The sequence below is a fragment of the Amycolatopsis sp. NPDC102522 genome, from assembly GCF_055584485.1.
The window spans coordinates 284977-342647 of the sequence record NZ_JBVJLY010000005.1 but is presented as its reverse complement, the minus strand read 5'-3'; the positions used below and the strand labels follow the sequence as shown (position 1 = coordinate 342647).

Genomic DNA, 57671 nt, shown 5'->3' with positions numbered 1-57671 from the left:
CCGCCCGCCGAACGCGCCGACGTGTAGGCGGCCGACGCGGCCAGCGCCGCCCGCACGATCCCGACCGAACCGCACGCCACGCTGTAGCGCCCGAGGTCGAGCGCGCCGGTCATCACCGTGCCCGCGGCCCAGCCCGGCGGGCCGACCAGCGCGGACGGGTCGAGCCGGACGTCGTCGAACTCGATGGTCGCCAGCATGCTCGCCGTGGTGCCGAGCATGTGCCGGACCGGGGTCACGCGGACTCCCGGATGGTCCGACGGGACCAGGAACGCGCTCATCCCGGTGGCCGTGCCGGCAAACACCAGCAGCAGCCCGGCGACCTGGCCGCCGGTGATCCAGGTCTTGCGCCCCCGCAGCGTCCAGACGCCGTTCTCGGCGGCCGCCACGGTCCCCGCGGCCGTCGAGTCGCTGCCGCTGAAATCCGGTTCCGTCAAGCAGAAAGCGCCCAGCGTGGCGCCTTCGGACAGTACGGGCAGCCAGCGCTCGCGCTGCTCGTCGTCGCCCCAGCGCTGCACGGTCGCGGTCACCATGGTGTGCACGGTGAGCAGGCTCCGCAGCGACGAACAGCCGCGGCCGACCTCCTCGTGCAGCCGCCCGAGGGTGACCATGTCCAGCCCGGCGCCGCCCGCCTCGACGGGCAGGAACGGGGCCCACAGGCCCAGTTCCCCGACCCGCCGCAGCACGTCACCGGGGATGTTCTCCGCCCGGTCCCACGCGTCCGCGTGCGGGCAGACCTCCTCGTCGACGAAACGCCCGACCACCTCGACTTCCGGCGTTTCGGGCCGTGTCCTCGCCCTCACGTCTTTCTCCCCGTTCAGTGCGCGGCCGCGGCGGTGCGCCGCTCGACCAGCTCGGTCATCCGCGTGACGGCGCGGAAGTTGTCCAGCTTCAGTTCTTCGTTGGGGATCCGCGTGGCGAACGCCTTCTCGATGAACATGACCAGCTCCATCGCGAACAGCGAGTTCACGAAACCCAGTGCGAAGATGTCCTGTTCGTCGGTGAACGACAGGCTGGGGAACTTCGCCCCGATGAAGGCGCGGATCTCGCCGCGGACGTCCTGCGACATGGTGGATGCCTTTCTTGTCAAAGGGAGGTGGTCAGCCGCTGTAGTTGTAGAAACCCTTGCCGCTCTTGCGGCCGTGCAGTCCGGCCGCGGTCATCTGCTTGAGCAGCGGGCAGGGCCGGTACTTGCTGTCGTTGAACTCGTCGTAGAGCACCTCGACGCTGTACAGGATCGTGTCGACGCCGATCAGGTCGGCGGTCTCGAGCGGGCCCATCGGATGCCCGAAGCAGCCGCGGAACACCTCGTCGACCGTCTCCGCGTCCGCGACTCCTTCGTGGACGAGGAAAGCGGCCTCGTTGACGGTGAGCATGAGCACGCGGTTGGAGACGAACCCGGAGGCGTCGTTGACCGGGATCGGCTTCTTCCCCATCGACAGCAGCAGCTCGCGGACGATGTCCTTGGTGGACTCGCTGGTGTGGTAGCCGGGAATGAACTCGCAGGAGGCCTTCATCGGCACGGGGTTCATGAAGTGGACGCCCATCACCTTGTCCTGGCGCTGGGTGAGCGCGGCTACCTTGGTGATCGGGATGGCGGAGGTGTTGACGACGAACACCGTGTCGGCTTTGCAGGCCTCGTCGAGTTTCGGGTAGAGGCGGGACTTCAGGTCCCAGTTCTCGGTGATGTTCTCGATCACCACCTCGGCCTCGGCGAGGAGTGCGAGTTCGGTGCCGAAGGTGATCCGGCCGAGCACCGCGGCCGCGTCGATCTCCGGACCGCCGAGCATGCGGCTCATCCGGCATTCGAGTTCGATCCGGTCGCGGGCGTCGGCCAGCTTGCCCGGGTCGACGTCGACGAGTACGGCCTCGTGGCCGCTGGTGGCGAGATTCTGCGCGACCCCGGTGCCCATCACACCGGCGCCGACGACTCCGACGAGGGTCATCGTTCCTCCTTGGCTGCGTTGCTCGTGGTCAGGTCCAGCACGCCGTCGAGCCGGCCGTGGGCGGTCCGCACCGCGTCGGCGCCGCCGGGGTGCTCTTCGGCGAACACGACGGTCGCGCCCAGTTCGGCGCCCAGCCGGGCGGCCAGATCCCGGGCGGTGACGTCCAGTTCGCCTTCGATCAGGTAGACCGGCCGGGCGGACCGGGCGCCGAGCGCGATGTCGGCGGCGGCCTGGGTCGGCTCGATCCAGTAGCGGTCGCGCTGGAACGGATAACCGGGCAACGTGGTCTTCCGCGGGTCACGGCCGTCGTGATAGGCCCGCCAGTCGATGTCCGCCCCGGAGAGCCAGGCCCGGCCGAGCGCTTCGGTGAGCACGGCCGTGTCCTGGCGGGGGTCGGCCTCGCCGGGCAGGGTGGGTACCAGCAGCGGCCACGAGGTCTGCGGGAAATCGGGGTGACCGCGGAACATCGAGCCGAGCGATTGCCCGGCTCCCAGCTCCAGCAACACGGTATCCGGGGAAGTACTGGCAAGATGCTCGATCATCGCGGCGAACCGCACGGGACGGCACATGTGCTCGGCCCAGTACCCGGGATCGTTGAGCTGCTTCGCGGTGATCGGCGCGCCGGTGACGTTCGACAGGTAGGGCACTTCGGGCTCGCGCGGGGTGAGGTTCTTCCGTGCCCAAGCGGTCAGTTCGGCGGCGGCGGGGCGCAGGGCACGCGAGTGGAAGGCGTGGGTCGTGCGCAGCGGCCGGGCCGGGACGCCGTGTTCGGCGAGCGCGGCGGCCAGCTTCTCGACGCCGTCGCCCGAGCCGGACACCACGATCATCCGCGGCCCGTTCAGCGCGGCGACGTCGACGCCGAACGCGGTCACGTCGCCCACCAGCGCGGTGAGTTCGGCGGCGCCCAGCGGGATCGCGGCCATCGTGCCTTCGGGCAGCTTCTCGATCAGCTTCGCGCGGGTGGCCACCAGCGCGGTGGCTTCTTCGAGCGTCAGGGCGCCCGCGAGCGTCGCGGCGGCGAACTCGCCGACGCTGTACCCGGCGAGCACGGAGGGCTGGAGACCCCAGACGCGCAGGAGGCGGCCGAGCGCGTAGCCGAGGGTGAACACGGCGGGCTGGGTGATGGACGGCGACGCGTCCTCGGCATCGGTCGCGCGGCCCAGCAACCGGGCCAGATCCCCGCCGTCGGAACCGCGAGCGCCGTGCAAGCTCGCCGTCGGGTCCGTGCCGAGATGAGACTTGAAGAGCGCGGCGCATTCGTCGACGGCGGCCCTGAACTCCGGCTCGCTTTCGTAGAGGCCACCGGCCATGCCGCGGTACTGCTCGCCGACCCCGGCGAGCAGGAAGCCCGCCTTCCTCGGCTTCGAGTCCGCTTCGGCGACCACCCGGGTCTCGGACGCGAACGCGTCGGCGGCGTCGTCCACAGAGGACACGACCGTCATCCGCCGGTGCTCGAACGCCTTCCGCCCGTTGTGCAGCGTGTAGGCGACGTCGGCGAGATCTGTCCATTCAGGACTGTCGGCGGCGAGCCTGCCGGTCATCGCGTCGGCCGCTTCGGGAGTCCGCGCGGACCACGCGAGCAGCTGGTACGGCCGGGCCGCGGGGCGCTCCGGGAAGTCCTCCGGCGCTTCCTCGATGACGACGTGGGCGTCGGTGCCGCCGAAGCCGTACGCGCTGACCCCGGCCAGCCGGGGCCGCTCACCACGCGGCCAGTCGGTCAGTTCCGTCGGCACGACGAGTTTGTCACCACTGTGGGCCAGCTGCGGGTTGGGCTTCTCGAAGTTGACCGCGGGCGGCTGTTTCTCGTGGTGCAGCGCCAGCGCGGCCTTGATCAGCCGGGCGATGCCGCCCGCCTGGTTGATGTGCCCGAGGTTCGCGTCGATCGAGCCGAGCGTGATGCGCTCGACGTCGTCGACGTCGAAGATCTTCTGCAGCGCCGAGATCTCGGCGACGTCGCCGAACGGAGTGCCCAAAGTGGACACTTCGATGTGGTCGATCTCGGCGGGTTCGACGTCGGCGGCGGCCATCGACTCGGCGACGACGGCGGCCTGGCCGGGCACGCCCGGCAGGTTGAACCCCTGCCGCGCGCGGTTGCCCTCGTGGTGGATGGCCCAGCCGCGGATCACCGCGTAGACCCGGTCGCCGTCGGCCAGCGCGTCGTCCAGCCGCCGCAGTACGACGACACCGAGACCGTTGCCGGGGACCTTGCCGTTGGCGCCCGCGTCGAGGATCCGGTTGATCCCGTCGGGGGCGAACCGGCTGCCCTCGCGGTAGAGGTAGCCCGGTTCCTGGGGCACGACAACGGAAACCGAGCCGGAGACCACGAGGTCGGACTCACCGGTGAGCAGGCTGGAGCAGCCCTGCGCGACGGCGGCGAGCGCGGTCGAGCTGCAGCTCTGGACACTGATCGACGGGCCGGTCAGGTCGAGCGCGTACGACAGCCGGGACGCGATCAGGTCCTTCTCGTTCTGCAGGATCAGCTGGTCCGGACCGACGGTCAGCGCGGTGACGTCGTTCGACAGCAGATTCGACAGCAGGTAGGTGCTCGGGGCACCGCCGGCGAACACGCCCGCCAGTCCTTCGATCCGGTCCGGGTCGACGCCCGCGTCCTCCAGCGCGTGCCACGCGCATTCGAGGAACAGCCGGTGCTGCGGGTCGAGCAGCTCGGCGTCTGTCCGGTTGTAGCCGAAGAAGTCGGCGTCGAAGCGGTCGATCCCGGGCAGCAGACCGGCCGCGGGGACGAACGCGGGATCGTCGGCCACTTCGGCGGGGACGCCCGCGGCGAGCAGTTCGGCGCGGGTCATCCGGGTGATGCCGTCGCGGCCGGCGCACAGGTCGGCCCAGAACTTGCCGATGTCGGGGGCGCCGGGGAAGTTCCCGGCCATGCCGACGATCGCGATGTCGTCGCCGGTGTCCCGTTCTCGCGTGGTCATGGGGTGGTTCACCTTCCGGTCCGGCTCGGGCGCTTGCGGAGCTTCGCGGTGCGGGCGCGGCGACGTTCGCCGCGGGCGGAGACGTCTTCGGCGGGTTCGGCGGCCACCTGCGGCGCGCCGGGTTCACCGAGGAGCGTGACGAATTCGGCGATGGTCGGCTTCTCGAAGAGGCTCGCCGGCGCCAGTTCGACGCCGAACTCCTTGGCGACGCGGCCGATCAGCACGAGGCCGATCAGCGAAGTGCCGCCGAGGTCGAAGAACGGGTCGTGCACGCCGACCTCTTCCAGGCCGAGGCAGTCGCACCAGGCGGCGGCGACGCGCACTTCCGCCGGGGTGCGCGGGGCGACGTACGCGGTGCGCAGTTCGGGCCGCGGGTACCGCTCCCCGGTGGGGATCGCGGCGTCGGCGCCGACCAGCGCGTCGACCGAACCCATCCGGGCGAGCGCGGCCAGCACGTCGGTCAGCGGCAGCGGCAGCACCGTCACCAGCGGCTCGCCGGAGGCGACGATCCGCGAGAGCAGTTCGGTGCCTTCCTCGGCGCCGATGCCGAATTCCTCGCGGAACTTGCGGGAGCCCTCCTGTGCCTCGGCGGACCCCGAGAGCCCGGACGACGTCCAGGCGTCCAGCTGCCAGGGGCCCCACGCGACCGACACGACCTGTTTCGCCGGACCACGTCCCCCCGCCGAGGCCGACGCGACCCCGTCGAGGAAGGCGTTGGCCGCCGAGTAGTCGATCTCGCCGACGCCGACGGTGAGCGTCACCGTCGAGGAGTACAGGACCAGCAGGTCGACCGGTTCGACGCGCAACGCGTCGGTCAGGGCGAGGGTGCCGTCGATCTTCGGCGCCAGCACCGCGGCCGCCTGCTCGCGGGTCTTGTTCTGCAGCAGGCCGCCACCGGCGATCCCGGCCGCGTGCACGACGCCGTCGAGGTAGCCGAAGTAGCCACGCACTTCCGCCAGCAACGCGGCAGCCTCGCCGGGGGCGCTGACGTCAGCGCGCAGAGTCAGGACGTCGGCACCGAGGGCACGCAGGTCCCGCACCGCCAGCAGCACTTCGCTCGTGCGGTCGTCGACGCCGTGGTCGCGGATCCAGTCGTCCCAGGTTTCCTCCGGCGGCAGCTCGGAACGGCCTGCCAGCGCGAGATTCACGCCCAGCGGCGCGAGCCGCCTGGCCAGCGCCAGGCCGAGAACACCGAGCCCACCGGTGATCAGGTAGGTCCCGCCGGGCTTCCAGGCCAGCGCGTCGTCGGTCTCGGGCAGCTCGACGACGTCGAAGCCGCGCAGCCAGCGCCGTCCGCCGCGCCAGGCGGCGACGGCGACCCCGTCGACCGTGTCCGATTTGGACACAGGGGACGCCGCCAGCAGGTCGAGTTCGTGTGTGGCTTGGGTGACGCGGTCGCCGGTGCGGTCGAAGTCCGCGTACTGCGCGTGGACCGACGGGTACTCGGCGGCGATCGCGTCGGCTGTCGCGGCGATGGTCGGGGCGAAGGCGTCGGTGGCGTCGCCGCCGAGGACGTCGAAGCCGCCGTGTCCCAGCGCGAGCAGGTCGACCCGGCGACCGGCGCATTCGGCGCCGATGGCCTTGCCGAGTTCCAAGAGGCTGTAGAAGCCGGATTCGAGGCCACTGGCGGTGAGCCCGAGGGCGTGCACGATCCGGAGCGGACCGTCCCCGGCGAGCACCTGGCGCGTGATCTCGGAGGCGACCGTGACGCGGTGTCCGGCGGCCTCCGCCACGGCCGCGAAGTCGTCGGCGAACGAGCCCGGCTCGGCGAACAGGACCAGGTCACCCGGTGTCGCGGGCACCCGGCGGGTGCTGTCCCGGCGCCACGTCGGCGTGTGCGCGGCCAGCCCGTCACGGACCGGTGTCTCCGGCTGCGGCTCACCGGCGGACATCTGCGACAGCGACCAGCCGCCACCGCGAGAAGCGACCTCCGGCCAGTACCGGGTGCGCTGGAAACGGTAGCCGGGCAGGGAAACGAACCGGCGGTCCGGTCCGGCGCCCTCCGCCCAGCCGATCTGGACGCCGTGCTCCCAGAGCGCGCCGAGCGCGGTCAGCCAAGCCCGTCGTCCGGCCCCGGGCACCGGCTCCGGCAACAGCGAGACGACCGGCGTCTGCGGCAGGTAGCGGCCGGCCGCCACGGCGCCGTCGTCACCGAGTCCGGCTTCGACCAGCACACCGGCGTACTTGGCCAGCGCCAGCAGGCCGTCTTCGAAGCGCTCGTCCGCGATCCTCCAGTGCGCCGGGTCGGCGGCCTCGGCTGCGGTAAGCACGGTGCCGGTGCGCGGCGAGATCACCGGCACCGTCGGGGTTCCCGCCTGCGGAACGGGTCCACCGAGCGCGAGTTCGAGGCCTTCGGCGAGGCCGAACAGCCCGCCCGCGACGGCGGCGACGCATTCGCCGGTCCCGCGTCCGAGCAGCACGGCCGGTTCGAGACCCCACGCTGTCAGCAGCCGGGTGAAGGCGTACTCGACGGCGAAGACCACGGCCCGTTCGTCGGCCTGGGCCATGCCGTAGAGCGCGCCGAGCAGATCGACGCGGCCGTCCAGCAGAGCCGCGCATTCGTCGATCGCGGCACGGAACGCGAGTTCGGTGCGGTACAGCTCGTCGGTGGTGCCCTGCCACGCGCGGCGGGTGCCGGGCAGCAGCAGGCCGAAGCGCCGCTTGTCGGTGACGACCTCGCCGCCGGTGACCGCGCGCAGGGCTGCGACGGCGTCGGTGTGATCGCGCACCAGCACCGCCTTGCGAAGCGAGAGCGCGCTACGCCCGGCCTGGGTGGTGAAGGCGACGTCAGCCAGTTCTCCGGTCAGGTTTTCGGCCAGCGCCTCCGCGTTGGCGCGCAGACCGGCTTCGCTCTGGCCGGAAACCGTGAACAGCTGCCAGTCCGGGCCCGGGGCGGGCATCGGAGCGGGCGCGGCCTGGTCGAGGACGAAGTGCACGTTCGAGCCGGACCAGCCGAAGGAGCTGACACCCGCACGCAGGATCCCGTCGCGGTTGGCTGGGAACGGCCGCGCGGCGGGGACCGGGCGCACCGTGCCGTCCACGGTGACCACCGAGTTCGGCGTGCTCATGTGCAGGTTGCCCGGCAGGGTGCCGTTTTCCAGCGACAGCACGGTTTTGATCAGCCCGGCCATACCGGCCGCGGCGAGCGTGTGGCCGACGTTCGTCTTGACCGCGCCGACGTAGAGCGGCTCCGGCGCGTTCCGCTCGCCGAAGATCTCGCCGAGCGCGGTGAACTCGATCGCGTCGCCGAGCTGCGTGCCGGAGCCGTGCGCCTCGACGAAGCCGATCTCGTCGGGGGTGACGCGAGCGTCGGCGAGCGCCGCGCGGATGACCGCGTTCTGCGCCGCGCGGTTGGGTGCGGTGAGCCCGTTGCTGCGGCCGTCCTGGTTGGTCGCGGTGCCGCGGATGACCGCGCGGGTCCGCCTGCCAGGGCCGACCTCGCCCGCCCGGCGGAGCACGACGACACCGCCCCCCTCGCCGATGACGTAGCCGTCGGCGCTCTCGTCGAAGGTCTTGGTACGGCCGTCGACGGCGAGCATGCTCATCTTGCAGGACTGGATGAAGACGTCCGGGTTGATCATCGCCGACGCGGCGCCGACGATCGCGATGTCGCATTCTCCGCGTCGGAGGCTCTGCACGGCCAGATGCGCCGCGCTCAGCGCCGACGAGCAGGCGGTGTCCACGGTCAGGCAGGGCCCGCGCAGGTCGAGCAGATGCGCGATACGCCCGGCGGCGGCGGAAAGCGAGCTGCCGAGGCCGAAGTAGGGGTCGTCGGCCGCGTCCATGCCGTCGGCTTCGAGCTGCCGCATGCTGTACTGCATGGTGTCGATCAGCCCGGCGAACACGCCGGTGCGGCTGCCGCGCAGTTCGTCGGCGGTGAGCCCGGCGTCCTCGATGCCTTCCCACACCAGCTCCATGAGCAGCCGGAAGGTCGGGTCGAGCCGCCGTGCTTCCTGCGGCGAGAGGCCGAAGAACGCCGCGTCCCAACCGGCGATGTCGTCGACGAACGCGCCCTGCTGCGTGTACGCCTTGCCCGGCGAGGTGCGGTCGGGGTCGTAGTAGTCGGCGGCGGTCCAGCGGTCCGGCGGGACCTCGCGGACCAGATCCTTGCCCTGGACGAGGTTCTGCCAGAACTTCTCCGGGGTGTCGCTGCCGCCGGCGAAGCGGCAGGAGAGGCCGACGACGGCGACGTCCTGGCCCGCGGCGGCCGGTCCGGTGACGACGGTCCGCGTCTCCCGCACGGCCGGGGTGAGCGCGGCCAGCAGGTGGGCGGCGAGCGCGGCCGGGGTCGCGTGGTCGAACACCATCGTCGGCGGGAGCGCGAGCCCGGTCTCGGTGTTGATCCGGCCGCGCAGTTCGATGGCGGTGAGCGAATCGATGCCCAGTTTGGTGAACTGCTGCCCGGCCGGGACACCGTCGGTGTGCCCGAGCACGGCTGCGGTGTGGGTCAGGACCAGTTCGGTGATGACGCGTTCGCGTTCGGCCTCGGGCAGTCCGGCGAGCCGGATCCGCCACGCGTCGGCGGCTTCCGCGCCCTCGGCGGCCTGCGCGGCTTCGGCCTCGGCGATGGCGACGACCTCGGGAAGATCGGCCAGCAGCGGGCTCGGGCGCAGCGCGGCGAACGGCGGGGCGAACTTCTCCCAGGTCAGCTCGGCGACGGTCAGCGCGGTCTCGTCACGGTCCAGCGCCTGGCCGAGCGCGACCAGACCGGTCTCCGGCGCCATGGCCGGGACGCCGAGTCCGCTGAGCATCTCGTCGAGGTCCGCGCCGACACCCATGCCGACCTTGCCCCAACGGCCCCACGCGATCGACGTCGCGGGCAGGCCGTTCGCGCGGCGCCGCTGTGCGACAGCTTCGAGGTACGCGTTCGAGGCGCCGTAAGCGCTCTGGACCGCGTTGCCGATGGAGGCGGCGATCGAGGAGAACAGCACGAAGGCGTCGAGGTCGAGGCCTTCGGTCAGCTCTTCGAGGTTGCGCGTCCCGGCGACCTTCGGGCGCAGGACGTCGGCGTAGCGCGTGCGGTCCATCGACTCGATGAGGCCGAGTTCGAGGACGCCGGCGAGGTGGAAGACCGCGCGGAGGTCGTCGCGGATCGGCTCGATGACGGCCGCGAGGGCGTCCTTGTCAGCGACGTCGCAGGCGGCGATGGTCACCCGATCGCCTGCCAGGTCGGCCGCACCGGGCGCGGTTTCTCCTTGGCGTGAAACGAGAACGACGTGCTCGGCGCCGTGTTCGACCAGCCACCGGGCGACGATCCCGCCGAGGCCGCCGGTACCGCCGGTGACGAGCACGGTGCCGCGCGGCTGCCAGGACCGTTCGGCCTCGGCGGGTTCGGCGTGGGCGAGCCGCCTGCCGAAGGCTCCGGTGGCCCGGACGGCGACCTGGTCCTCACCACGAGGGCCGGTGAGGACGCCGCGCAGGAGGGCGACGGTCCGCTCCCCCGGCTCGGCCGGGACGTCGACGAGACCGCCCCACGCCTGCGGGTTCTCCAGGGCCGCCGCGCGGCCGAAGCCCCACAGCTGGGCCTGGGCGGGTGAGTCGGGCGCGTCGTGGGCGCCGGTCGAGACCGCGCCGCGGGTGAGCGTCCACAGTGGACCTTGTGGATCGTGGGCGGCCAGCTCCCGGACCAGCGCCATGGTGGCTTCGGCGCCGAACGACAGTCCGTCGGTCTCGGTCTCGTCGAGCGCCAGCAGGGACAGGATGCCGTCGAAGGACTCGTTCGGCAGCTCCACGCGATCGGGGTGCTCCACGACCAGCCGCCGCACTTCGGCACCGGACAAGGTCTCAAGAGCGGTCTCGATCCACGGGTGGTCCTGGGCCGACGTGACGAGAAGCCAGCGTCCGGTCGCCGTGGTCGTCGCGGGAGTGAAGGGCTGCCAGCGGACGTGGTAGGCCAGCGACGTCGCTTCGGCCGCCAGCGAACGGGCGCGGCGGTAGCGCGACAACGCGGGCAGGACCGTGCCGAGCGGCGCTTCGACGTCGGACAGCTTCAGTTCGGCGGCGAACTCGCCGACGTCGCCGGACTCGACGACCGACCAGAACCGTCCGTCCTCGGCGGCGACCACGTCCGCGCCCGGGTCTTCCAGCCAGAAACGCTTGCGCTGGAAGGGATACGTCGGCAGCGTGACGATCCGCGCGCCGCTGCCACCGAGGTAGGCGGACCAGTCGACGCGGGCGCCGTGCGCGTGGATGAGGCCCAGCGCGGCGACGAGCGTGGCGGCCTGGTCGCGGTCCTTGCGCTGGGTCGCGGCAAAGACTGCGCCGTCGGGGAGGACCGAACGGCCCATCGGGGTGAGAGCCGCGTCCGGGCCGAGTTCGAGGAACGTCGTGACGCCCTGACCGTGCAGGGTTTCCACCGCGTCGGCGAACCGGACGGTGCCGCGGACGTGCTCGGCCCAGTACTCCGGATCGGTGAGCCTGTCGGCGGTCTCGCCGGTCAGCGTCGAGACGACCGGGATCGTGGGCTCGCGGTAGGTCAGGGTCCGCGCGACGGCTGCGAACTCGGCCAGCATCGGCTCCATCAGCGCCGAGTGGAAGGCGTGGGACACCGAAAGACGGGTCGTGCGACGGCCCGGGAAGCGTTCGGCGACGGCGGTGGTCGCGGCTTCGGCGCCGGACAGGACGACCGCGCGCGGGCCGTTGACCGCCGCGAGCGCGACGTCGGCCGACAGGTACGGGCGGACCTCGTCCTCGGTCGTCTCCAGTGCGATCATCGCGCCGCCCTCGGGCAGCGCCTGCATCAACCGGCCACGGGCCAGGACCAGCTTCGCCGCGTCCTCAAGGGAAAGCACCCCGGCGACGTGCGCGGCGGCGATCTCACCGACCGAGTGGCCGGCGAGGAAGTCCGGGCTGACGCCCCAAGAGGTGACGAGGCGGAAGAGCGCGACCTCGAACGCGAACAGGGCGGGCTGGGCGAATTCGGTGCGGTCGAGCCGGGCGGCGTCGGTGCCGAACACGACGTCCCGCACGCCGGGAAGGTGCGCGCAAGCCGCGTCGAAGGCCTCGGCGAACACCGGGAAGCACTCGTGGAGACGGCGGCCCATGCCGAGCCGCTGCGAACCCTGACCGGTGAACAGCACGGCCAGCCGTCCGGCGGTGTCGCTGCCGGTGATCGTGCCCGCTTCGCCGCCCGCGAGGGCGCGGAGACCGGCGGCCAGCTCGGCGCGATCCGCCCCGGTGATGACCGCGCGGTGCTCCATCCCGGCGCGAGTGGTGGCGAGGGAAAGCGCGACGTCGACCGGCTCGGCGCCGGATTCGTCCACAGTGGACAAGAGTGCGGCCGCCTGCGCGCGGACAGCGGCGGGCGAGGCGCCCGACAGCACGTACGGAACCACCGGCGGCGCCACGATCTCGCGGTCCGCCGCGGGCTCTTCGGACGGCTGTTCGAGGATGACGTGCGCGTTGGTGCCGCTGATCCCGAACGACGACACACCCGCACGGCGCGGCCGGTCCGTCGCGGCCCACGGGCGGGGTTCAGCGAGCAGTTCCACCGAGCCCGCCGACCAGTCCACGTGCGGGGACGGCGCGTCGACGTGCAAAGTCGCGGGCAGTGTGGCGTGGCGCATCGCCTCGACCAGTTTGACGATCCCGGCGAGTCCGGCGGCGGCCTGCGTGTGGCCGATGTTGGACTTCACCGAACCCAGCCACAGCGGCGTTTCGCGGTCCCGGCCGTAGGTGGCCAGCAGGGCTTGCGCCTCGATCGGGTCACCCAGCGCGGTACCGGTGCCGTGCGCCTCGACGACGTCCACAGTGGACGCCTCGACACCGGCGTTCGCCAGCGCGGCGCGGATCACGCGCTGCTGCGACGGGCCGTTCGGGGCGGTCAGGCCACTGGACGCGCCGTCGGAGTTGACCGCGCTGCCGCGGACGAGCGCGAGGACCGGGTGACCGTGGCGGCGCGCGTCGGAAAGGCGTTCCAGCACCAGCATCCCGGCGCCCTCGGCCCAGTTCGTGCCGTCGGCGGCGGCCGCGAACGGTTTGCAGCGGCCGTCCGGCGCGAGCCCCCGCTGCCGCGAGAACTCGACGAACGCGCCCGGCGTCGCCATCACCGTGACCCCGCCGGCCAGCGCCAGCGAGCACTCCCCCGACCGCAGCGCGCGGGCGGCGAGGTGGACCGCGACCAGCGAAGACGAGCACGCCGTGTCGATCGACACCGACGGCCCTTCGAGGCCGAGCGCGTAGGAGACACGGCCGGACACGACGCTGCCGGAGGTGCCGATGCCGAGGTAGCCCTCGTGTTCCTCGGGCAGCGCTGTCAACCGCGACGCGTAGTCGGTGAACCCGACGCCGGCGAATACTCCGGTGGCACTGCCCTTGAGCGAATGCGGATCGATCCCGGCCCGCTCGACGGCCTCCCACGCCGTCTCCAGCAGCAACCGCTGCTGCGGGTCGGTCGCCTCGGCCTCCCGGGGCGAGATGCCGAACAGCTCGTTGTCGAACTCCGCGGCGTCGTGCAGGAAGCCGCCCTCGCGGACGTAGCTGGTGCCGGGGACGGACGGGTCGAGGTCGTGGATCGCGTCGGTGTCCCAGCCGCGGTCGGCGGGGAACGGCGAGATCGCGTCGCCGCCGCCGTCGATGAGTTCCCACAGCTGTTCCGGGGTGCGGACGCCGCCGGGGAACCGGCAGCTCATCGCGACGATCGCGATGGGCTCGGTCTCCTTCTCCCGCGCGTCCGCCAGCTCACGGCGGCTCTCCCGCAGGTCGGCCGCCATCCGCTTGAGGTAGTCGACGTACTGCTCTTCCGAAGGCATGGGTCACGGCTCCTGAGTGTCTGTCGCGGATGTCAGCGCGGGCCGAACTCGTCGTCGATCAGCGCGAGGAGGTCGTCCGGGGACGCGGCGTCGAGGTCGGCGGTGGCGTGCGCGGGCTTCTTCGCCGCCCAGGCCGCCACCAGCCGCTTCAGCCGCCCGTCGATCTCCGCGTCGCCGGGGTCTGCGCCGTCGAGCAGGGCTTCGAGCCGGGTGATCTGTTCGGTCACCGCGGCACCGGCGCCGGTCTCGGGGGCGAGTTCGGTCTGGAGGTACTTGGCCAGCGCGTCCGGCGCCGGGTAGTCGAAGACGACCGTCGTGGGCAGGGTGAGGCCGGTCGCGGCGGCCAGCGCGGTCCGGAACTCGACCGCGGTGAGCGAGTCGAACCCGAGGTCGAGGAAGCCGCGGCCGGGGGCGATCGCGGCCGCCCCGGCGTGTCCGAGTACCGCCGCGGCCTGTCCGCGCACCAGGTCGAGCAGCGCGCGTTCCTGGTCGGATTCGGCCAGTCCGGCGAGCCTGACCCGCAGTGCGCCGGCGTCGGCGGCCGCGGCGGTGCGGCGGACCGCGGGGACCAGGTCGCGCAGGACCGGCGGGAGCTGTCCGGCCGCGGCGAGACCGTCTCGATCGAGTTTGACCGGGACCGACGCGGCCACGTCCGCAGCCAGCGCCGCGTCGAACAACGCCAGGCCTTCGTCCGTGCTCAGCGCCGGGAAACCGTTGCGGCTCAAGCGTTGCCCGGCTTGGGTGCCCAGCGCGCCGCCCATGCCGTCGGCCCAACGGCCCCAGGCCAGTGACCGGGCGGGCAGGCCGAGCGCGCGGCGGTGCACGGCGAGACCGTCGAGGAAGGCGTTGGCGGCGGCGTAGTTACCCTGTCCGGCGTTGCCGAGGACCCCGGCGGCCGAGGAGAACAGGACGAACGCCGCGAGCTCGTGGCCCTTGGTCAGTTCGTGCAGATGCCAAGCGGCGGCGGCCTTCGGGCCGAACACCGTCGCGAGCCGTTCCGGAGTGAGCGCGCCGACGAGACCGTCGTCGAGGACACCCGCGGCGTGCACGATCCCGCTCAGCCGGGGGATCCCGGCCAAGAGGCCTTCGACAGCGGCACGGTCGGCGACGTCGCACGCTTCGACGCGGACGTTCGCACCGAAAGCCTTCAACTCGTCGGACAGCTCGGTCGCGCCAGGGGCGTCCGGGCCGCGTCGGCTGGTGAGAACCAGTTCCTGGACGCCGTGCGCCTGGACCAGGTGCCGGGCGAGGTGGGCACCGAGTCCACCGGTACCGCCGGTGACGAGCACCGCTCCCCCGGCCAAGGTCGGGGTCTCTGCGGCTTGAGAGCGGACCAGCGTCAACTTCGGCGCGTACAGCTTGCCTTCACGCAGCAGCAGCTGGTCTTCGCCGGTGGCCAGTGCCTTGCCGAGCGTCGTCGTGTCGCCATCGCCGTCCACGAGGACGAACCGGCCCGGGTTCTCCGACTGCGCCGCGCGCACCAGGCCCCAGACCGCGGCGGCGGCCGGATCCGCACCGTCCTCTTCGGACAGTGCGACGGCACCGGCGGTCAGCACGACCAGGCGGGCGGCTTGGGACTCCTGCAGCGCGGCGAGAACGGTCGCGGTCGCCGTCCGTGCCGCGTCGGCCACGTCACCCGCGGGTTCGGCGAGTTCCAGGACGACTGCTTCGGGCGGCTCAGCGCCGACGTCCTCAAGACGGGCCCACGACGTTTCGCCGTCGCCCACCGGAACCGGCGACCAGACGATCTGGTGGAGCGACTCGCTCGGCTCCGTCACGGCGGCCGGGCGCTCGCCGAAGGTCACCTCGGCTGACAGCACCGGGGCTCCCGCGAGGTCGAACACCGCCAGTTCCCCCGCCGGGCTCAGATGCGCCCGGACGGTGGTGGCACCGGTGGCGTGCAGGGTCACGTTCCGCCAGGCGACCGGCCAGCCGCGTTCGGCCAGGACCGGGTCGAGCAGGCTCGGGTGCAGGCCGTACAGCTGGGCGCTGTCGTCCGGCAGGGTCAGCTCGGTCAGGGTGTCTTCCGGGGCCTGCGGCGCCGGAGCCGGGGTGGTGACCAGGAATCCGGTGCCGTGCCGCTGCCAGCCCGCGCCGGTCCGAGTGTGGACCGAGACCGGGCGGCGGCCGTCGTTCTCGGCGCCGACGGAGACCTGGACCTCGCGGTCCCCGGACAGCGGCGCCTCGACGGCGAATTCGGCGAGAGTGCCCGCGCCGACCTCGTCACCGGCGCGGATCGCCAGTTCGACGAGCAGCGTGTCCGAGGGTTCGGCGGGCAGAACGCCGGTGCACAGGACCGAACCGTCGTCGGCCGAGGTCACGGCGGAGGCCAGGACCGGATGGCGCAGGCCGCCGGCGACACGCGCCATGGCGGGCTCGCGCAGCCAGTACCGCTCGTGCTGGAAGGCGTAGGTCGGCAGGTCGATCACGCGCGGCTTCGCGGGGGCGAAGAACGCGGGCCAGTCGACGTCGATCCCGCGGACGTGCAGGCGGGCCAGCGCGGTGACCGCGGTCTCCGGCTCGTCCTTCTCGTCGCGCAGGGCCGGGATCGCCTCGCCGGACCCCGCGGCCAGCGCCGAAAGCACCGCCGCCGGGCCGATTTCGAGGAAGGTGGTCACGTTTTCGGCCGAAAGGGCGGTCAGCGCGTCGGCGAACCGGACCGGTTCCCGCACGTGCCGCACCCAGTACGCGGGGTCGGTCAGATCAGCCCGCTCGGCGACGGTCGACACGATCGGGATCCGCGGTTGCGAGAACGACAGTCCCCGCACCACGGCGGCGAAGTCGTCGAGCATCGGGTCCATCAGCGGCGAGTGGAACGCGTGGGAGACGTCGAGCCGCTTCACCTTGCGGCCACGGGCTTCGAGCGCCGACGCGGCGGCGAGCACCGGTTCCTCGGCGCCCGAGAGCACGATAGCGTCCGGGCCGTTGACCGCCGCGACGGCGACACCGTCGAACTCGGCGACCTCGTCTTCGGTCGCCTGCACGGCGACCATCACGCCGCCTTCGGGCAGCGCCTCCATCAGCCTGCCGCGCGCTTCGATCAGTTTCGCCGCGTCTTCCAGCGAGAACACACCCGCGATGTGCGCGGCGGCGATCTCGCCGATCGAGTGCCCGGCGACGAACGCGGGCCGCACACCCCACGACTCGAAGAGCCGGTAGAGCGCGACTTCGAGGGCGAAGATCGCGGGCTGGGCGGTGCCGGTCCGGCTCAGGTCGCCATCGAGCGGGAGCAGCGCGGCGACCTCGTCGTAGGCCTTGGCGAACGCGGGGAAAGCGGCGTGGAGACCGCGTCCCATTCCGGCGCGCTGCGAGCCCTGGCCGGTGAACAGGAACGCGAGGCGCCCGGGCGCGGGTTCGCCGGAGGCCAGCGTCCGCAGTCCGGCGCCGGGCTCGCCGACGACGACCGCGCGGTGCGCGTGGTGAGTACGGGTGGTCGCCAGCGAGAAACCGGCGTCGGCCGTGTGCTCCACAGTGGATAGACGGGAAGCCTGTGCGGCCAGCGCCTCCGGAGTGCGTCCGGAAAGCAGCAGGGGCACCACGGGCAGCGACTGCGAAGGCTCCGGCTCGGCTTCGGCCGGGGCCTGTTCGAGGACGACGTGGGCGTTGGTGCCGCTGATGCCGAACGACGACACCCCGGCGCGGCGCGGGCCACCGGTCTCCGGCCACGGCGTCCGCTCGGTGAGCAGCGCGATGTCGCCGGTGGTCCAGTCGACGTGCGGGGTCGGCTCGTCGACGTGCAGGCTCGCCGGGACGACACCGTGGTTCATCGCCTCGACCATCTTGATGATCCCGGCGACCCCGGCGGCGGCCTGCGTGTGCCCGATGTTGGACTTGACCGAACCGAGCAGCAGTGGCCGCTCGCGGTCACGGCCGTAGGTGGCCAGCAGCGCCTGTGCCTCGATCGGGTCGCCCAGCGGCGTGCCCGTTCCGTGCGCTTCGACGACGTCCACAGTGGACGATTCGACTCCGGCGTTCGCCAGCGCGGAACGGATCACGCGCTGCTGCGAAGGTCCGTTGGGGGCGGTAAGACCGTTGGACGCGCCGTCGGAGTTGACCGCCGAGCCCTTGACGACAGCGAGGACGCGGTGTCCGTTGCGGCGCGCGTCGGAGAGCCGCTCCAGCACCAGGATTCCGACGCCTTCGGCCCAGTTCGTGCCGTCGGCGGCCCCGGCGAACGGCTTGCAGCGGCCGTCCGGCGCCAGTCCGCGCTGACGCGAGAACTCGACGAACATGTCCGGCGACGCCATCACGTTGACGCCGCCCGCCAGGGCCAGCGTGCACTCCCCCGACCGCAGCGACTGCGCGGCCAGATGCACCGCCACCAGCGAAGACGAGCAGGCGGTGTCGACGGAAACCGCCGGGCCTTCCAGCCCGAGCGCATAGGCGACGCGGCCTGACACGACGCTGCTGAAGGACGCGGTACCGAGGAATCCTTCGACCTGCTCGGGAATCGCGCTCAGCCGCGAGATGTAGTCGTTGGACAGCGCCCCGGCGAACACCCCGGTGCTGGTGCCGCGCAGAGAACCCGGGTCGATACCGGAGCGCTCCAGCGCCTCCCACGCGGTCTCGAGGACCTGGCGCTGCTGCGGGTCCATGGCCAGCGCCTCACGCGGCGAGATCCCGAAGAACTCGGCGTCGAAATCGCCCGCGTTGTAAAGGAAAGCACCTTCGGATGCGTAGGTGGTACCGCGGTGGTCGGGGTCCGGGTGGAACAGCGAGTCCAGGGGCCAGTCGCGGTCGGCAGGGAAGTCCCCGACGCCGTCGCGGCCCTCGGCGACCAGCTGCCAGAGCTCGGCGGGTGAGGTGACGTCGCCCGGGTACCGGCAGCCCATCCCGACGATGACGATCGGATCGTCGTGGATACCGGACCCGGCCGCGACGGGGGTGATCGCGACCGGGGCCGGCGTCTCGTCCCCGACGAGTTCGCCGCGCAGGAAGACCTTCAGCGCGTCGGGTGTCGGGTGGTCGAAGACGAGTGTCGCGGGCAGCCGGAGGCCGGTCGCGGCGCCGAGACGGTTGCGCAGTTCGACCGCGGTGAGCGAGTCGAAGCCGATTTCGTTGAAGGCGCGGGTCGCGGCGATCCCGGCCGCGTCGGCGTGACCGAGGACCAGCGCGACCTCGCGGCGCACCAGGTCCAGCAGCAGTTCGTCGCGGTCCGGGGCGGGCAGCCCGGCGAGTTTGCGCCGCAGTTCGCCCGCCTGCTCGGCGGTGGCGGTCTTGGCCTTCGCCCGGCCGGATCCACCGACCAGCCCGCGGATCAGCGGCGAGATCGGGGCGTCGCTGCCGCGGACGGTCGCGCGGTCGAACTTGAGACCGAGCAGGACGGCGTGATCGAGGCCGACCGCGCGGTCGAACATCGCCAGGCCCTCTCCCGCGTCGATCGGCGGGAAACCGCTGCGGCGCATGCGTTCTTCGCCCGCGTCGCCGAGCTCGCCCTTCATGCCGCCGGACCACAGGCCCCACGCGACGGACTGCGCCGCGAGACCTTCGGCGCGACGACGGGTGGCGAGGCCGTCGAGGAAGGCGTTGGCGGCGGCGTAGTTGCCCTGACCGGGGTTGCCGAGCACGCCGGCGGCCGAGGAGAACTGGACGAACCAGCGCAGCGGGAGATCCGCGGTCAGCTCGTGCAGGTGCCAGGCGGCGTCGGCCTTGGGGGCGAGGACACGGTCGAGGCGTTCGGGGTTCAGCGCGTCGATCGGGGCGTCGTCGAGGACACCGGCCGCGTGGACGACGGCGGTAAGCGGGTGCTCGCCGGGGATGGCGGCCAGCAGCGCGGCGACGGCGTCGCGGTCCGCGCTGTCACACGCGGCGATCGTGACGGTCGCGCCGAGAGCCTTCAACTCGGAGGACAGCTCGGAAGCACCGGGGGCGTCCGGGCCGCGGCGGCTGGTCAGGAGCAGGTGCCGGACGCCGTACTCGGCGATCAGGTGCTTGGCGAGCATCGCGCCGAGGCCACCGGTACCGCCGGTGATCAGGACGGTGCCCTCGGGGTCCGGGCCGCGCGGGATGGTGAGCACGACCTTGCCGATGTGCTTGGCCTGGCTGAGCAACCGGAACGCCTCGGGCGCGCGGCGGACGTCCCAGACGTGACGCGGCAACGGCTTCAGGACGCCACTCGCGAACAGGTCCAGCACTTCGGCCCACATTCGGGAGAACTGCTCGGGGCCCGCTTCGATGAGGTCGTAAGGCCGGTACTCGACGCCGGGGTGCTGCGCGGCGACCTCGCCGGGGTCGCGAAGTCCGGCCTTGCCCATCTCCAGGAACCGGCCGCCGCGCGGCAGCAGCCGCAGGGAGGCGTCCACGAAGTCGCCGGTGAGCGCGTCGAGGACGACGTCGACGCCGCGTCCTTCGCTGGTGGCGAGGAAGTGCTGCTCGAAGTCGAGAGTGCGGGAGTTGGCGATGTGACCGTCATCCAGTCCGGCTTCAGTCAGCACGTGCTGCTTCGTGGGGCTCGCGGTGCTGTAGACCTCGGCGCCGAGGTGGCGGGCGATCTGGATCGCCGCCATGCCGACGCCGCCGGCGCCCGCGTGGACGAGGACGGACTCCCCCGCCTTCAGCCCGGCGAGTTCCTTGAGGCCGAAGTAGGCGGTGAGGAACACCAGGGGTACGGACGCGGCTTCCTCGTCCGTCCAGTTCTCCGGAATACGCGCACACATCGAACGCTGCGCGGTGGTGATGGAGCCGATGCCGCCGATCGCGACACCCATGATCCGGTCGCCGGGCACCAGATCGTCCACTTCGGACCCGACTTCGAGCACGACACCGGCGATTTCGTTGCCGAGCGGGCCGGGCTCGCCCTCGAACATGCCGAGGACGTTGAGCGCGTCGCGGAAGTTGAGCCCCGCGGCTCCGACAACGACCCGGATGTGCCCGGGTTCAAGGGGTTCCAGGGCCTGGGGGCAGGGTTCGAGGCGCAGTTCGTCCAGGGTGCCGCGACCGGCCATGCCGAGGCGCCACGCGGGTTCGGCGGGCGGGCTGAGTTCGTCGGTGCCGGGGACCGGGCCGAGGCGCAGGGCTGCGAAACTGCCGTCGCGCAAGGTCAGCTGGGGTTCACCGGTCGCCAGCGCGGCGGCGAGTTCGGTGTCGGTCAGGTCGCCGGTCTCGGTGTCGACGAGGACGACCCGGCCGGGGAGTTCACTCTGCGCGGAGCGGCCGAGGCCCCAGACCGCGGCGGCGGCCGGATCGACGCGACCGGGACCGATCGCGGCGCAGGTGACGACGACGAGTTTCGCGTCGGCGAACCGGTCTTCGGTGGAGAACTGCTGGAGGACTGCGAGGACCTCGCGGGTGGCGATACGGGCGCCCGCCGGGTCGGTGAACACCGGGAGCACGACCACCGGCGGCACGCCGCCGCCGACCCGCCCGTGGTACGCCCACTCGACCTGGGCCGGGTCGGCCGGGGTGGGCACCGGGGTCCAGTCGAGGCGGAACAGCGAGTCGAGGCCAGGGGTCGCCGTGGTGACGGGGGCGAGTTCGCGCAGGGTCAGGGAACCGATGGTGACGACCGGGGCTCCGGTGCCGTCGGCGGCGCGCAGGGTGACCGCACCGGACGCGGCGGGCGTGAGCTTCAGCCGCAGCGCGGACGCGCCGGTGGCGTGCAGGGTGACGTCCTGCCAGAGGAACGGCAGTTTGGCGCCGCCCGGTTCCTCGCTCATGAGGCCGATCGCGTGCAGACCGGCGTCCAGCAGCGCGGGGTGGAGGCCGAAGCGCTCGACGTCGGCCTTCGCGATGTCTTCCGGAAGGGCGGTTTCGGCGAAGATCTCCTCGCCGAGGCGCCAAGCCGCCTTGAGTCCCTGGAAGACCGGGCCGTACTCCAGACCGGCGGCGGCGAACACCGGGTAGACGTCGGTGAGATCCACAGGGACGGCGTCGCGCGGCGGCCACTCGGCCAGGTCGAAGTTCGCGGCCGGGGGCTGCGGGGCCAAGGTGCCCGAACCGTGCAGCGTCCACGCGCCTTCACCGGCGCGGGAGTACACGGCGACGGCGCGCCGGCCGCTCTCGTCCGGGCCCGCCAGGACGACCTGGACGTCCAAAGGACCGGCCAGGACCATCGGCTCGCGCAGGGTGAGTTCTTCGAGGTGCGCGCAGCCGGCTTCGTCACCGGCTCGCAGCGCGAGTTCGACCAGGGCGGTGCCGGGGACGATGACGGTGCCCGCGACGGCGTGATCGGTGAGCCAGGGATGGGTGGACGGCGAGATCCGGCCGGTCAAGACGACTCCGGCGCCGTCGGCGAGCGGGACGGCCGCGCCCAGCAGCGGATGCGCGGCGTCGGCCAGACCGAGCCCACCCGGGTCGCCCGCGCTGTGACCGCCGCGCAGCCAGTAGTTCTCACGCTGGAACGGGTACGTGGGCAGATCGATCGTGCGGGCACCGGTGCCCTCGTGGAACGCGGTCCAGTCGACGCGAGCGCCGCGGACGTGCAGTTCGGCGAGCACGGTCATCGCGGTCCGCGCTTCGGGGCGGTCCTTGCGCAGCACCGGGACGGTGAGGATGCCTTCGGGCGGCAGCGTCCGCGCGACCATGCCGGCCAGCACCGAATCCGGGCCGATCTCGACGAACCGGGAAACTCCTTCACCGCGCAGGAAGCCGATCCCGTCGGCGAACCGGACGGGCTGCCGGACGTGCCGCGGCCAGTAGCCGGGAACGGTGACCTCGTCCGGTCCGGCGAGGCGACCGGTCACGTTCGAGACCACGGGGATCGACGGCGTCCCGTGCGGGGTTTCTTCGGCGATGGCGCCGAATTCGGCGAGCATGCCGTCCATGCGCGCGGAGTGCGACGCGTGGGAGATGTTGAGCCGCTTGACCTTGCGGCCGCGTTCGGCGAATTTGGCGGCCAGCGCTTCGGCTGCGGCCTCCTCACCGGACACGACGATCGAGTCGGGGGCGTTGAGCGCGCCGATGGCGAGACCGTCGGTCAGTTCGGCCGCGACCTCCTCCTCGGTGGCCTGGATGCCGATCATCGCGCCACCCGGCGGCTGCGCCTCCATCAGACGGCCGCGCGCGGTGATCATCCGTGCGGCGCCCGCCAGGTCCCAGACCCCGGCGACGTGGGCCGCGCCCAGTTCGCCGGCGGAGTGCCCGACGACGTAGTCCGGCCGCACCCCCCACGACTCCAGCAGCCGGAAGAGCGCCACTTGCAGCGCGAACATCGCGGGCTGGGCGAAGGTCATCCGGTCGAGCAGCTTCTGGTCGTCACCGAAGACGACGTCGGCCAGCGGGCGATCGAGGTGGGTGTCGAGTGCGGCGCACGCCTCGTCGAAGGCGGCGCGGTAGGCGGGGAAGGTGTCGTAGAGCTCGCGGCCCATGCCGCAGCGCTGGGCGCCCATCCCGGAGAACAGGAACGCGGTCCGCCCGAGCAGCGGTTCGCCGGTGACGACACCGGGGGCGGGTTCGCCCTCGGCGAGCGCGGTCAATCCCGCTTTGAGGTCTTCCGGGGTACCGACGATCGCGGCACGTGACTCCAGCGCGGTCCGCGTGGTGGCCAGCGACCAGCCGAGGTCGAGCGGGTCAACAGTGTCTACTGTGGACAGAAGCTGCGCGGCCGCGGCCTTCAGCGCGGCGGGACCACGAGCCGAAAGCGGCCACGTCTGGACCGCGGGCGGAGTCCGTTCCGGCTCGGCGTCCTCGCTCGCGGGAGCCTGCTCCAGGATGACGTGCGCGTTGGTGCCGCTCATGCCGAAGGACGACACCCCGGCGCGGCGCGGCCGGTCGCCGGTGTCCCACGGCTTCGGTTCGGTGAGCAGTTCGACGGCCCCGGCCGCCCAGTCGACGTGCGGGGAGGCCTCGTCGACGTGCAGTGTGCGGGGCAGCACACCGCGACGCATCGCCTCGACCATCTTGATGATCCCGGCGGCCCCCGCGGCGGCCTGGGTGTGCCCGATGTTCGACTTGACCGAGCCGAGCCACAGTGGGTTTTCCCGCTCACGGCCGTAGGTGGCCAGCAGCGCCTGCGCCTCGATCGGGTCACCGAGGGTCGTGCCGGTGCCGTGCGCCTCGACGGCGTCGACGTCGGCGGCGGTCAGCTTCGCGTTCTTCAGCGCGGCACGGATGACGCGCTGCTGGGCCGGGCCGTTGGGCGCGGTGAGGCCGTTGGACGCGCCGTCCTGGTTGACCGCGGAACCCTTGATGACGGCGAGGATCCGGTGGCCGTTGCGGCGGGCGTCGGACAGCCGCTCCAGCAGGAGCATGCCCGCGCCCTCGGACCAGCCGGTGCCGTCGGCCCCGGCGGCGAAAGCCTTGCAGCGCCCGTTCGGCGCCATGCCGCGCTGCCGCGAGAACTCGACGAACGTCTCCGGCGTCGCCATCACCGTGACCCCGCCGGCCAGCGCCAGCGAGCACTCCCCCGACCGCAGCGCGTGCGCCGCGAGGTGGACCGCGACCAGCGAAGACGAGCACGCCGTGTCGATGGTGACCGCCGGGCCCTCCAGTCCGAGGGTGTAGGCGAGACGGCCCGAAAGCACGCTGTTGGCCGAGCCGGTGCCGAGGAACCCTTCCACCTCTTCGGATCCGCCGCCGAACCCGGAGACGTACTCACTGCGCATGGCCCCGGCGAACACCCCGGTGGCGCTGCCCTTCAGCGCGGCCGTGTCCAGCCCCGCCCGCTCGAACGTCTCCCAGGTGACCTCCAGCAGCAACCGCTGCTGGGGGTCCATCGCGAGGGCTTCCCGCGGCGAGATGCCGAAGAAGCCCGCGTCGAATTCCCCGGCGTCGTGCAGGAATCCGCCCTGGTCGCTGTAGCTCGTGCCCCGGTGTTCCGGGTCCGGGTGGTAGAGCCCGTCGGTGTCCCAGCCCCGGTTCGCCGGGAAGCCCGTCATGCCGTCGCCGCCACCGTCGACGAGGTCCCACAGTCCTTCCGGCGAGGTGACCCCGCCCGGGAACCGGCAGGCCATGCCGATCACGGCGAGGGGTTCCGAGCCGCTCTCCTCGGCTTCTCGCAGACGGCGCCGCGTCTCACGCAGTTCGGCGGTCAGTCGCTTGAGGTAGTCGAGCGTCCGCTCGTCGGTCGTCATGACGGTGGTCCTCCTCGCGGCGCCGGGCCGGGGTCAGAGTTCGTTGTCCAGCAGGGCGAACATGTCGTCGATGGTGTCCACTTCCAGATCCGCGTCGCCGCCGGACGGCCGGACGCGGTCCTGCCACAGGGCCACCAGGTTCCGCAGCTTCGCCTCGACCTCGGCACCGTCCGCGGCCGCGATGTCCACTGTGGACAGCTCGGCGGCGAGCCGGTCGATCCCCGACGCCAGGCCGGTTTCCGCGGCCTCGGCGGCGGGCACCACTTCCGACTGAAGGAACTTGGCGAGGTCGTCCGGGGTCGGGTAGTCGAAGATCAGCGTCGCGGGCAGGCGCAGCCCGGTGGCCGCGTCGAGCCCGTTGCGCAGCTCGACAGCGGTCAGCGAGTCGAAGCCGAGTTCGGTGAACGCCCGGCCCGGCTCGATCGAGTCCGCGCCGTCATGCCCGAGCGCGGCCGCGGCCTGGCCGCGCACCACCCCGAGCAAAACCAGTTCGGCGTCCGCCTGCGAAAGCCCGGCGAGCCGCCGCTTGAGCCCGTCGGCCTGCGCCGCCGCGTCCACCGGTGCGGCACGCCGCACCGAACCGCGGACGAGACCGCGCAGCAGCGGCGGCACCGGTCCGGTCATCGAGCGGAGCCCGGCGACGTCGAGCTTGACCGGCACCGAGACCGGCTCGGCCAGGCCGGTGGCCAGGTCGAACAGCTCCAGTCCCTCGGCCGGGTCGAAACTGCCGACCCCGTCGCGGCCCATCCGGTCCGCGTCCGCCGAGTCGCCCATGCCGTCGGCCCAGAGGCCGAAGGCGAGCGACGTCGCGGGCAGGCCGAGGCCGCGGCGGTGGTGCGCCAGCCCGTCGAGGAAGGTGTTCGCCGCGGCGTAGTTCGCCTGCCCCGGCGCACCGAGCACTCCGGCGGCCGAAGAGAACAGGGCGAACAGGGTCAGGTCGTGGCCGCGGGTGAGCTCGTGCAGGTTCCACGCCGCGTCCACCTTGGGCCGCAGCACCTTTTCGAGCCGCTCGGGGGTGAGCGCGGTCAGCAAGCCGTCGTCGAGGACGCCGGCCGCGTGCACCACGCCGGTCAGCCCGGGCGTGCGGTCCAGTACGGCGGCGAGCGCGGCGCGGTCGGCGGCGTCGCACGCCTCGATCCGCACGTTCGCACCCAGCTCGGTCAGCTCCGCCGTCAGTTCGGCCGCGCCGGGCGCGTCCGGACCGCGACGGCTGGTGAGCACCAGGTCGGTGACACCGTGCTTCGTGACCAGGTGCTTGGCCAGTACCGCGCCGAGGCCGCCGGTGCCGCCGGTGACGAGCACCGTGCCGCCGATCGGGCGGCGCGGCACCGTCAGCACGACCTTGCCGACGTGCTTGGCCTGCGACAGGAAGCGCAGCGCCTCCGGTGCCCGGCGCAGATCCCAGGTCCGGATCGGCAGCGGGGTGAGCGCGCCCTGGTCGAACAAGGCGATCAACTCCTCCCATATCCGCGCGATCCGGCGGTTGCCCGCGTCGATCACGTCGAACGCCTGGTAAGTCACACCGGGATGGTGCCCCGCGGCGCCGCCGTCCGGACGGACGTCGGTCTTCCCCATTTCCACGAACCGTCCACCGCGCGGTAACAGGCGCATCGACGCGTCGATGAAGTCGCCTGTCAGCGCGTTGAGGACCACGTCCACGCCGTTGCCACCGGTGGTGTCGCGGAAGCGCTCCTCGAAGTCGAGCGTCCGCGACGAGGCGATGTGGTCGTCGGCCAGTCCGGCGGCGCGCAGGACGTCCCACTTGCCCTCGCTCGCGGTGCCGAACACCTCGGCGCCGAGGTGCCGGGCGAGCTGCGTGGCCGCCATCCCGACGCCGCCGGCCGCGGCGTGGATGAGCACCGACTCGCCCTGCTTCAGCGCGCCGAGGTCGGTCAGCGCGTAGTAAGCGGTGAGGAACACCAGCGGCACCGACGCGGCCTCTTCGAACGTCCAACCCTCGGGCATCTTGGCCACCAGGTCCCGATCGGCGAAGGTGAGCGGGCCGAACCCGCCGTGTACCAGGCCCATCACCCGGTCGCCCGGCGCCAGATCGTCCACTTCGGACCCGACGTCGGTGATGACTCCGGCGGCCTCGTAACCGATCCGGCCGGCGTCACCCGGGTACATGCCGAGCACGTTGAGCACGTCGCGGAAGTTCGTCCCGGCCGCCCGGGTGGCGATCCGGACCTCGCGCGGCAGCAACGGTTCGAGCACATCGGGGTATGGCTCGAAGGAGAGCCTGTCGAGGGTGCCCTTGACGACGCTGTCGAGCCGCCAGGCCGGTTCGTGCCACGGCGGCACGAGATCCTGCGAAGACGCGGCGGTCAGCAGCCGGACGGCGTGGACGACGCCGTCCCGGACGGCCAGCTGGGTTTCGTCGCCCAGTACGGCGAGCGCGGTGTCGACGTCGGCTTCGGCGGCGTCGAGCAGCACCAGACGGCCTGGATTCTCGGACTGGGCACTGCGAACCAGCCCCCAGACCGCGGCCGACGCCGGGTCGACACTGTCCGAAGTAGACACGGCGACAGCGTTCTCGGTGCGCACCACGAGGAGGGTTTCCTTCTCCTCGGCCAGCCACTCCTGCAGCTTCGCCAGCGTGCTTCGCAGCAGAGCGTGCGCGGCCGTCGGGGTGTCTTCGGCTCCTGGTACCGCCGAGAGCAGCTCTGTCGGCGGAGCCGGGGACTCGTTCGTGAGCTGGGCCCAGCCGAGCCGGAACAGCGAGTCCGAAGTGGACGAATCCGCCGGGCCGAGGTCGGTGACCTCGCGCAGCAGCAACGATCCCACTGTCAAGACCGGCGCTCCGGCACCGTCGGTGAGCTCCAGGCGCACCGAGTCGGTACCGGAGGCGGCGACCCGGACACGGGCGGCGGTGGCGCCGGCCGCGTGCAAGACGACGTCACGCCAGAGGAACGGCAGCCGGGTGGTCTCGGCGTTCCCGGGCAGCAGGCCGATGGCGTGCAGCGCGGCGTCGAGCAGGGCCGGATGCAGGCCGAACTTCCCGGCGTCGCCCTGCGCGGCGGCGGGCAGTTCGAGATCCGCGCAGACTTCGTCACCCACGAGCCACGCGGCGGTGAGGCCCTGGAACACCGGCCCGTACTGAAGGCCCGCGTCGGCGAGTCCCGCGTAAAGGTCGGTGACGTCGAGGCTTTCGGCCCCGGCGGGCGGCCACGTGGCGTCCTTCGCCACCGGGTAAGCGTCTCCGGGGGCGAGCAGGCCGGTCGCGTGCTCGGTCCATTGGGCCTCGCCGAGCCGGGAGTGGATCGACACCGGACGCCGTCCGTCATCGTCCGCGGCACCGACCACGACCTGCACGGCGAGCCCGCCGGTCTCCGGCAGCACCATCGGCGCGGCGATGGTCAGTTCGGACACGCGAGCGCAGCCGAGTTCGTCGCCCGCCCGGACGGCGAGTTCGATCAGTGCGGCGCCGGGGACCAGCACGGTGCCGAGTACCGCGTGATCGGCCAGCCACGGCTGCACGGCGCGCGACAGCCTGCCGTAGCCGACCAAGCCGTCCTCGCCCGCTGTCGGCACGGTCGCCCCGAGCAGCGGATGTCCGGCGGCGGCCAGGCCCAGCCCGGCGGCGTCACCGGCGACGGCGGGCGGGTCGAGCCAGAAGCGTTCACGCTGGAACGCGTAGGTGGGCAGCGGGACGGCGTGGGCGTCGGTTCCGTCGAAGAACGCCGTCCAGTCGACCTCGGTACCAGTCGCAATCAGTCGGCTGAAGGCGAGTGCAGCGGTCTTCCGCTCGTCTCGATCCTTGCGCAGCACTGGAACGAATACCGCGTCAGGAGCGCTGTCGAGGCCCATCGCGGAGAGCACGCCATCCGGGCCGAGTTCGGCGAACCGGGTGACGCCCGCAGCGGCGAGTGCGGCGACACCGTCGGCGAACCGCACGGTTTCGCGGACGTGCCGGACCCAGTAGCCGGGGTCGGTCAGCTCGGCCGATTCAGTCACTGTGGACACGATCGGGATCCGCGGCTCGGCGTACTCCAAGGACTCCGCGATCTCGGCGAACTCCGCCAGCATCGGCTCCATCAGCGCCGAGTGGAACGCGTGCGAGACGACCAAGGCCTTCGTACGGCGCCCTTCAGCAGCGAATCGGGCGGCGACCGCACGGACCGCACCGTCCACACCGGACAGAACGATCGCCTGCGGTCCGTTCACCGCCGCCAGGCAGACCTCGTCGGACAGGTACTCGCGCGCCTCGGCCTCGGTCGCCTGCACCGCGACCATCGCGCCGCCTTCCGGCAGCGCCTCCATCAGCTGTCCGCGCGCCTCGACGAGTTTCGCGGCGTCCTCCAGGGAGAACACGCCCGCCACATGCGCGGCCGTGATCTCGCCGATCGAGTGCCCGGCCAGGAAGTCGGGCCGGATCCCCCACGACTCCACGAGCCGGAACAACGCCACTTCGAGGGCGAAGATCGCGGGCTGCGCGGTGCCGGTGCGGTTGATATCGCCATCGAGCGGAAGCAGCGCGGCAACCTCATCGTATGCCGTTGCGAACACCGGGAAAGCGTCGTAGAGCCCCTGGCCCATACCGAGCCGCTGGGAACCCTGACCGGTGAACAGCATCGCCAGTTTGCCTTCGGCCGCACGGCCGGTGACGACGTCCGGAGTGTTCCGGCCACTGGCGAGGGCGGCCAGTCCGGCACGCAGCGCGTCGGCGTCGCCGGTGAGCACCGCCCGCCGCTCGAACGCGGTCCGGGTGGTCGCCAGCGCGAAGCCGATGTCGACCGGGTCGGCGAATCCGACGGTACCGAGCAGTCGTCCGGCCTGGGCCCGCAGCGCGTCCTCGGTGCGGGCGCTCAGCACCCACGGCAGGAGCGACGGCGGCGCCGAGGCTGTGTGCTTCACGGGATCCGGGACCTGCTCCAGGATGACGTGCGCGTTGGTGCCGCTGATGCCGAACGCCGACACCGCCGCGCGCCGGGGCCTGCCGGCCTCGGGCCAAGGACGTGCCTCGGTGAGCAGCCGGACCTCACCCTCGCTCCAGTCGACATGCGGCGAAGGCTCGTCGACATGCAGGGTCGCGGGCAGCACGCCGTGACGCATCGCCTCGACCATCTTGATGATCCCGGCGAGCCCGGCGGCCGCTTGCGTGTGGCCGATGTTGGACTTCACCGAGCCCAGCCACAGCGGTTCCTCGCGGTCCTGGCCGTAGGTGGCCAGCAACGCCTGTGCCTCGATCGGGTCACCCAGCGCGGTGCCGGTGCCATGCGCCTCGACGATGTCCACAGTGGACGACTCGACGCCCGCAGCCGCCAGAGCCCGGCGGATCACCCGCTGCTGCGAGGGTCCGTTGGGCGCGGTCATGCCGTTGGACGCGCCGTCCTGGTTGACCGCGCTGCCTCGGACGACCGCCAGCACGTGACGTCCGTTGCGGCGCGCGTCGGAAAGCCTTTCCAGGAGCAGGAATCCGGCGCCCTCGGCCCAGGCGGTGCCGTCGGCCGCGGCCGCGAACGGCTTGCAACGGCCGTCGGCGGCCAAGCCGCGCTGACGGGAGAACTCGATGAACGGGTTGGGGCTGGCCATCACGGTCGCGCCACCCACCAGCGCCAGTCCGCATTCACCCGAGCGCAGCGCCTGCGCCGCCCAGTGCAAGGCGACCAGCGACGAGGAGCACGCCGTGTCGACCGACACCGCCGGGCCTTCGAGCCCGAAGGTGTAGGCGACGCGGCCGGTCAGCACGCTGCTCGCGCTGCCGGTCCCGAGCAGGCCTTCCATCCCTTCCGGGGTGGCGGCCAGCCGGGAGGCGTAGTCGTCGTACATGACGCCGGCGAACACCCCGGTGGCACTTCCGCGCAGCGAGACCGGGTCGATCCCGGCGCGCTCGAACGCCTCCTGCGCGGTCTCCAGCAGCAACCTCTGCTGCGGGTCGACGGTGACAGCCTCGCGCGGCGAGATGCCGAAGAACTCCGCGTCGAAGTCGGCGGCGTCGTGCAGGAAACCGCCCTCGCGGGCGTAGCTGGTGCCCGCGTGGTCGGGGTCCGGGTGGTAGAGCCCGTCGAGATCCCAGCCGCGGTCGGACGGGAACGGCGTGATCGCGTCGATTCCTTCGGCGACCAGGCGCCACAGGTCCTCCGGCGAGCTGACGCCGCCCGGGAACCGGCAGCTCATCGCGACGATCGCGATGGGCTCGTCCGGCTCGGCGACCCGCACCGGCTCGATGTCCACAATGGATTCGTCACCGGCGAGTTCGGAACGGATATAGGCCGCCAGCGCCGCCGGGTTCGGGTGGTCGAAGATCAGCGTGGCGGGCAGCCGCAGCCCGGTCGCCTCGCCGAGCCGGTTGCGCAGTTCGACGGCGGTGAGCGAGTCGAAGCCGAGTTCGGTGAATGCGCGGCCGGCCTCGACCGACGTCGCGGTGCCGTGTCCGAGCACGTCGGCGACGTGGCCGCGGACCAGGTCGACCAGATGCGAGAGCTGGTCGGCGGGCGAAAGCCGGGTGAGCGTCGCGGTCAGCCCGGCGGCGGCCGCGGCGTTGGCCGCACCCCGTCGCTTGGGGACCCGCACCAGGCCGCGCAGCGCGGGTGCGGGCTCGCTGGTGCGGGCCAGCGTGCGCAGCGTCGCCAGGTCGAGCTTGACCGGCACCGGGACCGGCGTCGAAGCGGCCAGTGCGGCGTCGAACAGCGCCAGGCCTTCTTCATCAGTCAGCGCCCCGAATCCGGCGCGGGCCAAGCGGTCCACATCGGACTGTCCACCCATGCCGTTGGCCCACAGGCCGTACGCGAGCGAACGGGCGGGCAGGCCTTCGGCGTGACGTCGTCGCGCGAGGTCGTCGAGCAGGGCGTTGGCCGCGGCGTAACTGGCCTGCCCCGGACCGCCGAGGATCCCGGAAACCGAGGACACCAGCACGAACTGAGTCAGCGGCCTGCCGAGGGTGAGTTCGTGGAGCGCGAGCGCCGCCTCGGCCTTGGGCCGCAGCACGGTGTCGAAGCGCTCCGGGGTCAGCTCGGTGACGACGCCGTCGTCCAGCACACCGGCGGCGTGCACGATCCCGGTGAGGTCGTCGATCCCGTCGAGCAGGGCGGCGAGCGCGTCGCGGTCGGTTACGTCGCAGGCGACGACGTCGGCGCCGAGTTCTTCCGCCAGCTCCGCCGCACCGGGCGCGTCGAGGCCCCGGCGGCTGGTGAGGACCAGCTTGGTGACCTCGGGCGCGAGGTGCCGGGCGATCGCGGCCCCGACCCCGCCGGTGCCGCCGGTGACGAGAACCGTGCCCTCGCCCCAGATCGCGGCCTCACCCGGAGTCGTACGGGCCAGTCGCGGGACTTCCGCGACGCCGTCGCGGATCCGGACCTGCGGTTCTCCGGTGGCCAGCGCGGTCGCGACGTCCTCCCCTTCGAGGACGACGAACCGGTCCGGGTGTTCCGAAGCGGCGGTGCGGGCGAGACCGCGGACGGCGGCTCCAGCCGGAGTGTCTCCGGTGCGGATCACCAGACGCGTCCCGCCGTCGGCCAGGAACTCCTGGATCGCGGCGAGAGCTTCGGCCAGTGCCTCGCGCGGCTCGCCGTCCAGTGCGGTGAAGACCTGGACGTCCTCGGTCACCGCGCCGTCGGCGGGTACTTCGACCCAGGTCAGCTCGTACAGCGAGTCCGTGCCGCGCTGTCGCGGCGCCTCCGCCACCCGGACGGCGACCGTGCCGATCGTGGCGACCGGCGCGCCGGTGGTGTCGGTGACCAGCAAGGAGAATCCGGATCCGGCAGGCGTGACCCGGACGCGCAGCGCGGTGGCGCCGGTGGCGTGCAGGGTGACGTCGCCGAACAGGAACGGCAGGCGGGTGCCCTCGCCCGGGAGCAGCCCCAAGGTGTGCAGGGCCGCGTCGAGCAGCGCCGGATGCAGGCCGAAGCCGTCGACTTCGGTGCCCTCGGGCAGTTCCACCTCGGCGAACACGGTGTCCCCGTCGCGCCAGGCGGTGGTGAGCCCGCGGAACGGCGGGCCATAGTCGAGACCCGCGGCCGCCATGTCCGCGTAGAGCCCGTCGAGCGAGAGCGGCTCGGCGGCGGGCGGCCACGCGGTCAGCCCGGACGGTACGGCGGCCGTCTCCGGCGTGAGCGTGCCGGTGGCGTGCTCGGTCCACTCCCCTTGCGGGGCACGCGAGTGCACCGAGACCGGACGTCGCCCGCCCGTGCCCGCCGCGCCGACGAGCACCTGGACGTCCAGCGCGCCGTGCGGCGGCAGCACCAGCGGCGCGGCGAGGGTCAGTTCCTCGACGCCTCCGCAACCGGCTTCGTCACCGGCGCGGACGGCGAGTTCGAGCAGGCCGGTGCCGGGGACGAGCACTTCGCCGAACGCGGCGTGCCCGGCCAGCCACGGATGCGTGGCGGCCGAAAGCCGTCCGGTGAGTACCCAGCCGTCGCCGTCGGCGAACGGCACCGCGGCGCCCAGCATCGGGTGCCCGGCGGCCTGGAGCCCGGCCGTGGTGACGTCACCCGCTCCGGACCCGGCGGCGAGCCAGAACCGGCGGCGGTCGAACACCGACGTCGGCAGGTCGACGACGCGGGCCCCGGTCGGGCGGAACACCGCGGCCCAATCGACGGCGACACCTCGGGTGTACGCGGCGGCCAGCGTGGTGAGCGCGGTCTCCGCCTCGTCGCGGTCGGCGCGCAGGAACGACGCCGCGAAGGTGTCCGGGCCGTCATCGGCGAGCGCGGTCAGCACGGCGGCCGGGCCCAGCTCGACGAACTTGGTCACCCCGGTCTCGCGCAGCCACGCCAATCCGGCGGCGAACCGGACAGTGGCGCGGACGTGCTCGACCCAGTACTCCGGTTCGACGACCCGTCCGGTTCGCTCGCCGTCCACTGTGGACACGAACGGAATCGCCGGGGCCGAGAAATCGAGCTCTCGCACCACGGCGGCGAACTCGTCCAGCATCGGTTCCATCAGAGCCGAGTGGAACGCGTGCGAGACGTCCAGCCGCTTGGTGCGGCGGCCGAGCTTCTCGAACTTCTTGGCCAGCTTGAGCGTCGGCGACGCGGCACCCGAAAGCACGACCGCGTTCGGGCCGTTGACCGCGGCCAGCGAGACCTTCGGCGTCAGGTGCTCGCGCACCTCGTCCTCGCTCGCCTGGACCGCGACCATCGCGCCGCCCTCGGGCAGCGCCTCCATCAACCGGCCACGCGCTTCGACGAGCTTGGCGGCGTCTTCCAGCGAAAGCACGCCCGCCACATGCGCGGCCGCGATCTCACCGATCGAATGCCCGGCCACGAAGTCGGGCACGCCACCCCAGGACTCGGCGAGCCGGTACAGCGCGACCTCCAGTGCGAAGATCGCCGGTTGCGCGGCGCCGGTGCGGTTCAGGTCACCGCCGGTCGGGAGCAGCGCGGTGACCTCGTCGTAGGCGGCGGCGAACACCGGGAAGGCGGCGTAAAGCCCTTCGCCCATGCCGAGCCGCTGGGATCCCTGACCGGTGAACAGGAAGGCCGTCCGGCCGGGCAGTACGCGTCCGGCGACGACCGACGGGTTGACGCTGCCCTCGGCGAGGGATTCCAGCCCGGCGCGGAGATCCGCGTCCGTGGCACCGAGCACGACGGCACGCCGTTCGTGCGCGGTGCGGGTCGTGGCCAGTGCGAAGCCGAGGTCGACCGGCTCGCCGTCGCGGCCGAGCAGGCGCCCGGCCTGCTCCCGCAGCGTGTCTTCGGCGCGGCCGGAGAGCACCCACGGCACGAGCGCGGGAGTCACGACCTCGCGCGGAGCGGGGGTTTCAACCGGAGGCTGTTCGAGGATGACGTGCGCGTTGGTGCCGCTGATCCCGAAGGACGACACGGCGGATCGGCGCGGACGTCCGGTCTCCGGCCAGCCACGGCCTTCGCCCAGCAACTCGACGTCACCGGCTTCCCAGTCGACGTGCGGTGACGGCTCGCCCAGGTGCAGCGTCGGCGGCAGGACACCGTGGTGCATCGCCTGGACCATCTTGATGATCCCGGCGACCCCCGCCGCAGCCTGCGTGTGCCCGAAGTTGGACTTCACGGAGCCGAGGTACAGCGGTTCGCCGTCGCGCTCGCGGCCGTAGGTGGCCAGGAGCGCCTGCGCCTCGATCGGGTCGCCCAGCGTCGTGCCCGTGCCATGCGCCTCGACAGCGTCCACAGTGGACGACGGGACACCGGCGGCGGCCAGCGCCTGGCGGATCACGCGTTGCTGCGAGGGACCGTTGGGGGCGGTGAGGCCGTTGGACGCGCCGTCGGAGTTGACCGCTGAGCCCTTGACGACCGCGAGCACCCGGTGCCCGTTGCGGCGCGCGTCGGAAAGCCTTTCCAGCACGAGCATTCCGGCGCCTTCGGCCCAGCCTGTCCCGTCGGCGTCGGCCGAGAAGGACTTGCAGCGGCCGTCGGCGGCGAGGCCGCGCTGACGGGAGAACCCGATGAACGTCTCGGGCGTCGCCATCACCGTGACACCACCGGCCAGCGCCAGCGAGCACTCGCCCGAACGCAAAGCCTGCGTCGCCCAGTGCAACGCGACCAGCGACGAGGAGCAAGCGGTGTCGACCGAAACCGCGGGTCCCTCCAGGCCGAGGGTGTAGGCGACGCGGCCGGACAGCACGGAACCCGAGGTGCCGGTGCCGAGGAAGCCCTCGACGTCGTCGGGGACGTCGTTGCCGAGCCGGGTGCCGTAGTCGTGGTACATGACGCCGGCGAACACGCCGGTCGGGCTGCCCTTGAGCGCCGTCGGGTCGGTGCCGGAGCGCTCCAGCGCCTCCCACGCGACTTCGAGCAGCAAGCGCTGCTGCGGGTCCATCGCAAGCGCCTCACGAGGCGAAATCCCGAAGAACTCGGGGTCGAAGTCGCCCGCGTCGTGCAGGAATCCGCCTTCGCGGGTGTAGGTCTTGCCCGGCCGGTCGGGGTCAGGGTCGTAGATGCCGTCGACGTCCCAGCCACGGTCCTCGGGGAACCGGGTCACGCCGTCGCGGCCGCCGGAGACGAGGTCCCACAACTCTTCCGGCGACGTCACGCCGCCCGGGTAGCGGCAGGCCATACCGACGATGACGATCGGGTCGCCGTCGGCGCGGGCCGCGGTGAAGACCGGGGTCGCGTCGGCGGGTTCGTCGAGCAGTTCGGCGAGCAGGAATTCGGCCAGCGCAACCGGAGTCGGGTGGTCGAAGGTCAACGTCGCCGGGAGCCTCAGACCGGTGACCGTGCTGAGGCGGTTCCGGAATTCGACCGCGGTGAGCGAGTCGAACCCGAGGTCACCGAATGCGCGGTCGGCCTCAACGGCGTCGGGGCTGGTGTGGCTGAGGACGTGTGCGGCCTCGGTGCGGACCAGTTCGGTCAGCAGCCGCGTGCGCTCACCAGCGGGAACGCCCGCCAAACGCTGCCGCAGCCCGGCGGCTTCCGCTTCCTCCGCCGCACGGCGACGGCGCGGCCGGACCAGGCTCCGCAGCACGTGCGGCACCTCGGCTTCGGCGCGCAGCGCGGCGAGGTCCAGCTTGGTCGCGACAGGACGCGGGTCGTCACCGAAGGCCAGGAGGTCGAACAGCTCCAGCCCGGCTTCGACGGGCAGTGCCGCTCCCCCGCGTCCCTCGCCCATGCCGGTTTCCCAGAGGCCGTAAGCGATCGAGGTACCGGGGAGGCCTTGGGCACGCCGAAGCGTGGCGAGCCCGTCGAGGTAGCCGTTGGCCGCCGCGTAGTTCGCCTGACCGGGCGCTCCGAGCGCACCGGCGATCGAGGAGAACGTGACGAACAGCTTCAGGCCTGTGGTCAGTTCGTGCAGGTGGCGCGCGGCCTCGGATTTGGGGCCCGCGACGGCGGCGAGCCGCTCGGGGGTCATCGCGGTGAGGACACCGTCGTCGAGGACACCCGCCGCGTGCACGACGCCGCTGAGCGGTTCTTCGACGAGTGCGAGCACGGACTCGAGCTGGGACCGGTCGGCGACGTCGCAAGCGGCGATCGTCACCTCGGCGCCGAGTGCGCGCAGATCCTCGCGGAGGACTTCGGCACCGGGAGCGTCGGCGCCCCGGCGTCCGACGAGCAGCAGGTGCCGGACGCCGTGCCGCTCGACGAGCCGCCGCGCGACGTGCGCGCCGAGCCCGCCGGTACCGCCGGTGACCAGCACGGTTCCGTCGAGCGTCCAGTCCGGGTCGGCGGTGGCGCGGGACCGCGTCAGGCGGGGCACGCGCGGGCCGTCCTCGGTCAGCTTGACCTCGGGTTCACCGGTGGCGGCCGCGATCCGGGCGTCTCCGTCGCCGTGCACCAGGACGAACTTGTCCGGGTACTCGGCCTGCGCGCTGCGCACCAGTCCGGCGACGGCGGCGTGCGCCGGGCTGTCGCCGGTGAGGTGGACGACGAGCCGGTCTTCGGCCGCCTGCATCGCTTCGAGAGCGGCCTCGACCGACGCGGCTTCGTATACGGCGACGTCTTCGGCCTCCGACGGCAGCGCGACGGGGACCCAGCCGATGCCGAACAGCGCGTCGGTGGCGGCGCTGGGCAGCGGCCCGTCGCCGACAGGACGCAAGCTCAGCGACGCGACCGAAAGCACCGGGGCGCCCGTGCCGTCGGTGACCCGCAAGGACACGGCGTCCTGGCCGGCCGGGGTGAGCCGGGCCCGCAACGTGCTCGCGCCGGTGGCGTGCAACGCCAGCCCGGACCACGAGAACGGCAGCCGCGCCGGGCCGCCGGTCAGGCCGACGGCGTGCAGGACGGCGTCGAGCAGGGCCGGATGCAGCCCGAACCCGCGGACGTCGGTGCCCTCGGGCAGCGAGACCTCGGCGAAGACGTCGTCACCCTGGCGCCAGGCCGCGCGCAGACCGCGGAACGGGTCCCCGAAGGTGAGTCCGGCGTCGGCGAGCGTGGTGTAGAAGCCTTCCAGGTCAACGGGTTCCGCGCCGGACGGCGGCCACTCCGTGATCGCGGCGGGTTCCTCGGCGGCCGTGGTCAGCGAACCGGTGGCGTGCAAGGTCCATTCGCCGTCCTGGGGACGGGAGTGCACCGCCAGGGCGCCATCGTCCGAAAGGGACACTCGGAGCTGGACCGGAGCCGACGTGAGCACCAGCGGTGCCTGCAGCGTCAGTTCCTCGACGGTGCCGCAGCCGACCTCGTCGCCCGCCCTCACGGCCAGTTCGGCGAACGCGGTACCGGGCAGCAGGACGGCGTCGCGGACGCGGTGCCCGGCCAGCCACGGCTGTTCGTCGAGCGACAGGCGTCCGGTGAGCACGAGCCCGCCGCGTTCGGGCAGCGCGACGGCGGCGCCCAGCAGCGGGTGATCGAGCGCGCCGAGCCCCAGCGCGGTGGCGTCGCCCGACCCCTGCGGTGCCAGCAGCCAGAAACGGCGGCGCTGGAACGGGTAAGTGGGTAGGTTCGCCGGCCGCGCGCCACTGCCGTCGAAGAAGCGGTCCCAGTCGACGGGGGCACCCGCCGCGTGCACCGCACCCAAGGCGGTCATCGCGGACCGGGCCTCGTCCTGGTCCTTGCGCAACGCGGCGACGAAGACGCCGTCAGTGCCCATCGCGGACAGCACCGCGTCCGGACCGAGTTCGAGGAAGGTCGTGACTCCCTCGGCGGTCAGGGCCGCGAGGCCGTCGGCGAACCGCACGGTTTCGCGGACATGGCGCACCCAGTAAGCCGGGTCGGTCAGATCCGCCGACTCGCTCACGGTGGACACGATCGGGATCCGCGGCTCGGCGTAGCTCAGGCTTTCCGCCACTTCGGCGAACTCCGCCAGCATCGGCTCCATCAGCGCCGAGTGGAACGCGTGCGACACCACGAGATGCTTGGTGCGGCGGCCCTCCTGGGCGAACCGGGCGGCGACCTCGCGAACCGGACCGTCCACACCGGACAGCACGATCGCCTGCGGCCCGTTCACCGCCGCCAGGCAGACCTCATCGGTCAGGAACTCGCGGACCTCGTCTTCCGACGCCTGCACGGCGACCATCGCGCCGCCCTCGGGCAGCGCCTCCATCAACCGGCCGCGTGCCTCGACCAGTTTCGCCGCGTCCTCCAAGGAGAACACGCCCGCCACGTGGGCGGCGGCGATCTCGCCGATCGAGTGCCCGGCCAGAAGGTCCGGGGTCACGCCCCAGGACTCGAAGAGCCGGAACAGCGCCACTTCCAGAGCGAAGATCGCGGGCTGCGCGGTGCCGGTGCGGTCGATATCGCCGTCGAGAGGAAGGAGCGCGGCAACCTCGTCGTAAGCCGTGGCGAAAGCGGGGAAGGTCTCGTAAAGGCCCTGGCCCATGCCGAGGCGCTGGGCGCCCTGGCCGGTGAACAGGAACGCGAGCCTGCCGGTGGCCGCGCGGCCGGAGACGACGTTGGCCGCCCGGCCGGTGTCGGCGAACGCGGCCAGTCCGGCGCGCAGCACCGACGGATCGGTCCCGACGACGACCGCGCGCCGTTCGTGCGCGGTGCGGGCGGTGGCGAGCGTCCAGGCGACGTCGAGCGGGTCGGCCGTCAGGTCGGCGAGCCGCGCGGCCTGTGCCCGCAGGGCTTCCTCGGACCGGCCGGACAGCACCCACGGCAGCATCGCGGGCCGAGCTCCCGGCTCAGGAATCTCTTGCGCGGGAACGTGTTCGAGTACGACGTGCGCGTTGGTCCCGCTGAACCCGAACGACGACACCCCCGCCCGGCGCGGACGGCCGGTCTCCGGCCAGCCCGCGGACTCGGTGGCCACACGGATCGCGCCGGCTTCCCAGTCGACCTGGGCCGAAGGCGCGTCGACGTGCAGCGTCGCGGGGACGACGCCGTGCCGCATCGCCTCGACCATCTTGATCACTCCGGCGACACCGGCCGCGGCCTGCGTGTGCCCGAAGTTCGACTTCACCGAGCCGAGCAGCAGCGGCTCTTCGCGGTCCTGGCCATAGGTGGCGAGCAGGGCCTGCGCCTCGATCGGGTCGCCCAGCCGGGTGCCGGTGCCGTGCGCCTCGACGACGTCGATGTCCGAAGTGGACAGTCCGGCATTGGCGAGCGCCTGAAGAATCACGCGCTGCTGCGAGGGCCCGTTCGGGGCGGTGAGCCCGCTGGACGCACCGTCCTGATTGACCGCGGATCCCTTGAGCAGCGCCAGAACCGGGTGTCCGTTGCGGCGCGCGTCGGACAGCTTCTCCAGCAGGACGAATCCGGCGCCCTCACCCCAGCTGACGCCGTCGGCGCCGTTGGCGAAGGCCTTGCAGCGGCCGTCGATCGCCATCGCGTTCTGTTTGCTGAAGTCGACGAACGGGTCAGGGTTGGCCATCACGGTGACACCGCCGGCCAGCGCGAGCGAGCACTCCCCCGACCGCAGCGCCTGGCTCGCCAGGTGCATCGCGACCAGCGAAGACGAGCACGCCGTGTCCACCGACACGGCCGGTCCCTCGAAGCCGAAGGTGTAGGAGACGCGGCCGGACATCATCGCGCCGGACGTGCCGGTGCCGAGGAAGCCTTCGACCTCCTCCGGGATCTTCGTCAGCCGGGAGGCGTACTCGTGGTAGATCGCGCCGGTGAAGACACCGGTGTCACTGCCGCGCAGGGTGCCCGGCGGGATGCCCGCTCGTTCGAAGGCCTCCCACGCGATCTCCAGCAGCAACCGCTGCTGCGGGTCCATGGCGAGCGCCTCGCGGGGCGAGATGCCGAAGAACTCCGGGTCGAAGTCCCCCGCGTCGGGCAGAAAGCCGCCGGTGCGGGTGTTCGACACGCCCTGCTTGCCCGGGGTCGTGTCGAACAGCGCGGCCAGGTCCCAGCCGCGGTCGGTGGGGAACTCGGTGAGGCCTTCGCGGCCCTCGGAAACGAGGCGCCACAGGTCTTCCGGCGTGTTCACCTCACCGGGGAACCGGCAGCTGGTCGCGACGATCGCGATCGGCTCACCGGCGTCGACGACCCGGGCACGGGCGCGAGGTCCGGCGGTGAGGTCGCCGAGCAGTTCCGAGCGCACGTAACCGGCGAGGGCGACCGGGGTCGGGTGGTCGAAGATCACCGTCGACGGCAGCCGCAGACCGGTCACCGAACCGAGGCGGTTGCGCAGCTCGACCGCGGTCAGCGAGTCGAAACCGAGGTCCATGAAGCCCCGGCCGGGTTCGACGGTGGCGGCGTTGACATGCCCGAGCACCAGGGCGACCTGGGTGCGGACGAGGTCGAGCAGTTCGCGGTCCTGGTCGGCCTCGGTCAGCCCGGCGAGCCGCCTGGCGAGTGAGGAGTCACTGCCCGATTTCGCGGTCCGGCGGCCGGGTTTGACCAGCGCGCCCAACAGCGGCGGGAGTGGTCCGGACGCGGCGAGCACCGGCAGATCCAGCTGGACCGGGATGGCCAGCGGCGCCCCGGCGGCGATGGCCGCGTCGAACAGCGCGAGACCGTCCTCGACGGCGAGCGCGGGAGTACCCCCGGCGCGCAGCCGCGCCAGGTGCGCCTCGCCGAGCGTCTCCGCCATGCCCGCGGCCCACGGGCCCCAGGCCAGCGACTGCCCGGCGAGCCCGAGCGAACGGCGGTGGGCGGCGAGGCCGTCGAGGTAGCCGTTGGCCGCCGCGTAGTTGCCCTGCCCCGGCGCGCCGAGCACACCGGCGGCCGAGGAGAACGTGACGAACAGGTCCGGGTCGCCGGACAGTTCGTGCAGATGCCGGGCCGCGTCGGCCTTCGGGCCGAGCACGAAGTCGAGCCGCTCCTGGGTGAGCGTGTCGATGGTGCCGTCGTCCAGGACACCGGCGGCGTGCACGACGCCGGTCAGGTCGACGCCGTCGAGCAGCGCGGCGACGGCGTCACGATCGGCGACGTCGCACGCGACGACCCGGACTTCGGCGTCAAGCTCGTCCGCCAGCTCCGCCGCGCCGGGCGCGTCGAGGCCGCGGCGGCTGGTGAGCAGCAGCTTCCGGACGCCGTGCGTGGTCACCAGATGGCGGGCGATCAGGGCGCCGAGTCCGCCCGTGCCGCCGGTGATCAGCACCGTCCGCTCGGGGTCGAGGGCCCTCGGCATGGTGAGCGCGACCTTGCCGATGTGCTTGGCCTGGCTCAGGAATCGGAACGCTTCGCGGGCTTCGCGGACGTCCCAGGTCCGGGTCGGCAGCGGGGCGAGCGCGCCGGAGGCGAACAGGTCGGTCAGCGCGTCCCACAGCTGCGCGGTCCGCTCCGGGCCCGCGTCGATCAGGTCGAAAGCCTGGTACTGGACGCCTTCGGGCTCGCGGATGTCGGTCTTGCCCATCTCCAGGAAGCGGCCGCCCGGCGCCATGGTCCGGATCGAGGCGTCGATGAAGTCCCCGGCGAGCGCGTTCAGGACGACGTCGATGCCGCTGAAGCGCTCCTCGAACTCCAGCGTGCGGCTGGAGGCGATGTGCGCGTCGTCGAGCCCGGCGTCGCGCAGCACGTACTGCTTGCTCTCGCTGGCGGTGCCGTAGACCTCGGCGCCGAGGTGGCGCGCGAGCTGCGTGGCGGCCATGCCGACCCCGCCGGCGGCAGCGTGGATCAGGATCGACTCGCCCGCCTTGAGTCCGGCCAAGTCGACCAGCGCGTAGTAGGCGGTGAGGAACACCAGCGGCGTCGAGGCCGCCTGCTCGTAGGTCCAGTCCGCGGGTTTGCGGGTGATCATCGGCCGCTCGGCGACCGCGACCGGGCCCGCTCCGCCGGAGACAAGGCCCATCACCTCGTCGCCGGGCCGCAGGTCGGTGACGTCGGCGCCGATCTCGAGCACGATCCCGGCGAACTCGCTGCCGAGCAGCCCTGCCTCGCCCGGGTACATGCCGAGCGCGTTGAGCACGTCACGGAAGTTGAGCCCGGCGGCGCGGACGGAGACCCGGACGCCCTGCGGGCCGAGCGGCTCGTCGGGCAGCGGCTCCAGGGTCAGATGGTCGAAGGTTCCCTTGCCGGACAACCCAAGCCGCCAGTTACCGGACGGCGGCAGCAGCCTGCCGGTGGATTCAGGCGTGACCAAGCGCGGCACCCGGAGTTCTCCGTCGCGGACCGCGATCTGCGGTTCACCCGAGGCGAGGACCGCTTCGGTGAGTTCGTCGGCGAGCAGGAACCGGTCCGGATGCTCGGACTGTGCACTGCGCACCAGCCCCCACACCGCGGCCGCCACTGGGTCCACATCGGACTGGCCAGTGTGGACGAGAAGTTTCGATGCGGCGAAGCGGTCTTCGGCAAGGAAAGTCCGGAGCACATCGAGCGTGGCACCGGTGACGGCGTGGACGTCGTCACCTTCCGCACGGAAGACGACGACCTCGGAAGCCTCGCCGGTGACGTCCGCGAAGTGCGCCCAGCCCGGGGTTTCGGTTTCAGGTGTGGCGATCGGGTTCCAAGCCAGTTCGTACAGACCCTCGCGGGTGGCGGCGGGACGCAGTTGTCCGGCCGAAACCGGGCGGACGACCAGGGAGCCGACGGTGGCGACCGGCGCGCCGGTCCCGTCGGCCACGCGCAGGGTGACCGCGTCGGTACCGGTGGGGGTCAGCCGGACCCGCAGTTCGGCGGCGCCGGAGGCGTGCAGGACGACGTCGCTCCACGCGAACGGCAGGCGCGCGGGGCCGTCACCTTCCGCGAGCGCGTGCAGCGCCGAGTCGAGGAGAGCGGGGTGCAGGCCGAACCGGCCCGCCTGGTCGCGGGCGGCCTCGGGCAGCGAGACCTCGGCGTAGGTGTGCTCGCCGTCGCGCCACAAAGAACGCAAGCCCTGGAAGATTTCGCCGTACTCCAGCCCGGCCGAGGCCAGCCCGGGATAGCGGCCTTCGAGAGACACGGCTTCGGCACCGGGCGGCGGCCACTCGGCCAGCTCCCAGTCCGGCGTAACGGCGGTCGGGGCGAGCGCGCCGGTGGCGTGCAGCGTCCACTCCCCCGCGCCATGCGGACGCGAGTGCACGGTGAGCGGACGGTGGCCGGAGTCCTCCGGCGTCCCGGCCCACAGCTGGACCTGGACCGCGCCGCTCTCCGGGAGCACCAGCGGCGTCTGCAGCGTCAGCTCTTCCAGCGCCGACAGGCCGGTTTCGTCGGCCGCGCGGACGGCGAGCTCGACCAGCGCGGTGCCGGGCACGACGACCTGGCCGTGCACGACGTGATCGGCCAGCCACGGATGCGTCCGCAGCGAAAGGCTTCCGGTGAACAGGAATCCGCCCGCGTCGGCGACCGACACGGCGGCGCCGAGCAGCGGATGGTCGAGCGAGCCGAGGCCGAGCCCCGCCACGTCACCGGCGGCGTGGGTCGCGGGAAGCCAGTAGAACTCGCGCTGGAACGGGTACGTGGGCAGCTCGACCGGACGCGCGCCGTCGAACGCGGCGGCCCAGCCGACCTTCCCGCCGTGGACGTGCACGGCGGCCAGCGCGGCGACGAACGTCTCGGGTTCGGGCCGGTCGCGGCGCAGCGCGGGGACGAACAGGCCGTCCGCGCTCTCCTGACCGGCGGCGGAGAGGATGCCGTCCGGGCCCAGTTCGAGGAAGCGGGTGACGCCCGCCTCGGCCAGCGCGCTGACGCCGTCCGCGAACCGCACGGCCTCGCGCACGTGCCGGACCCAGTAGGCCGGGTCGAGGATCTCCGCGGTCTCGGCGATGCGGCCGGTGACGCCCGCGATCAGCGCGATCTTCGGTGTCTTGTAGGTGACGCGGCGCGCGACGGCAGCGAAGTCGTCGAGCATGCCGTCCATCAGCGCCGAGTGGAACGCGTGGGACACGGCGAGGTTCTTGGTGCGGCGGCCCTGCTCGGTGAACACCGCCGCGACGGTCCGCACGGCGTCCTCGGTACCGGAGACGACGAGCGCGTGCGGTCCGTTGACGGCCGCGATGCCGGCGCCGTCGACCAGTGCGGCGCGGACCTCGTCCTCGGTCGCCTCGATGGCGCACATCGCGCCACCGCGCGGCAACGCGCCCATCAGACGTCCGCGAGCGGCGATCAGCTCGGCCGCGTCTTCCAGCGACCAGACGCCGGCGACGTGTGCCGCGGCGAAGTCACCGACGGAATGCCCGATCAGGAAGTCCGGGACGACTCCCCACGATTCGACCAGCCGGTAAAGGGAAACCTCCAGGGCGAACAGCGCGGGCTGGGCGTTCGCGGTGTCGTTCAAGGCATCGGCGTCGTCACCGAAGACGATCTCGCGAACGCCCGGCAGCAGCTCGCAGACCTGGTCGAAAGCGGCGGCGAACGCCGGGTACGCCCCATACAGCTCGCGGCCCATGCCGAGGCGCTGCGAACCCTGGCCGGTGAAGCAGATCGCGAGGCTGCCGTCGGTCGCCTCGCCAGCGTCGTGATTTCCTTCGGCGACCGCGGTCAGACCGGCGCGGAGGGTGGCCTCGTCGCGGCCGGTGACGACCGCACGATGCTCGAAGGTGGACCGGGTCGCGGCCAGCGACCAGCCGATGCCCACCGGGTCGCCCTCGACGTCCAGTAGCGCGCGGGCCTGGGCCCGCAACGCCGCCGGAGTGCGGCCGGACAGCACCCACGGGATCACCGGCGGGACGACCACGCCCACTGTGGACTCTTCGATCGCGGGCGCCTGCTCCAGCAGGACATGGGAGTTGGTGCCGCTGATGCCGAACGACGAGACGCCCGCCCGGCGTGTCTCCCCTTCCGGCCAAGGGCGTGCGGACGCCAGCAGTTCGACCGTTCCCGGCGACCAGTCGACCTGCGGGCTCGGCGCGTCGATGTGGAGGCTCGCGGGCAGGATTCCGCTGCGCAGGGCCAGGACCATCTTGATGATCCCGGCGACACCGGCGGCGGCCTGCGTGTGGCCGATGTTGGTCTTCACCGAGCCGAGCAGCAGCGGGCCGCGCTCGCCGCGGTCACGGCCGTAGGTGGCCTGCAAGGCCTGGACCTCGATCGGGTCGCCCAGGGTCGTGCCGGTGCCGTGCGCTTCGACGACGTCGACATCCTTTGTGGACAGTCGCGCATCGGCCAGCGCCTGGCGGATGACGCGTTGCTGCGAGGGACCGTTAGGCGCGGTGAGGCCGTTGGACGCGCCGTCCTGATTGACCGCAGAGCCGCGGACGACGGCCAGAACGGGGTGGCTGTTGCGCTGGGCGTCGGAAAGACGCTCCAGCACGATCATGCCGGCGCCCTCGCCCCACGCGGTGCCGTCGGCCCCGGCGGCGAACGCCTTGACCAGGCCATCGCGGGCGAGACCGCGCTGGCGGGAGAACTCGATGAACGCGTCCGGGCTCGCCATCACGGTGGCACCGCCGGAAAGCGCGAGGTCGCACTCGCCCGCGCGCAGCGCGCGGATGGCGAGGTGCAGCGTGACCAGCGACGCCGAGCACGCCGTGTCGACGGTGACCGACGGGCCTTCCAGCCCGAGGACGTAGGAGATCCGTCCGGAAAGGACACTGCCGGAGATGCCGGTGCCGAGGTAACCCTCGACACCTTCGACGCCCTTGGGCAGGTCGCGTCCGTAGTCTTGGCCGTTGGTGCCGACGAAGACCCCGGCACGACTGCCGGACAGCGACGCGGGGTCGATGCCGCCACGTTCCAGCGCCTCCCACGACGTCTCCAGCAGCAGCCGCTGCTGCGGGTCCATCGAGACGGCCTCGCGCGGCGAGATGCCGAAGAATTCGGGGTCGAATTCCCCGGCGCCGTCGACGAAACCGCCTCGATCGACGTAGCTGGTGCCCAGATGGTCCGGATCCGGGTCGACGAGCGCGCCGACGTCCCAGCCTCGGTCTTCGGGGAACCCGGTGATCCCGTGGTCCCCGGCGGTCAGCAGTTCCCAGAACCGCTCCGGCGTGCGGACGCCGCCGGGGAACCGGCAGCCCATGCCGACGATGGCGATCGGTTCGGCGGCGCGGTCTTCCAGCGCGGCGAGCCTGCCGCGCGTGCGCTGCAGTTCGCCGGTGACTCGCGTCAGGTAGTCGCGAAGCTTGTCGTTCTCACCCACGGTGTCCCCACTCATCGGTCGAGGTCGCGTGCACCCGGCTCAAGCGCCGAGTTGCTGGTCAATGAAGGCGAAGAGTTCGTCGTCCGAAGACGGCGTGAAGCCGGGCCCGTCCAGGCGCTCGGCGAGTTTCCGCAGGCGTGCGCCCGCTTTGACGTGGTCTTCGGCGCCCGGGTCGAGACGACTCAGGGCTGCCTCCAAGCCGTCGAGCAGGCCTTCCACGTCGTCTTCCGTCCCGGCCAGCTCCTGCCAGAGGTAGGCGGCGAGGGCCTGCGGGGTCGGATGGTCGAAGACGAGCGTCGCGGGCACGGCGAGGCCGGTCGCGGCGTCGAGGCGGTTGCGCAGTTCGACCGCGGTGAGCGAGTCGAAGCCGAGTTCGGTGAACGCGCGATCCGGCCCGATGGCCGACGTGTCCGGGTGGCCGAGCACGCGGGCCACGGTCTCGCGGGCGACCTTCAGCAGCAACCGTCGCTGTTCGGGCTCGATCAGCCCGGTCAACCGCGACCGCAGATCCACCACCGGCGCTGCCTCGGCCGCGGTTTCCGGCCGAGGCAGCTCGGCGAGCATCGGCGCGGCGCGGAAGTCCTCGAAGAACGAAGGCCAGTCGAAGTCGGCGACGGTGACGCACGTGTCGTCCGCCGCGATCGCGCGGACGAACTCCTCCGCAGCGGCTTCCGGGGTCATCGGGCGCAAACCCTTGCGACGGACGGCGTCGTCGACGGCCTCGGCCATCCCGCCCTCGGCCCACGGGCCCCAAGCGATCGACACCGCCTTGACCCCTTCGGACCGCCACTGGGTCGCGAGCGCGTCGAGCTCCGCGTTCGCGGCGGCGTAGGCGGCCTGACCGCCGTTGCCGAGCACCCCGGCGATGGAGGAGAACAGCACCAGCGCGTCCAGGTCTTTCGTGAGCTCCCGCAGATGCCGCGCGGCGGTCACCTTCGGCCGGGCGACGGCTTCGAAGCGCTCCGGGGTGGCGTCGTCGAGCAGCGCGTCGTCGAGGACGCCGGCCGTGTGAACGACCACTTTGAGATCGTCGAGGCCGGCGACCACTATGGACAGTGCTTCACGGTCCGCGGCGTCACAGGCGTGGATGCTGACGCGGGCGCCGAGGTCTTCCAGTTTTTGGCGGAGTTCCGCCGCGCCCGGCGCGTCCTCGCCGCGCCGGGAAAGGAGCACAAGGTGTTCCGTTCCGGCTCGGATCAGCCGTTCGGCCACGAGTGCGCCCAGCGCGCCGGTGCCGCCGGTGATCAACGCGGTACCGGAGGTGGTCCACGCCGTGGTGGGCGCGGGGGCCGCGGGGACGAACCGGCGGGCGAAGATCCCGTCCTCGCGGATCGTGACCTCGTCCTCCGGACCGCCGAGCACGTCCTTGAGGCGGGCGGCGTCCGGGTGCTCGGGCAGGAGCACGCAGCCGCCCCAGCGGCGGGGCTGTTCGATCGCCGCGACCCGCGCGACCGCGGCGACGCCGGGATCGCCGGTGGCGCACCAGATCTTCGCCGGAGTGTCCCGCAGGACGGCGGCGAGCGCGGCGCCGTCCGCCGGGAAGGCCAGGACCGGCCCGGTTTCCGGGAGTTCCGTCACCAGGGGCGCGTCGAGTGCCTTCGCGGCGGCTTCGGCCCACGCGTGGTTTTCGGGGGCGTAGACGGTCCAGACCTCAGATGTCGGTGCTGGCTCGATCGAGCGCCAGACGATTTCGTAACGCCGGGCCGGGGGCGTGCTCCGATCGGCGGCGAGCCAGAAGCGGTCGCGCCGGAAGGGATACGTCGGTAAGTCGACATGGGAACCCCCGTCGAGCATCCCGGCCCAGTCGAGCCGGACACCGGCGGTGAAGAGCCTCGCTCGCGCGAGATCGGCGGCGACCGCCTCGTCACGGTCTTTCCGTTGCGTGGCGATGAAAGTCCCGTCGGCGACACAGTCCGCGCCAAGGGCGGTCAGGGAGGCGTCCGGCCCGATCTCGACGAAGCGCCGGACTCCGCGCGCGTGCAGCGCCACGACGCCGTCGGCGAACCGGACGGGCTCGCGCACCTGCCGCACCCAATACTCCGGGTCGCGCACGTCACCGGCGATGATCGGGATCCGCGGCTCGGTGTACGTCACGCTCTCGGCGACTTCACGGAAGTCGTCGAGCATCCCGTCCATCATCGCGGAGTGGAAGGCGTGGCTGACCGAAAGTCGTTTGGTGCGGCGGCCGGGGAAGGTGTCGATCACCGCTGTGACCGCGGTTTCCTCGCCGGAGAGCACGACGGACGAAGGACCGTTGATCGCGGCGATGCTCACACCGTCGGGCAGATCCAGTTCCGCTTCGGTGGCCTGCAACGCGACCATCACGCCACCCGAGGGCTGCGCTTGCATCAACCGGCCGCGGGCCGCGACCAGGCGGGCGGCATCGTCGAGCGACCACACCCCGGCGAGGTACGCCGCGGCGAGTTCGCCGATGGAGTGCCCGAGCAGGAAGTCCGGCTCGATGCCCCAGGACCGCACCAACTCGGCCATCGCGATCTCGAACGCGAACAGCGCGGGCTGGGCCACGTCGGTCCGGTCGATCCTCGCCTGGTCTTCGCAGGAAAGGACTTCGGCGAGCTTGAAGCCGGTGTGCGCGTCGAGCCGTTCCGTGACTTGGGCGAAGGTCTCGCCGAAAACAGGGAACGCCGAGGAAAGCGTGGTGCCCATCGCGAGCCGCTGCGCGCCTTGTCCGGTGCAGAGGAAGGCGATTTTGCCGCTGCCCGCGCGGCCGGTGACGACACCGGGCGCGGCCTCACCGCGGGCCAGCGCGCCGAGTCCGGTGAGGAGTTCTTCTTCGTCCGCGCCAGTGACGACCGCGCGGTACGGCAGCGGCGCCCGTCCGGTGGCGAGCGACCAGGCGATGTCGGCGGGGTCGCCGCTGGTTTGGAGCAGCCGGTCCGCCAGCTCGGGCAGGGCGGCTTCGCTGCGAGCCGAGAGCACCCACGGGACTCGGGCTCGGGTGTGGTGCTCGGCGGGGACCTCTTCCGGAGCTTGCCGGAGGATGACGTGCGAGTTGGTGCCGCTGATCCCGAACGACGACACCGCGGCCGCGCGCGGGCGGCCGGTCTCGGGCCAGGGCCGGTGCTCGGTGAGGAGTTCGACCGCGCCGGACTCCCAGGCGACGTGCGGGGACGGTTCCTCGGCGTGCAGCGTGCGCGGCAGCTCGCCGCGGCGCAGCGCCTCGACCATCTTGATGATCCCGGCGACCCCGGCCGCGGCCTGCGTGTGCCCGATGTTGGACTTGACCGAACCGAGCCACAACGGGCTTTCCCGCTCGCGGCCGTACGTGGCCAGCAGGGTGTCGGCCTCGATCGGGTCACCGAGTTTCGTGCCCGTTCCGTGCGCCTCGACGACGTCGATGTCCGAAGTGGACAGTCCGGCGCCGGTCAGGGCAGCGCGGATCACGCGTTGCTGCGACGGCCCGTTCGGCGCGGTGAGGCCGTTGGACGCGCCGTCGGAGTTGACCGCGGAACCCTGGACGACGGCGAGCACGCGGTGGCCGTTTCGGACGGCGTCGGACAGCTTCTCCAGCACCAGGACGCCGGCGCCCTCGCCCCAGCCGGTGCCGTCGGCGCCCGCGCCGAAGGATTTGCAGCGCCCGTCCGGGGCGAGCCCGCGCTGACGGGAGAATTCGACGAAGGTGTCCGGGACGGCCATCACGGTCGCGCCGCCGGCCAGCGCGAGCGAGCACTCCCCCGTCCGCAACGCCTGCGCGGCCAAGTGCACAGCCACCAGCGACGACGAACAGGCGGTGTCGACCGACACGGCCGGGCCCTCGAAACCGAAGGTGTAAGCGACGCGGCCGGAAAGGACGCTGCCCGCCGTTCCGGTGCCGAGGAAGCCCTCGACGCCTTCGGGCAACTCGGTGACGCCGGATCCGTAGTCGTGGTACATGATCCCGGCGAACACGCCGGTCGCGCTGCCCTTCAACGCCGAGGCGTCGAGTCCGGCGCGCTCGATCGCTTCCCAGCTTATCTGCAGGAGCAGTCGCTGCTGCGGGTCCATCGCGAGCGCCTCACGCGGGGAGATACCGAAGAACTCGGGATCGAATTCGGCGGCCTCGTGGAGGAATCCCCCTTCACGCGCGTACGACGTGCCGGGATGGTCGGGGTCGGGATGGAACAGCTCGGCGAGGTTCCAGCCGCGGTCTTCGGGGAACTCCGAGACCGCGTCGCGGCCGGCGGCCACCAGATCCCACAACGCCTCGGGCGAGTCGACGCCGCCCGGGTAGCGGCATCCCATGCCGATGATCGCGACCGGCTCTCTCGCCGCTTCGGCGAGCTCGCGGTTGCGCGCGGCCAGCCTGCTGTTCTCCTTGACCGACTCCCGCAGCGCGGTCACCAGCTCTTCGGGTGTCGCCATCAGATTCTCCGGACCGGACGAGACGGACGCAGCTCGGGCATGGCCTCATCCTGTGCGCGGGCGCCGCTTGCCCCGGGCGCTGTTCGCCACGACGGCCCCATTCCCCGGTAACCGCGGGCCCACCCGTGACCGCGACGGCGTTCGGTCCGGGGGCGTGAGCGGTAAGCGTGTGGATTTCTGCGCGTCCAACGCACCAAAATCCACAGTCGGCGCCACAAGCCCGGCATCGCACAGAGCCGCTGACCCGCCGCATTTGGCTTACCCCTCGATAACCTGGCTCTTCGATTGGTTGTTCACGTGTTTGGCGAAGTCGCCGAACAGTGCGAAGGTTCCCGCCCCGACCCGGGTGGTCTACCGCGATATCGCAGATGACGATGCGGCCAAGGAGAGCCTTCGAGAAGACAACGAGGCCTGGTGTACTCGGGCCGTCGATCTCGGGGTGTGGCTGGAGGTTCGTCTGGGTGTGGGCATGCCGAAGGGCCCGTCGCCGGTGGTGGTGGCGGGCTCGTCGGGGTCAGCAATGGTTGCGGCGGGGCGTCTGTAGCGGGTCCAGGTATTGCGGCGGAATGAACTCGGGTCTGCCGTCGTCAGCGATGTGGACTGTCCAGCCGGATTGTCCGTGGATGACCAGGTGATGGTACCGGCACAGCAGGCAGAGATTATTCAAGTCCGTGTCGCCGAGGTGGCCCCACGGAAGAATGTGGTGCGCTTCGCACTGTTTGGGTTTCCGATGACAGCCCGGGAAGGCGCAGCCTCGGTCCCGGAGGTTCAGGGCGCGGCGTTGTGTGGGGGTGACGGTGCGGGCGGCGCGGCCGATGTCGAGGGGTTCGCTCTCGGTGCCGAGGACGGCGGGGATGATTTTGGCGTCGCAGGCGAGCATGCGGGCGTGGCGTGCGGTGATCTGAGCAACCCCGTCCACACACGCCATCCCCAGCCCTGACGTCAAGGTGTCCAGCGGGATGGTCACCACGATGGTGGTGCGGTCCCCGGACAGGGTCGGTGCCTTGTCGTTGGTCATCGCGTAATGGATCGCGTCGGACAACGCGTCCCCATTGCGTTCACCGGGGGTGCGGGGGTCGCGGTTGCCGTCCTCGTCGACGGGTCTTCGCTGCCCCCACGTCTCGAACAGCGCGTTCGCACGAGCCCCGAATTCGGGGTCGAGGAGTCCGTTCAACCGCCACCAGCCATCATCACGTTTCCGCAGATACACCTCGCGCGACGGTGGCGTCAGGTCCTCGTCTGTCGGCTCGTTACCGTCGGGATCGAGGTGGGCCAGCAGTTCCGCGCCGACATTGAGGATTTCCTGAGGGCCGGCGCGGCGGGCCAGGTTCACCAGGATCCGCTCGGCCCCGGACCGCTCTTCTGCCGAGGCGTCGGCGGGGATCTTCTTCAGCATCGCGAGGATCGGGTCCAGCTGCTGCTCACCGAGGTCACCCTCGGCCGCAGCGGCCCCGGCGAGCGGGGCGAAGGCGGGCGCGGGGGTGCCATCCAGATTCCGGCTTTCGTTCAACGCCACCGCCCGCGCCACGGTGTCGCGTGCCTCTTTGGGCGTGATCCGCGCGGTTTCGGCGAACCAGCCCGCGGTGGAGCCGTGCCCGAACAGCTCCATCGGGCCTCGGGATTCGATCTCGACCAGAAACTGCCCGACTTCCGCTAATGCCTGGCGTGCCACCGACAATCGCTCGACCACGCCGTGCGCGAGCTCGCGCGCACCGGCACGCCACAACTCGTGCGGCGGCTCGAGGATTCGCTGGCTGGACACCCCACAAGAATACCAATAATCGAACACATGTGCGGATATGAATCAATTTCTCGAAAGGTACTTCACATTCAATGAGCCTTTTCATCCGTGTTGATGCGGTGGATGTGGCGAAGCTCCTGGTAGATCAAGGCCACGTAGCTTAAGTTGATCTTGAGTGTGATCTTCCGCGTCTGCCGGGTCTGATCGATCAAGCCGGCGGCGAACCCGAGGCGCGACTGTCCACAAGGGACGCCAGGTCGGATCACGGTGCCCGACGTGGGCGCTTTGCGTGGTCGTGCGAGGGGGTCGTGAGTGGCAAAGAGCGTTAGAACGACCCTTACCACTCACGACCCCCTTGACAGAATCGCCCATTTCACCATCAAGCGGATATCCGGCCATCGAAAGTGTCCACACCGGTACCAGGAGCCGTGCTTTCCTACCCGTCGAGTATGTCGTTGTCCAGCAACATGTTGCGGTATGTCGCCGGGGTGATCCGTGGTCACCGGCGCCGGATCGGGTCGCCGTGGCGGCGGTTGTCGCCGGGATGGCAGGGGTTTCTGGTGCCGGCGTATCCGCGTAACGGCGACACCTATGCCCGGCTCGCGGCCGGGTTCGGCATCAGCATCGCCACGGTGTTCCGCGACGTCCGCGAGACGACCACCTTGCTCGCCGCGCAGGCACCTACTCTGACCAGCGTGTTATGGCAGCCGGCATGGAGTCACACCAACTACGCCATCCTCGACGGCACCGTGATCCGGACCGACCGCATCGCCGCGAACCGGCCCTGCTACTCCGGCAAACATCGCCATCACGGCATCAACCTGCAAGCCCTCACCGACCTCTACGGCCGGCTGCTGTGGATCTCCGAAGGACTACCCGGCGCGGCCACGTCACCACCCTCGCCCACGCCATCCTCACCCTCGAAAACCACCGATGAAAAAGGCTCAATGAGTGTGATTCTCGCAGAGGGAAGGCATAGATGACGTATCAGGCTGGATGCAGGGGACTTTCGCCGCAGCCAGCGCAGTTAAGGCTCCCTTCGCGTCACACCCAATGCCCAACGGCACGACACTTTTGCTTTACCCCTCACGAGACCCGACGTCTCGCACCAGTCCAGTGAAGGCTGAAAGACGCTTTCCCCGCATCCCATGCGGGGAAAGCGCCCTTCACTGCGTCCGATGCGGGGAAAGTCCCTTCAGCCCTGGTCCGAACTCGACATCGCCCGGCTGATCAGGTCCCCCACGTCCAGATCGTCGATGGCGTCCTTCGAGACGGGCGCGGACGAAGGCGCCTCCTCCGCCAGCTTCACCAGGGCCTCCAGCACCCCCAATTCCCGGAACCGGTCGAGCGAAGCGCCGGCCAAAGCCCGCCGCAGCCGCGCCTCGTCCGGCACCACCACCTCAGGGAACAGCAGCGTCCCAAGATGCGCCGCGAGCGCCGACGGGGTCGGGTGGTCGAACACCACCGTCGCCCCCAGCTGCTGCCCCGCCGCCGCCGCGAGCCGGTTGCGCAGGTCGACCGACGTCAGGGAGTCGAATCCGAGGTCGGTGAAAGCGTGCTCCGGGTCCACCTCGCCCACCGTGGCGAACCCGAGCACCTGCGCGGTGTGGGTCAGGACCAGGTCTTCCAGCCCGTCCGGCGTGAGCGCGACAGCATCAGCGGAAGTGACCGGGGAGGCCGTCCGCCGCACGGGCAGCCGGACGAGCCCGGTGAGCAGCGCGGGCAGCACCCCCGCCCGGGCCTGGTCCCGCAGCCCGGCCAGGTCGAGTTTGACGGGCACCGCCACCGGACCGGGCGCGAGGTCGAACAGCACCGCACCCTCCTCCGGGCTCAGGGCGCCGAAGCCGTCGCGCCGCATCCTGTCGATCAGCGCCTGGTCGAGAACGCCGCCCATCCCCTCGGCGTCCCACATCCCGTAGGCGAGCGACCGCGCGGGCAGGCCGTCGGCGTGCCGTCGCTCGGCCAGCGCGTCGAGGTAGGCGTTGGCCGCCGCGTAGTTGCCCTGCCCCGGCCCGCCGAGCACGCCGGACACCGACGAGACCAGCACGAATTCCGTCAGCGGCCGGTCGAGGGTCAGTTCGTGCAGGTGGCGGGCACCGTCGGCCTTCGGGCCGAGGACCCGGTCCAGGCGTTCCGGCGTCAGCGCGGTGACCACACCGTCGTCGAGGACGCCTGCCGCGTGCACGACACCCGACAGACCGGGGATGCCGTCGAGAAGGGTGGCCACGGCGTCGCGGTCGGCGATGTCGCACGCTTCGACGCGCACTTCGGTGCCCAGTTCGCCCAGGCGAGCGACCAGTTCTTCCGCGCCGGGGGCGGCGAGGCCGCGACGGCTGGTGAGGACCAGGCGTTCGACACCGTGTTCGGTGACGAGCCGTTCGGCCAGTTGAGCCCCCACGCCACCGGTCCCGCCGGTGATCAGCACCGTGCCCGCGGACTCCCAGTCCGGCTTCGGGCCCGGTTCGGCCCGGACCAGCCGCGGCACTTCGGCCCGGCCGTCCCGGACCCGGACGCGGGGTTCCCCGGTGGCCAGCGCGATGTCCACATCGGACACTTCGCCGTCGAGGATGACGAACCGGCCGGGGTTCTCCGCCTGCGCGGACCGCACGAGCCCGGCGGCGGCCGCGTCGTCGAGGCCGCCTCCGGTGACCACGACCAGCCGCGAGCCCGAGAACCGCGATTCGGTCAGGAAGCGTTGCAGGGCACTGAGGACCGCGTGGATCCCCTCGGGGGGAACCGGCAGGACGACCACCGGCGGCACCGGCTCGGTCACCTCGTCCCACCGCGTCCACGGCGTCGGTGTGGCGGACACCGGTTCGGCCGCGATGTGCTCGACGCGGAACAGCGACCGGTCTTCCCCGGCCCGCAGTTGCTCGCCGGTGACCGCGCGGACGACCAGCGAGCCGACCGAAAGCACCGGCGCCCCGGCCAGATCGGTCAGGTCGACGGCGACCTCGCCGGGCCCGATGAACCGCAGCCGCGCGCGGACCGTCGTGGCGCCTGTCGCGTGCAGGCTGACGTCGCTCCAGCTGAACGGCAGCGCCCCGGATTCCTCGCCCTCGCCGAGGAACATGCCGTGCAGGGCGGCGTCGAACAGCGCGGGGTGGATCCCGAAGCGGGCCGCGTCGTCTCGTGCCTCTTCCGGCAGCGAGATCTCGGCGTAGCGGTCCTCGCCGTGCCGCCAAGCCGCCCGCAGGCCCTGGAACAACGGGCCGTAGGTGAACCCGCGGTCGGCGAGGTCGTCGTAGAACGAGCCGAGGTCGATCGGCTCGAGGCCGTCCGGCCACGCGAAACCCTGGACGGGCGGGTTCGCCTCGGCCAGCAGGCCGAGCGCGTTGAGTTCCCAGTCCTCGCCGGGGATCCGCGAGTGGATGGTCACCGCCGCCGCGCCGCTGACCGCGACCTGGAGTTCGATCGGCCCGTTCTCGGGGATCACCACGGGCGCGTGCAGGGTGAGTTCGACCAGCCTCGGCCGCCCGGCCTCGTCACCGGCGCGGACGGCGAGTTCGGCGAGCGCCGCGCCCGGCAGCAGGACGGTGTCGTGCACGGTGTGCCCGGCGAGCCAAGGGTGGGTCGCGAGCGAAAGCCGTCCGGTGAGGACGGTGCCGTCACCCTCCGCGAGCGAGAGCCCGGCGGCGAGCAGCGGATGGCCCGGCGAGTCCAGCCCGGCCGACGTGAGGTCCGCGACCGGAGCCGGATCAAGCCAGAAGTGCTTGTACTGGAAGGGATAAGTCGGCAGTTCGAGAGCGCGTGCACCGGGCAGGACGCCGTCCCAGCCGACGCGGACACCTTGGACGTGCAGGGTGGCGAGCGCGGTCATCGCCGTCACGGCTTCATCGTGTCCCTTACGCAGCAAGGGAATGCCGTCGGTGAGCGCCGAGAGCACCGCGTCGGGGCCGAGTTCGAGGAACTTCGTGACCCCGTCGGCGCGGAGCGTCTCGACAGCCTCGGCGAACCGGACGGTCTCCCGGACGTGCGCGACCCAGTACGCCGGATCGGTCACGGCCGACACCATCGGGATGCGCGGTTCCGAGAACGTCAGCTCCCTCACCACCGCGGCGAAGTCGTCCAGCATCGGTTCCATCAGCACCGAATGGAACGCGTGCGAAACATCCAGGCGTTTGGTCTTGCGACCACTGAACCGGTCCACGACGGCGAGCGTCGGCTCTTCGGCGCCGGACAACACCAGCGAAGTCGGTCCGTTGACCGCGGCCAGCGAGACACCGTCCGGCAACTCGCCCAGTTCGTCCTCGGACGCCTGCACAGCGACCATCACGCCACCCTCGGGCAACGCCTGCATCAACCGGCCGCGCGCCACGACCAGCTTCGCCGCGTCCTCCAGCGACAACACACCGGCCACATGAGCAGCCGCGATCTCACCGATCGAATGCCCGGCCAAGAAGTCCGGCCGCACACCCCACGACTCCACCAGTCGGAACAACGCCACTTCCAACGCGAAGATCGCGGGCTGCGCGAACTCCGTCCGCGACAGATCCCCGAACTCCGGCAGCAGCGCGGACACCTCGTCGTAGGCCGCCGCGAACGCCGGGAACGCCTGGTAAAGCTCAGTGCCCATCCCGAGACGCTGCGAACCCTGACCGGTGAACAAGAAGGCCAGCTTGCCCGGCTGTGTCTTGCCAATGATCCCGCCGCCGTCGGCGATGGCTTCGAGCCCGGCCCGAAGCGTGTCCGCGTCCGCGCCGACGACAGCGGCCCGGCGCTCGTGCGCGGTCCGCGTCGTAGCCAGGGAGTACGCGACAGCACGTGCATCCGACGTGTCCACAAGGGACAGCAGGGCGCGGGCGCGGTCGGCCAGTGCCTGATCGGTCTTCGCCGACAGCACCCAAGGCACCACGCCGTGAGCGACAGGCTCGGCGGGTACTTCGGCCGGGACCTGTTCCAGGACGACGTGCGCGTTGGTCCCGCTGATCCCGAACGACGACACCGCGGCGCGGCGCGGCCTGCCGGAACCGGGCCACTCGCGCGGCTCGGTGAGCAGTTCGATCGCGCCTGCCTCCCATTCGACCTCGGCCGACGGTTCCGCCGCGTGCAGGGTCCGGGGCAGGGTGCCCCGCCGCATCGCCTCGACCATCTTGATGATCCCGGCGACCCCCGCCGCGGCCTGCGTGTGGCCGAGATTCGACTTGACCGAGCCGAACCACAACGGTTCGTCCCGCTCGGCGCCATAGGTCGCGATGAGCGCC

11 protein-coding genes (2 of these 11 only partly in view) are annotated in these 57671 nt (G+C 72.0%); 1 reads left to right on the top strand and 10 read right to left on the bottom strand.

The window, feature by feature from the left end; translation table 11 throughout:
• The 9 genes from ACZ6YV_RS16560 to ACZ6YV_RS16520 all read right to left on the bottom strand — a co-directional run.
• A protein-coding gene (locus tag ACZ6YV_RS16560; protein WP_465510384.1) for an acyl-CoA dehydrogenase family protein crosses the window boundary here: on the bottom strand, window positions 1-800 show its 5' portion. It extends 340 nt beyond the left edge of the window; the window shows 800 of its 1140 coding nt (coding positions 1-800); it begins with the start codon at window positions 798-800; its stop codon lies off the left edge, out of view.
• A 14-nt stretch (window positions 801-814) separates the two neighbouring features.
• Complete coding sequence (locus ACZ6YV_RS16555; protein WP_378238915.1) at window positions 815-1066, bottom strand: acyl carrier protein; 252 nt, start codon at window positions 1064-1066, stop codon at window positions 815-817.
• Between the two features lie 31 nt (window positions 1067-1097).
• Window positions 1098-1943 carry a 3-hydroxyacyl-CoA dehydrogenase family protein gene (locus ACZ6YV_RS16550; protein WP_465510383.1) on the bottom strand — a complete coding sequence of 282 codons (846 nt, stop codon included), beginning with the start codon at window positions 1941-1943 and terminating at the stop codon, window positions 1098-1100.
• Window positions 1940-4876, bottom strand: a complete 2937-nt coding sequence (locus ACZ6YV_RS16545) for a type I polyketide synthase (protein ID WP_465510382.1) — start codon at window positions 4874-4876, stop codon at window positions 1940-1942. The genes ACZ6YV_RS16550 and ACZ6YV_RS16545 overlap by 4 nt, the downstream gene beginning before the upstream one ends.
• An 8-nt stretch (window positions 4877-4884) precedes the next feature.
• On the bottom strand, window positions 4885-13626 hold the full coding sequence (locus ACZ6YV_RS16540) for a type I polyketide synthase (RefSeq protein ID WP_465510381.1): 8742 nt from the start codon (window positions 13624-13626) through the stop codon (window positions 4885-4887).
• 32 nt (window positions 13627-13658) lie between these two features.
• Complete coding sequence (locus tag ACZ6YV_RS16535; RefSeq protein ID WP_465510380.1) at window positions 13659-24635, bottom strand: SDR family NAD(P)-dependent oxidoreductase; 10977 nt, start codon at window positions 24633-24635, stop codon at window positions 13659-13661.
• 33 nt (window positions 24636-24668) lie between these two features.
• Window positions 24669-46364 carry an SDR family NAD(P)-dependent oxidoreductase gene (locus tag ACZ6YV_RS16530; protein WP_465510379.1) on the bottom strand — a complete coding sequence of 7232 codons (21696 nt, stop codon included), beginning with the start codon at window positions 46362-46364 and terminating at the stop codon, window positions 24669-24671.
• Between the two features lie 39 nt (window positions 46365-46403).
• Entirely contained in the window at window positions 46404-50705 is a 4302-nt protein-coding gene (locus tag ACZ6YV_RS16525; protein WP_465510417.1) for a type I polyketide synthase, read from the bottom strand.
• A 535-nt stretch (window positions 50706-51240) separates the two neighbouring features.
• On the bottom strand, window positions 51241-52488 hold the full coding sequence (locus ACZ6YV_RS16520) for an HNH endonuclease signature motif containing protein (RefSeq protein ID WP_465510378.1): 1248 nt from the start codon (window positions 52486-52488) through the stop codon (window positions 51241-51243).
• 428 nt (window positions 52489-52916) lie between these two features.
• Here ACZ6YV_RS16520 and ACZ6YV_RS16515 point away from each other — a divergent pair, with 428 nt between their 5' ends.
• Window positions 52917-53450, top strand: coding sequence for a transposase family protein (locus tag ACZ6YV_RS16515; protein WP_465510377.1), 534 nt, complete (start codon window positions 52917-52919; stop codon window positions 53448-53450).
• Window positions 53451-53662: 212 nt separating this feature from the next.
• Here the strand turns inward: ACZ6YV_RS16515 and ACZ6YV_RS16510 are convergent, their stop codons facing one another.
• Window positions 53663-57671 carry the 3' portion of an SDR family NAD(P)-dependent oxidoreductase gene (locus ACZ6YV_RS16510; protein WP_465510376.1) on the bottom strand. It continues 5801 nt past the right edge of the window, so the window shows 4009 of its 9810 coding nt (coding positions 5802-9810); its start codon lies off the right edge, out of view; the stop codon is at window positions 53663-53665.

Coding starts and splice junctions, on each gene's coding strand:
- ACZ6YV_RS16555 (WP_378238915.1), bottom strand. CDS start 1,066: ATGTCGCAGGACGTCCGCGGCGAGATCCGCGCCTTCATCGGGGCGAAG.
- ACZ6YV_RS16550 (WP_465510383.1), bottom strand. CDS start 1,943: ATGACCCTCGTCGGAGTCGTCGGCGCCGGTGTGATGGGCACCGGGGTC.
- ACZ6YV_RS16545 (WP_465510382.1), bottom strand. CDS start 4,876: ATGACCACGCGAGAACGGGACACCGGCGACGACATCGCGATCGTCGGC.
- ACZ6YV_RS16540 (WP_465510381.1), bottom strand. CDS start 13,626: ATGCCTTCGGAAGAGCAGTACGTCGACTACCTCAAGCGGATGGCGGCC.
- ACZ6YV_RS16535 (WP_465510380.1), bottom strand. CDS start 24,635: ATGACGACCGACGAGCGGACGCTCGACTACCTCAAGCGACTGACCGCC.
- ACZ6YV_RS16515 (WP_465510377.1), top strand. CDS start 52,917: ATGTCGTTGTCCAGCAACATGTTGCGGTATGTCGCCGGGGTGATCCGT.